Here is a 56,016-nt window from a genome sequence, read left to right on the forward strand (position 1 = left end):
GCGGGTTCGTTGGCGCGGGGGGTTAACGGCGTTAACGGCTTCCTCCGCCGCGGACGCCTGGTCCTCCTGGGGGAGGCGGCCGATGCGGCGGGCCGGTTCCACCTTGAGTTCGCCGGTCTCCACCTTGTCCTGGAGGTCCGGGGTGAGGTTGAGGAGGGTCAGGCGCTGGGAGACCCAGGCCGGGGTCTTGCCGAGGCGTTTGGCGACCTGGGCCTGGGAGCCGTGGACCTCGACGAGTTCCTGCAGGGCCCGGGCCTGGTCCATGGGTGCCACGTCGACACGGTGGACGTTGGCGATGAGCGCCGACTCCAGGATGTCCGCCGCCGAGGAGGCGAGGGAGTCGTTGACGTGGATCTGCATGGTGCGGAGGCCGGCGCGCTGGGCCGCCGCCAGGCGCCGGTTGCCGTCGATGACCACGTACGGGGCGCGGCCCAGGCCGTCGGTGTTGCCGGGGTGGGCCTCCATGAAGGCCATGCGGGTGGCGACCGCCAGGGGCTGGAGCTGGCCGCGGACCGTGAGGGACGCGGCCAGCTCGTCGAGCTCCGTGAGGTCCTCGCGGAGGTTGAAGGGGTTGTGGGCGAGGGCCTCGATCGGCACCTCCGAGGGCGGGATCACGCCGGAGGTGGGGGCGCCGGTGGCTTCGGCGATGGCCGCGCGGCGGGAGCTGACGCCGACGGGCTGGGCGCGGGCGAAGGAGCTCGAGACTGCGAGTTTGTCGGCCTTGCTCATGAGATCTCCCTTGCGAGGGCGCGCAGGGAGATCGCCTGCTCGCCCTTGGGTGCGTAGACGAAGAGCGGCTGCTTCACGCGGACCGCTTCGCGCTGTTCCTTGAGGTCGGGAACGATGGCCACCACGCGCGGATCCTTTATGTCCATCCAGGCCTGGAGGGAGGAGGTCGCGATGTAGCCGCGCCGGCCGTCGTAGAGGTTGACGACGAGACCGAGGTAGTCGATGTCGAGGCTGAGGTCGTCGCGGAGGTCGTTGATCTGGGAGGTGAGGAGGTCGTAGGCGTCTGCCGAGGAGTCCTCCGCCTGGACGACGATCAGCGCGCCGGAGGCTCCCGGCTGTTCGGCGTCGCGGCGGCGGCCGTAGTAGATGGCGGCGTCCATGCTGAGGCCGAGGCTCGGCGGGCAGTCGATGAGGATGACGTCGTAATCGGCCTCGACGGGGGCGAGGGCCCGCTCGAGCGCGGCCTCGCGGGCGCGGACCGTGGAGAGGCGGACGTCGAGGAGGAACGCGTCCGTACAGGCCGGGAGGATGTGGAGGCGGTCGCCGAAGCGCTCGTCCGGGATGGGGACGATCAGGTCGGCGAGGGGGCCCTTGGCCTCGCCCGCCATGTGGCAGGTGAGGCTGTCGCCGCCGATGGGCAGCGGCTGCCGGCCGAGCTGCTTGGTGAGGTGGCCCTGGGGGTCGAAGTCGACGAGCAGGACGCGCATGCCGAGGCCGGGCAGGTCTTCCAGGTCGACGGGCGGGGCGTACGCGGTGGCCTCCGGGCCCGTCTGGTCTGCGTCCTCGGCGGCCGAGAGCCGGGCCAGTTGGCGGGCCACGCGGACCGGGTGGAGGCTGTGGGGGTCCTCGGCGAGGGCCTCGGCGGTGCCCGCGGTGATGGCGGTCTTGCCCACACCGCCCTTCTGGTTGCACACCACGATGCGCCGGACGACCGAGGGCCGTTTGACGGTGGGGGCCGGGTTCATCTCCAGCCAGAGGGAGACGGCTTGGGCGAGTCCCTGGATGAGGGAGACCCCGCGGTCCTTGGAGCCGCCGCGGAAGGACTCCCATTGGCCGGCGGGCAGCCAGGTGGAGAAGGACTCGGCGCCGGAGGTGTCGACGGGGGAGGGGGAAGAGGCGAGCCCGCTCCAGTGGGCGATGCCCTGGTGGACGGCGTCCTGGATGTCCACCCGCAGTTGGGCGGTGCGGATCTTGAGCTCCTGGCGCAGCCACGGAGGGAGTTTGGAGACGACCTTCTCACGGTCGCTCGGTGACGAGGGCGAAGTCATGGGAGGGACTTTACTAACGTCCAAGGGTGTTTGTGGGCGCCACGCTTGAGTTTTGCTAACGAAGTGGTGTGGATCGGCCGGGAATCGCCCTCCGGGCGGGGGCGGGGCCGATTTGGACGCGTCGTCAGGCGGTTGTGGCCGGAGCGGAGTCCGGGGCGAGAGTCCGGGGCCGGGGGGCGAGTTCGGACCGGCACCCGGGGGAGCCCGGCCGGGGCGGTGAAGGGCTGAACTCGATGTCCAGGCGGACCCCGGCACGGACCCGGATGTGGGTGCGGAGCCTGAACGCCATCTGGTGGGTCAGGGCGATGACGGTCTGGAGACCCGGCTCCGCGATGGCGGGTACGCCCTCGGAGATCTGCCGTGGAAGCCGGTCCGGTCGAAGGTGAGGGGCGAGCCGTCGAGGATCGCCTGCCGGGTGATCTCGGCCCGTTCCTGTCTGACCTTCGCCATGGGGGTTCTCCTCGGGGGTGCGGTGGTCGTGGAAGTGGATCATTAACGGCGTTAACGGTGCAGGGGGCTGGGGTGGGTCTGCGCGGTGTCGGTGCGGGAGGCGTTAACGGCGTTAACGGCTGAGGGTGTGGGGCTCGGTGTGGGTGCTGGGGCATTAACGGCGTTAACACCGGCGGGGTGTAGGCCTTGGTGGTGGGGCGGGGAAGTGGATCATTAATGGCGTTAACGCCTGGGGGTGTGGGGCTCGGTGTGGGTGGGGGGCATTAACGGCGTTAACGGTGGCGGGGTGTAGGTCTGGGTGAGGGGGCGGGGCATTAACGGCGTTAACGCTGGGGGCGTGCTGGTCGGTGGGGAAGTGGATCATTAACGGCGTTAACGCTGAGGGGTGGGGGCAGCGGTCGACTCGTGCGTGGAAGGTGTGAGGGCATGGGTGATGTGGGGCAGTGGGCGGCGCCGTTCCGGCTCGACGTGGCGCAGTCGGAGTTGGACGATCTGGGGCGGCGGCTGGAGCTGGCGCGGTGGCCCGACGAGTTGCCGGGGGTGGGCCGGGCGTACGGGATGCCGCTCGGTGAACTCCGGGAGCTCGCGGAGTACTGGCGTACCGGCTACGACTGGCGGGCCGCCGAGGCGCGGTTGAACGCATGGCCGCAGTACACCACCGTCATCGACGGGGCGCGGGTGCACTTCGCGCACCTGCGGTCGCCCGAGCCGGACGCGACGCCGCTGCTCATGACCCACGGCTGGCCGGGCTCCTTCGTGGAGTTCCAGGAGGTCGCCGGTCCGCTGACGGATCCGAGGGCGCACGGTGGGGATCCGGGCGACGCCTTTCATCTGGTGCTGCCGCACATCCCGGGCTTCGCCCTGTCCGGGCCGACCACCGAGCGGGGGTGGGAGTTCAAGCGGGTCGCGCGGGCCTTCGGGGTGCTGATGGAGAGGCTCGGGTACGAGGACTACGGGGTCCAGGGCGGTGACTGGGGCGCCGCCGTCTCGCGCGAGCTGGGGCGGATCCGGCCCGCGAACGTGCGCGGGGTGCACCTGAACCTGCTCCCGGGCGGCGGGGCCACCGCCGTACCCCGGCCGGAGGAGCTGGCCGCGCTGAGCCCGGCCGAGCGGGAGCGCACGCTCGCCTCCTGGGAGCGGTACCGGGTCTGGGCGCGCGAACGGCAGGGCTACGCCGACATCCAGGCGACCCGGCCGCAGACGCTCGCGTACGGGCTGAACGACTCGCCGGTCGGGCTGCTCGCCTGGATCGGCGAGAAGTTCACGGAGTGGGCGGACCCGCGCTGCCCCGTGGATCGCGATCAGATGCTGACGAACGTGACGTTGTACTGGCTGACCGGGACCGCGGGCTCCGCCGCCCGCATCTACTACGAGCGTGCCCACGCCGACTACCAGGGCGCTCCGCCCGAGGTGTCGGGCACCCCGACCGCGCTCGCCGACTTCCCCCGGGACAACTTCGTACCGCTGCGGCACATCGCCGCGCGGACGGACCGCATCGTGCGCTGGACCTCGTACGAGAAGGGCGGGCACTTTCCCGCGATGGAGGTTCCGGAGTTGCTTGTGGGCGACGTCCGGGCATTCTTCCGACCCCTGTGACCCGGGTTGCCTCCGTGTCGTGTCACGTTCCGGGCCGCCCGTCTGTCCTATGGATGACAGCGCGGAAGAGCGAGTGGAGAAGGAGACTGCCGTGAAGGTTCTGCTGGCGGGTGCGAGCGGGGTTCTGGGACAGCGGGCGGTACGGGCGCTGCGCGCGGCCGGGCACGAGGTCGCCGGGCTCGGCCGGGGCGCCGGGATGGACGTACGGGCCGACCTGCTCGACCGCGAGGGCCTGCTGCGCGCCGTGGACGGGCTCGGCTTCGACGCGGTCGTGCACGCGGCCACGGCGCTGTCGGGGAAGACCTTGGCCCGGCACCAGGACATGGCGGGGACGAACGCGCTGCGCACGGAGGGGACCGTCAACCTGCTGGCCGCCGTGCGGGAGACCGGGGCGCGGCGGTTCGTCGTGGAGTCGATGATGTTCGGCTACGGGTACGGGGACCACGGCGGGGCCGTGCTCGGCGAGGAGGACGGCTTCGGGCCGCAGGGGGCGAACGTCTGGCTGGAGCGGCACGTGGGCGCGCTGCGGACCAAGGAGGAACTGGCCTTCACCGCCGACGGGATCGAGGGGGTGAGCCTGCGCTTCGGGCTCTTCTACGGGGCCGGCGTCACCGACACCCACGTGGTGCCGATGCTGCGCAGGCGGGCCCTGCCCGTGGTGGCGGCCAAGGGGCGGGCGCTCAGCTGGGTCGACGTGGCCGACGCGGCCAACGCCGTGGTCGCCGGGGTGGAGTCGGGGCGGCCCGGGCAGGCCTACAACGTCGTCGACGACGAGCCGCTGGGGTGGGCCGCGCACATGCGGGCGGTGGCCGGGGCGTTCGGGGCGCCCGCGCCGATGACCGTACCGCTGTGGGTGCTGAAGGCGGCGCCGCTCGCGCACACCATCCTGGGAACCGATCTACGACTGTCGAACGCCAAGGCGCAGCGCGAGCTGGGCTGGGCTCCGACGTACGCGAGCAGCGCGGCCGGGGTGGGTGCGCTGGCGGGGGCCCCGGGGGCGGGGGCCGCATGATCCACTGCTGAGGGCCTCCCGGGTGTCGGCTCCGCTGACCGCTCGGTCCGTTCAGCGCCCGTGGACGGGGCGTCCGGGATGTGGAACGGCCGCGCGCGGGCCGCCGTGGGGCTGTGATCATCAGCCGATGATCGATGAGCAGCGAACGCGGCCCGTGCTGGTGGGCGATGAACGGGCCACCCTGACCAGTGTGCTCCAGTGGCAGCGGGACACCCTGATGATGAAGTGCGCCGGCCTGTCGGACGAGCAGCTGCGGCGCAGGGCGGTGGCTCCGTCGGGACTGAGCCTGCTCGGGCTGGTACGGCACCTCGCGGAGGTCGAGCGCGGCTGGTTCCGCAACGTCGTGGCGGGCGAGGACGTGCGCGGCTACTTCCCGAAGAACGAGGCGGGGCAGTGGACGGAGTTCCACGTGGACGACGCGGACGTCGCCGGCTCGTTCAAGCTCTGGGAGGACACCTGCGCGCGCTCGCGGGCGATCGTGGACGCGGCCGAGTCCCTGGACGTGACCGGCTCCTCCGAAGGGCAGGACTACTCCCTGCACTACGTACTGGCCCACATGATCGAGGAGTACGCCCGGCACAACGGGCACGCGGACCTGCTGCGCGAGGCGATCGACGGGACCACGGGGGAGTAGCGGCGTCTTGGAGGCCGGAGGCCGGCGCCGGCCGGCCTAGGCGGTGGATGCCGCCGTGGTGCGGTCCACCTCGGCCAGGGCCGTCGCCCAGGGGAAGTGCGCCGGGGCGTCCGGGCCGGCCGGGCCGGGGGTGAACCCGCCCTCGCCGAAGAGGACCGAGGCACCGGCGCCGCGCAGGACGGCCAGGGACTGGTCGAACTGCGGGTGGGCGGCGAGGGCGGCGTTCGCGCAGGGCATGGTGACGACGGGGGTGCCCTTGCCGAGGGCCTCTGCGGCGACCCCGATGACGAACCGGTCGGTCAGGCCGAGGGCCCAGGCGTTGACGGAGTTGAACGTGGCCGGGGCGAACAGCAGGGCATCGGCCGTGGGCCACACGTCGGGCTCTCCGGGCAGCTTGTACTGCCAGCGGACGGGGTGGCCGGTGAGCGCGGCGAGACCGTCGAGGCTGCCGGACAGCCAGTGGGCAGCGGTGGGGGAGAGGCCGAGGCAGACGTCCCAGCCCCGGGACTGGGCGTCCTCGATGACATGGGCCACGTCGAAGACGGGCGGGGCGGCGGAGCAGAGCAGGTAGAGGGTCTTCGTCGTGGTCATACCGCAATGTGATCATATTGCTTGACCTGTGGGTGACGGAGGTCGCGGCCGTCGTGAGGGACGTGGGGTCGTGAAGGCCGCGGGGTCGTGCACCGGGTCGTGCGGGGTCGGACGTGACGAACCCCCGGACCGGGCTCGGTCCGGGGGCTGGGGCCTGGGATCTGAGGGCCCGCGGTGACGGTGCGGTTCAGCCGTTGGAGATGGTCTGCCGGGCGCTGCCCGCGGTGAACGCGTCGAACGCGTCGAACGCGCCCGAGAAGTCCGTCAGGTCGTCGCCTGCCTGGCCGGGCAGGTCTGCGATGTCCTGGAATCCCTGGGTGTCCCGCGCGTCCTGGGTGCCTTGGGTGCCCTGGGGGATGTCGCCGACGGTGCTGGTGACGGCGTCGGCGAGCGGCGGCTCGGCGGCCATGGCGGGGGCGGAGACGGCGAGGGCCGCGGTACCGGCGATGAGGGCCGTGGTGACGATGCGCTTGATCATGTCCTGGTGAACGACGTGCTCGTACGGGGGTCACTACGGCCGCCACCCGCTTGCCGGAACTCCGTCCGCAACTCCGCGAGGAATGCCGCCAGCAGGGAATGCACGACGGCGGGCCGGTCCAGGTGGACGTCGTGGCCGGAGCCGGGGACGGAGACCGCCGTCGTCGCGGCGGACGGGTCGGCCGAGTCGAGCATCCGGACGGACTCCTCGGGCGGGACGATGCCCTTCTCCCCGATGACGAGCAGGGTGGGACACCGGACCGCGCGCCACTGCGGCCACCAGTCGCGGGTGGTGTTCTCGGTGATGGCCTCGACCATCACCGAGCGCTCGAAGCGCGGGTACCAGCCGTCCGCGCGCTGCTCCAGGCCCGCGGCCCAGGCCTCGGCGTTCAGTCCCTGGCCGGTGAGGAACGTGCGCGCCTCGGCGAGGGTGGGGAACGGGAGCGGCCAGGAGTCCAGCCAGCCGCCGATCTCGTCCGGGGTGCCAGGGGCGGCCCGGGCGGCGCCGGCGTCGATCAGCACGAGACCCCGTACGAGGTCCGGGTGGGCGGCGGCGGTGAGCAGCGCGGTGTGGCCGCCGAGCGACTGGCCCACCAGCACCGGGTGGTGCAGGCCGAGCCGTTCGCAGACGGCTCGCACGTCCGCGACGTACGCGGCGCGGGAGACGTCCGCGGGGCGGCGCTCGCTGGCTCCGTGACCGCGCTGGTCCACCGCCACCACGCGGTGGTGCGGGGCCAGGTGGGCGGCGGCCGCGTCCCATTCGCCCGCATGGCCCGCGAGGCCGTGGAGGAGGACGACCGGCGTCACGGAGGCGGGGTGGTGGGAGTTCCAGTCACGGCAGGTCAGGCGGACACCGGCTCGGGTGATGGTGCGCTCGGTCCACATCATGTGGAGATCATCTGATACTTGCACGGTGCGGCCGATGAGTTCTCGCGGAGGCGGGGGTCTACCTGCCGTACGTCGCGTACCGCACACCGCAGCGCGCGCAGAACCGTAGGGAGAGGACCGACCGTCATGACCGAGCCGGTGAAGGGCCCCGCCAGCTACTTCCCTTCCATCGAAAAGAAGTACGGCCGTCCGATCGCGGAGTGGCAGGAGCTCATCCGTGCCTCGCCGCTGACCAAGCACATGGCGCTCGTCGCCTGGCTCAAGGACGAGCACGGGCTCGGGCACGGGCACGCCAACGCACTCGTGAAGCACACGCTCGACGGGCGGTAGGGAAGCGGTAGGGAAGCGGTAGGGGAGCCGCCCGGGGGGCGGGGTGGCGGGCGCTGGACGCAGGCGTATGCGGTTGAGCTTCTCGGCGATGTTCCGTCTCAGTCTGCGGGAGTTGACTGGTCCTCATGACGAAGACGACGCAGCAGACGCAGAACGACACCCTCCGCACGCTGGTCATCGGCGGCACGGGCAAGACGGGCCGGCGCGTGGCCGACAAGCTCACCGCCCTGGGCCGTCCGGTCCGCATCGGGTCGCGCTCCGGGGAGCCGGCCTTCGACTGGAACGAGCCCGCGAGCTGGGGACCGGTCCTGGAAGGCGTGGACCGGGTGTACGTCACGTACTACCCCGACCTCGGCTTCCCCGGCGCCGCCGAGCACGTCGGCGCCTTCGCCCGGGAGGCGGTGGCCGCCGGCGCGCGCCGGCTGGTGCTGCTCTCGGGGCGCGGCGAGGAGGCGGCGCAGCTGAGCGAGGAGGCGCTGAAGGAGTCCGGGGCCGACTGGACGGTGGTGCGCGCGGCCTGGTTCAACCAGAACTTCGACGAGAGCTTCTTCCTGGAGCCGGTGCTCGCCGGGGAGATCGCCCTGCCGACGGCCGACGCCGTCGAACCGTTCGTCGACACCGAGGACATCGCCGACGTGGTGGTGGCCGCGCTGACCGACGACCGGCACATCGGCCGTACGTACGAGCTCTCCGGCCCTCGGCTGCTCAGCTTCTCCGACGTCGCGGCCGAGCTGTCGAAGGCGACCGGGCGCGAGATCTCGTACGTCCCGGTCTCGACCGAGGCCTACCGGGCGGTGCTGCGGGAGAACGGGCTGCCGGAGGAATTCGTGGAGCTGTTCGCGCTGATCCTGGACGGGCGCAACGCGCACCTGGTGGGCGGGGTCGAGGAAGTGCTGGGCCGCAAGCCGCGGGACTTCGCGGACTTCGCCCGGGAGGCGGCGGCCCGCGGAGTCTGGGACGTGTAGGGAGTGGGTGGCCCGAGGATGGGCGGCCCGAGGATGGGCGGCCCGAGTACGGGTGGCCCGAGTACGGGTGGCCCGAGTACGGGTGGCCCGAGTACGGGCGTCGGGAGCGTGGGTGGGTGGGGAGCGGGTGGGGAGAATGGGCCGATGGACACGCTGACGGCTCTGCTCGAAGGACCCAAGGCCACATCCGCCTTCCTGATCAAGTGCGCGTTCGATCCGCCCTGGTCGGTCCGGATCGAGGACCGGGCCCCGCTGTCGGTGATGACGATGGTGCACGGATCGGCGTGGCTGCTGCCGGACGGGGGCGAGCCGGTGCTCCTCGCGCCGGGTGAGGCGGCCCTGGTGCGGGGGCCGGATTCCTACACCCTCGCCGATGCCAAGGACACGCCGCCGCAGATCAGGGTGGGTCCGGACCAGCGCTGCAGCCGGATGGACGGCGGGGAGGACGTGTCCGACTCCATGGCTCTCGGGGTACGGAGCTGGGGCGCGCCCGCAGGCTCGGCGGTGCTGCTGAGCGGTACTTACCAGGACCCGGGCGAGATCGGCAGCCGCCTGCTGACCGCGCTTCCGCCGGTGCTGGTCGGGCCGGTGGACCCCACGCTGGTCGGGCTGCTGGGCGTGGAGATCTCCCGTACGGAGCCGGCCCAGGAAGTCGTCCTGAACCGGCTGCTGGACCTGCTCCTGATCGGCGTCGTACGCGGTTGGCTCGCGGAGCGGGGCGGCGCCGAGAACGACCCGGTCACCGGCCCGGCGCTGCGGCTGCTGCACGAGAACCCCGCGTACGGCTGGACCGTGGAGTCGCTGGCCCGCAAAGTCGGCGTCTCCCGGGCCGCGTTGGCCCGCCGCTTCACCGAGCAGGTCGGCGAGCCCCCGATGTCCCATCTGGCGGGCTGGCGGCTGGCGCTGGCGGCGGACCTGCTGCGCGACCCGTCCGTGACGCTCGCCGCGGCCGCCCACCGGGTCGGCTACAGCTCGGCGTTCGCCCTCTCGACGGCCTTCAAGCGGGTGCGGGGGGTCAGCCCGCGGGAGTACCGGGCGGGGGTGGCGGCGGCAGTGGCAGCGGGGTAGGGGGGTAGGGGGGCGGGGTCAGGGGGTCTGGAGATCCAGGACGGCCACCGTTTCGCCGTCGCTCTCCTCGCCCGTCGGGCGGAAGCCGAGGGAGAGGTAGAAGGGTTCGGGGGTGCCGGGGCCCGGGTGCCAGGTGACGTAGGCGTGGGAGGCGCCGCGGCGGCGGAGTTCGGCGGTGACCGCATTGACTGCGAAGCGGCCGTAGCCCTTGGCCTGGTGGGCGGCCGATATGTTCAGGCGCCAGAGGCCGGAGCGGATGTCGTGGGGGTCCTCGGCCGGGTCCCAGGCGATGTCGATGAAGGCCATGACGAAGCCGACGACCTCGTCGCCGTCGACGATCGCCCGGGGCCAGGCCGTCTCTCCGTGGGCGTGGGCATCCGCCAGTGACTTCACGACCGGGGAGACGAGGTGCTCCTGGTCCGGGCGGACCGACAGCGCGCAGAGGGCGTCGAGGTTGTCCGGGGTGACCGGGGCGAGGTGGAGGGACCTGACGGATGTGCTCATTCGCGCAGCCTACGTGTGCGCTACATGTGAGTTGGCGGGGGCTGTGCGGCGCTGACCGCCCTGGCGCGGGCGCTCGTACGGTTCGGGCGGGCGACGGGGAGAGGGCCTAGGCGTTGGCCGCCGTCAGGAGGGCCCAGGACTGGCAGGCCAGGGCGGTTGTGCACAGGGCGGTGCGCCAGCGGTTGGCGGGGACCCACTTCGTTTCGAACGCCGCGCGCACGGCGGCCGGATCGGCGATCCGCTCGGCGGGGCCCGCCGCCTCCAGGGCGTTGTTGAGAGGGATGTTCACGCGGCCGGTGACCGCGACGGCGAGCACGTAGAGGACGATGGCGCCCGTCAGTGCGGGAAGGGGCGCGTGCTCGCCGGCGGGCAGGTGCAGGGCCAGGGCGAGGCCGGTGAAGAGCATCGCGCCCAGGAAGGCCAGCATGAACCAGCCATTGATGATGGAGGTGTTCACGCGCTGCATGACGGAGATGAGGGTCCGGTCGTCGGATCGCTTCAGGGCCGGCATCACCGAGACGTCGAAGGCGAAGAAGAGGCCGGCCATCAGGCCCGTGGTGAGGGTCGCGGCGACGAGGGCGACGACTCGTGCGATGTCCATGTGGCTTGTCTATGTCCTTCCTCCTGGTTCTGTCCATGGTGGAGCGGGAGACGAGTGGTTCACGGTGGAGTAGGGCCGTAGGGGCCGAGTCGAGCAGGCCGGAAAGGCCCCGTGGTCGTGGACGGTGGGCGGGGTACCCTCCGGCTGGGACTGTGTTCGGATAATGGATTCCGCGATGCGGAAGTCTGGTCCGGAGCTTCGAGCCGCATCTCGGAGCCGGTCCCGGCGAAGAGACCAGGAGGAGCAGACCGTGACGGACCTCAAGGACCCGCAGGGCCGGCTGGACGCGCTGCGCGGCGACATCGAGCGCCGCAACCCGGCCCAGCCCGAGTTCCACCAGGCCGTACGGGAGGTCCTGGACACCCTGGCCCCCGTGTTCGCGGCACGCCCCGAGTACGCGGAGCCGGGCGTTGCCCTGCTGGAGCGGCTCACCGAGCCGGAACGGCAGATCGTCTTCCGGGTGCCGTGGCAGGACGACCATGGTCGCGTCCATGTCAACCGCGGCTACCGCGTCGAATTCAACAGCGCGCTGGGCCCGTACAAGGGCGGCCTGCGCTTCCACCCCTCCGTGGACATCGGCGTGGTGAAGTTCCTCGGCTTCGAGCAGGTCTTCAAGAACGCCCTGACCGGGCTCGGCATCGGCGGCGGCAAGGGCGGCAGCGACTTCGACCCGCGCGGGCGGTCGGCGGCCGAGGTCATGCGGTTCTGTCAGTCGTTCATGACCGAGCTCCATCGGCACATCGGTGAGCACACGGACGTTCCGGCGGGTGACATCGGTGTCGGCGGGCGTGAGATCGGCTATCTGTTCGGTCAGTACCGGCGCATCACCAACCGCTGGGAGGCCGGCGTCCTGACCGGCAAGGGCCAGGGCTGGGGCGGCTCGCTGATCCGTCCGGAGGCCACCGGCTACGGCAGCGTGCTGTTCGCCGCCGAGATGCTGGCGGTCAAGGGGCTGTCGCTGGACGGGCTGACGGCCGTCGTCTCCGGTTCGGGCAACGTCGCGATCTACACGATCGCGAAGCTGCAGCAGCTCGGCGCGAACCCGCTGACCGCGTCCGACTCGCAGGGGTACGTGGTCGACGAGAAGGGCATCGACCTCGCGCTGCTGAAGCAGATCAAGGAGGTCGAGCGCGGGCGCGTGAGCGAGTACGCGCAGCGGCGCGGGCCGTCGGCGCGGTTCGTGCCGGGCGGCCGGGTGTGGGACGTGGCGGCGGAGGTCGCCTTCCCGTCGGCCACGCAGAACGAGCTGACCGCTGAGGACGCGCGGACGCTGATCGAGAACGGCGTCAGGGCGGTGTCGGAGGGGGCGAACATGCCGACCACGCCGGAGGCGGTGCACCTGCTGCAGGCGGCCGGGGTGTCCTTCGGACCGGGCAAGGCGGCGAACGCGGGCGGGGTCGCGGTCAGCGCGCTGGAGATGGCGCAGAACGCGGGGCGGGTCGCGTGGAGCGCGGAGCGGGTGGAGGCGGAGCTGGCGGGGATCATGCGGGACATCCACGCGGTGTCGTACGCGACCGCCGAGCGGTATGGCTCCGCCGGGGATTATGTGGTGGGGGCGAACATCGCGGGGTTCGAGCGGGTCGCTGACGCGATGTTGGCGCAGGGGGTTATCTGATGCGCTGACGCGCTGACGCTGGCGCGTTGAGGTAGGGGGCGGGTGGGTCGGGGGGCCGCTGCGCGGGGGTGTCCCCTACCCGCCCTTCCTCCGTTCCCCGGGCTGCGCCCGGACCGCTGGGAGCCTCGGGCTGCGCCCGGCTCCCGGGGCTCCGCCCCGGACCCCGCGCCTCAGACGCCGGCGGGGCTGGGGTGGGCAGATGCCGGTGGGGCGGGGATGGGCTGGCCTCGGTGGGGTGGGGTGGGCAGGCGTCGGTGGGGTGGGCGGGGGCTGCGGCTTCAGGGTTGGGGGGTAGGGCGGACGTAGGGTGGGGGTGTTGCTTGGGGTCGCGCTTCGTAGGGGGATCAGTGCTTACCGCGCTCACCGGGGTGTACGGGGACCGGGGCGATGCCCTGCGGGTGGCCGGGCGGGATGCCTCCTATGAGGAACTGCTCGGCGCGGCGCGTGCCGTGGCGGGCGATGTCGCCGGGGCGCCCGCCTTCGCGGTGACCGCGACGGCCTCGCTGGAGACCGTTGCCGCCGTCGTCGGAGGACTGCTGGCCGGGGTGCCCTTCGTACCGCTGCCGCCCGACGCGGGACCCGCCGAGCGGGAGCACATCCTGCGGGACTCCGGCGCGGTGCTCGTCGACGTGGATTTCGATCGGCGTGATGGGGGTGGGGAGGGGGAGGGCGGTGCTGGGGCCGGGCGGCCGGCGTTGATTCTCTACACCTCGGGGACCACCGGCCCGCCCAAGGGCGTGGTCCTCACCGCCGAGGCCGTGGCCGCCGATCTCGACGCCCTCGCCGAAGCCTGGCAGTGGAGCGCCGAGGACACCCTCGTGCACGGGCTGCCGCTGTTCCACGTGCACGGTCTGGTCCTCGGGGTGCTCGGAGCACTGCGCACGGGCAGCCGTCTCGTGCACACCGGGCGGCCCACTCCGGAGGCCTACGCGGAGGCCGGGGGCAGCCTGTACTTCGGTGTGCCGACCGTGTGGTCCCGTATCGCGGGGGCGCCGGCGGCCGCCGCCGCGCTGGGCGGGGCCCGGCTGCTCGTCTCCGGCAGTGCCGCGCTGCCCGCGCCGGTCTTCCGGGACCTGGAGCGGCTGACCGGTCTGCGGCCCGTGGAGCGGTACGGGATGACCGAGACGCTGATCACCGTCAGCGGGCGCGCGGGCGGGGAGGTGCGGCCCGGTACGGTCGGCACCCCGCTCCGGGGCATCCGTACGCGGATCGCGGTGGAGCCGGGCGCGGAGATCGGCGAACTCCAGCTCACCGGGCCGACGTTGTTCTCCGGGTACCTGGGCCGGCCCGAGGCCACGGCCGCCGCCTACACGGAGGACGGGTGGTTCCGTACGGGCGACATCGCGGCCGTGGACGAGGCCGACGGAGTCCACCGGATCGTCGGCCGGGCCTCCATCGACATGATCAAGTCGGGCGGCTACCGGATCGGCGCCGGCGAGATCGAGAACGCGCTGCTCGACCATCCCAAGGTGAGCGAGGCGGCGGTGGTGGGGCTTCCGGACGCGGATCTCGGGCAGCGGATCGTGGCCTTCGTGGTGGCCGAGGGCGTCACCGGTCCGGAACTGACGGACTTCGTCGCGGCGCACCTGTCGGTGCACAAGCGGCCGCGCGAGGTGCGGTTCGTGGCGGCGATCCCGCGCAACGCGATGGGCAAGCCGCAGAAGAAGCTCCTGCTGACGGGCGACGCCTGACGTGCGGGTGGGTGCGGGTAGCTTGCTCGCATGGACAAGACGTCTGATCAGGTCAGGACCGACCGGCGGGCGCTGATAGCCGCCGCGGTGACCGTCGTGCTGTGGGCCTCCGCGTTCGTTTCCATCCGCTCGGCGGCCGCGCACTTCGGGCCCGGCGCGCTCGCGTTCGGACGCTTGCTGACGGCCTCGGCCGCACTCGGGCTGATCCTGGTCGTCAAGCGGGTGCCGCCGCCGCCGCGGCAGGCGTGGCCCGGGATCCTGGTCTCCGGGGTGCTCTGGTTCGGGCTCTACATGGTGACGCTGAACTGGGGCGAGCAGCTCGTGGACGCCGGCACCGCGGCCATGATCGTCAACATCGGCCCCCTCGTGATCGCCCTGCTCAGCGGCTGGCTGCTGAAGGAGGGTTTCCCGCCCCTGCTGATGGCGGGCATGGCGGTCTCCTTCGCCGGAGCCGTGCTGGTCGGACTGTCCGGCTCGAACGGCGGGTCCGCCTCGCTGGGAGGCGTCCTGCTCTGCCTGGTCGCCGCGCTCACGTACGGGGCCGGGGTGGTCGCGCAGAAGCCGGCGCTGGCGTACGCGAGCCCGCTCCAGGTGACCACGTACGGCTGCTTCGTCGGTACGGCCGTCACCCTGCCCTTCGTCTGGCAGCTCGCCGACCAGCTGCCCGGGGCTCCGCTCGCCGCCGTCCTCAACATGCTGTACCTGGGGCTCTTCCCGACCGCGCTCGCCTTCACCACCTGGACGTACGCGCTGTCGCGGACCACCGCGGGGAAGATGGGCGCGACCACCTACGCGGTGCCCGCCGTCGTGGTGCTCATCGCCTGGATCGCCCTCGACGAGGTCCCGGCGGCGCTGACCCTGCTGGGCGGTGCGGTCTGCCTGGCCGGCGTCGCCGTGTCCCGGAGGCGCCGGGGGCGCCCGGCTTAGGACGGGGCGTGCGGCGCCGGGCGGCTTAGGACGGGGCGTGCGGCGCCGGCCGGGGCGTGTGGACCAGGCTGGGCGTGGGGTTACGTGAGGCGCAGGTCTACGAAGGGCACGGTGTCGCCGGGGAGGACGTAGCGGTCGACTTCGGTGAAGCCCGCCCGGCGCGCGAAGTCCAGGCCTTCCGGGTTGGAGGCCAGGACCACGGTCTCGATCACCTCGGCGCCCAGGTCGCGTGCCTGCGCGAGTCCGTACGCGTACAGCTCGCGGCCGAAGCCCCGTCCCCGGTACGCGGGCAGGACGCGCGCGATGACGGTGGCGGTGGTGGAGCCGGCGGCGGGGGGCCGGACCGTCATGCAGCCGACGAGGGTGTCGCAGCCGGTGTCGCTGACGGTGTCGCTGACGTGGGCGACGTGCAGGACGTGGCGCGCGGAGCGCTCCCGTACCTCTTCGAGGGAGAGGACGGCCGTCGGGATGACCGCGTTGTGGACGTACTGCCAGTCGCGCAGGGCGGTTTCGGAGGAGGCGTGCACCGGCTGGATGTGGAGACCGGAGGCCGGCGGCGGAGCGTCCTGGGCGGCGGCGTCGAGGAGGACGCGGGCCAGGGCGGAGGGGGCGGAGAACATGGGCCAGTGGCCCGTGTTCAGGGTGGTCAGCTGCCAGTCCGGGGCGGTGGCCAGGAGTTTCGCCACGTCGGGGTGGGGTTCGGCCCCGTCCAGCAGGCATTTGACGTAGGTCGCGGGGAGTTCGGCGAGCGGGTGGGTCAGTACGGCCGGTTCGGTGAGCGTGGCGCCCGGGTGCGGGGTCGAGCCGGCGATGATCCGGGCGATCTGGTCGTCGGTGAGGCCCTGGCCCTCGAAGTCGGCGGCCTGTAGGGGCGGCCAGGAACCGTCGTTCGCGGCGATCGCGGCCTCTACGGCGGAGCGGCCGTCCGGCCAGCCGGAGACGAAGGATTCGTTGTGCTCGGGGACGTTGGCGTCGACGAAGACCACCCGGTTCAGGCGGGCGCCGATCCGCTCGGCGGCCTGGCCGACCGGGATGCCGGCGTAACTGTGGCCCACGAGGACCACATCGCGCAGACCGAGTCCGTCGATGGCGTCGACTATGTCCGCGACGTGCGTCTGCTGGCCGGCCGGGATGCCCTGCTTGTCCGCGAGGCCGGACAGGGTCAGCGCGTGGACCTCGTGGTCGCCGCCCGTGGTGCGGAGCGCGGTGCGGAGTTCGGCGGCCACCTCGTCCCAAGCCGCAGCTGCTAGCCAGGTGCCTGCCACCAGTACGAATTCAGTCATGAACGTACGTTAATCGAACCGGATGTGGGCGGTGAGGGGCAGGTGATCGCTGGGGGTGGCGGGGAGCGTACGGACGCGGGTGACGGTGCCCGAGCGGGTCAGGATCTGGTCGATCCGGGCCAGGGGGAAGGACGCGGGCCAGGTGAAGGCGAAGCCGGGGGTGGGGGCGGGGGTGGTTCTGGGGGTGAGCGTCTGTGCCTTTGGCGCCAGGGCGGTGCGGAGGGGGGCCAGGCCGCGGTCGTCGGCGGTGCCGTTGAGGTCCCCGAGCAGGATGACGCGGTCGGCGGGTTCCGCGGCGAGTACGGCGCCCAGGAGGCGGGCGCTCTCGTCGCGGCGGGCGGAGCCGAAGCCGGAGGTACCGAGCCGCAGGGAGGGCAGGTGGACGACGTAGACGGCTACGGGCCCGCCCGGGGTGGCGGCGGTGGCGCGCAGGGCGCGGTTCCAGTGGGGGTCGCCGGCTAGGGCCGGCGGCCTGATGTCGACGGGGCGGACGTCGGTGAGCGGGTACGTCGACCAGAGGCCGACCGTGCCGTGGGTGGCGTGGTGGGGATAGTCCGCGGCGAGGGTGGCGGTGAACGCCGTGATGGCGGCGGGGGTGAGCTCCTCGACGGCGATCAGGGCGGGGTGGGCGGCGGCGAGGGCCTTGGCGGTGCGGGAGGGGTTCGGGTTCTCGTCGCTGATGTTGTGCTGGACGGTGGTGAGGGTGGGGTGGATGGGGTGGGTGGCTGTGCGGGCGTGGGGGAGGAGGGTGCCGAACTGGCCCAGCCAGGCGGCGGTGGGGAGCAGGAGGGCCAGGGCGGTGGCGGCCGAGCGGTGTCGGAGGGCCAGGGCGAGGAGGAGGGGGACGGCCAGGCCGAGCCAGGGGAGGAAGGTTTCCAGCAGGCTGCCGAGGTGGCCTGGGGTGTTGGGGACGAGGGAGGGACGGGCGAGGAGTGCGGCGAGGAGGACGGAGAGGGAGACGGCGAGGAGGACGGGGAGGGGTGCGGGGAGGGCCGTGGGCCGGGGGCGATGCGGGTGGCGGCGGGGGAGGAGGGGGTGACGGTGGGCGGTGGGGCTCGCGGTCGGACCGGCGGTCAGGCCGGCGGTCAGGCCTGGGGTTGGGTCTGGGGTTGGGTCGTCGGTCGGGCCGGGAGTCGGGCCCGAGTTCGCCTGGGTCATGGGCCGTTCCTGCCTGTTCCGTTCGGGCCTGCGGTGCGCGGTGCGGTGGCTGGTACGACGACGTCGGGGGGTGGGATCCGGTTCCCGCAGGGTGGTACCCGGGCGGGTGGGAGGGGGCCTGGGCGGGGCCGGGCCTGGGCGGGGCCCTGCGGGGCCGTTCCCCCACCCCGCCCCTTCCCGAAACCGGGGCTGCGCCCCGGGCCCCGTTGGGGGCTGCGCCCCCAGGGTCGGTTCGGGGCTGCGCCCCGGGGGCGGTTGGGGGCTGCGCCCCCGGGGTGGGTACGGGGCTGCGCCCCCGGGGTCCGTTCGGGGCTGCAGCCCGGAGTCGGTTCGGGGCTACGCCCCCGGGGGTCGGTACGGGGCTGCGCCCCGGAGTCGGTTCGGGGCTGCGCCCGGGGGTCGGTTCGGGGCTGCGCCCGGGGGTCGGTTCGGGGCTGCGCCCCGGGGGTCGGTACGGGGCTGCGCCCCCGGGGGTCGGTACGGGGCTGCGCCCCCGGGGTCCGTTCGGGGCTACGCCCCCGGGGTCGGTACGGGGCTGCCCCCCGGGGTCCGTTCGGGGCTGCGCCCCGGTATACGCGACGGGCTGGCGGACGCCGTGTCGGCGACGCGTGCGCCGGACTGGCCTACCGGTGTGGCGCCGAGCGGGCACTGTGAGAGTTCGGGATGGCCACGCGCTCGTAGCCGCGGGCCATGCCGTGGTGGCGGCGTCGGTGTGTGCCAGTCGGCCGTGGGACCCGCCGTCCCTCGGTTGCGACCGGTCGACCGTCAGGCGCGGGCCAGGTGCGTTCGGTACCAGGGGGCGGCGGCGGGGAGCAGGCTGAGGGGGGCGGGGGTGGGGCGGAGGCCGGTCGTGTGCCAGACCGGCTCGGCGCGCTGGTGGTAGTCCCGGGCGAGGAGGGAGAACTGGCGTTCCGTCACCCGGCCCGGGCGGAACCGGAATTCCTCCAGGCAGCGGTTCCAGGACCAGTCCTCCTCCACCGCCGGCAGGATTCCCTCGGCCGCCAGGGCCGACATGAGGCCGGCGGACGTCACCGGGGTGGGGTGGCTCGCGTGGTGGATCCCGGCCCCGAGGGGATCCGGGGCCGTCGCGAGGGCGTCGATCAGGCGGGCCAGTTCGCCGATGTCGATCACGGACAGGAGCGCGCCGCCGCCGTCCCAGCGGGCCGGCACCCGGTCGACCAGTTCGGCCAGGGCCGGGACCACCCAGCGGTCACCGGCGCCCAGGACCAGGCCCGGCCGCAGGACCGTCCCGCCGGCGGCCAGGACCGGGGCCTCCGCCGCCAGCCGGGTGCGGCTCGCGGCGGACACCGGGTCCGGGGCTACCTCGTCCACCTCGATCCCGCGGTGCGGGACGTTCCCGTAGACCCCGGCCGTGGACAGGTGGACGACGCGCCGCACCCCCTCCCGCGCGGCCTCCGCGAGGAGGGCCGCGCTGCCCCGGACGTTGACCGTGTGGCAGCGCTCCTCGTCCGGCCCGATGTAGGAGGCCAGGTTCACCAGCGCGGCCGCGTCCTCGCAGACCCCGCGCAGCGAGCCGGGGTCGCCCAGGTCCGCCCGCACCCACTCCACGCCTTCGCGGGCCGTGCCGGGGGTGCGGGCGAGGGCCCGTACGCGGACGTCGGGGCGGCGGGCCAGGGCGTCCAGTGCGGCGGAGCCGATGAAACCGGTGGCTCCCGCCAGGACGATTACCCGGGGTCTTTCGGATATCTGCATGGCGGCGATTTTATCGACGCGGATGACGGCGGGGGCTGGGGCGCTATTGGCCGGAAATAGATCCTCTGCGGGGGCTGGACCGGCCCAGGATCACGGGAACCGCGCGGTGGCCGTTCGAGACGAACGAGGACTTCGGCCGGAGTTCATCGGCCGGCACGGCCAGGGCGATGCCGGGGAACCGCTCGAAGAGCGCCGACAGCGCGATGGCGACCTCCATCCGGGCGAGGTTCACGCCGAGGCAGTGGTGGGCTCCGTACCCGAAGGACACGTGATCGGCGCGGGTGTCTCGGGTGATGTCGAAGAGGTCGGCGTCGGCTCCGTGGTGGAGGGGGTCGCGGCCGGAACCGGCGAAGCAGATGACGATCGGGTCGCCCCGCGGGATCCGTACGTCGTCGTCGATCTCGATCGTCTCGACGGCGTAGCGCAGGAGGCTGTGCGCGCCGGGCGGGTCCACGCGCAGGGATTCGTCGATCACGTCCTCCCACGAGGCCTTGCCGTCCCGTACGAGCGCGAGCTGGGCGGGGTGGGTGAGGAGGGAGACGACCGCGTTGTCGATGAGGTTCACCGTCGTCTCGTAGCCGGCGGTGAAGAGGAGGATGAGATTGTCGAGGAGTTCCTTCTCGCTCATGTCAGCCGCGCCCGAGTCCCGTGCGGCGACAAGGCCCGACGTGAGGTCTTCGGCAGGATTTCCCCGCTTGTGCGCCACGACTTCGTTCAGGATCTCGTACATGGCTATGCCATTCGCCATCGCGTCCTCGGGGCTTATCGAGGTGGAGAAGAAACCGTCGATGATCTTCTGTAGCGGATCACGTGCGGAATTCGGAATTCCGAAAAGCTCGCAGACGACGGCGTGCGGCAGCACGTGGGCGAATTCCTTGCGGAGGTCCACGGGCCGTCCCGCCGGGACCTGCTCCAAGCGGTCGAGCAGCCCGGCGGCCATCTCTTCCACCCGGGGCCGCAGGGCTGCCACACGACGCATGGTGAACTCCCCCGCCACCGGCTTGCGCAGGCGCCCGTGCTCCTCGCCGTAGGCGGTGACCATGTTCTGCACCGAGACCCAGACGGCCAGCGGCCACTCGTGGTCGACCTCTCCGTCGATCCACGCCGGCCAGTGCCGGTAGGCGTCCTTCGACACGCGGGGATCGGTGAGCAGGCGCTTCACGAGTGCGTGGTCCGTGACGGACCACGCCTCCACTCCACCGGGGAGCACGATCCGCACGGCCCGGCCGCGGGAGCGTATGTCCTTGATCTCCCTGTGAATGTCCTGGCCGAGCGGATCGATGACGAACGGGCACTGCCTGCTCACAGGCGTATCCCTCCAACAACTGCGTGGTGACGGGGAGTCGGGCGACGTCACAGGCTGGCACGCCACCGTCCTCCCCGCCACTGTGCGCGGAGGGGTCTCAGCCCGCGGATCGCAGGGAATCGCCGGCCATCACGTTGGAAAGGGAGGAGATCAGGCGGAAACGTCGATTGCTTCCAGCAGGGCGGAGAAGACCCGCTGGCCGCTCTGATGGCCGGTCACGCTCAGGGAGAGGGTGTCGTCCCGGTTCCGGGTCACCGGCTGCGCCTGGACCAGACAGGGGGAATGGAACTCCACGTACCGTTCGAAGGTCAGGCGGAGCGAGGTGGGGTACAGCCGGGTGGCCTCCGCGACGGCGAAGGCGGCCTGGTGGGTGGCCTCCAGGAGGACCATGCCGGGTACATGATCGTTTTCGTGCGCGAACAGCGTCTTGCTCGTGGTGTGCGGCCGCAGGGTCCAGCACCGGGGATCCCTGGTGGGAGCCAGCAGGACATGGCTCGGGTCCGTCCGCAGCACGAGGGCGCAGGGCACCGGTTCCGGCACGGGCAGGACGGGCCGGGCGTCCGCGTACTCACCGCGCATCCGTCGGTAGGCGCCGGGAGAGGTGCAGGTCAGGCGTCCGCCGCCGGTCGCGATGACCCGGTCCCCCCGCATCACGGTCATGTGGCAGACCATGCCGGAGAAGCGGGTGCCGCGGCGGTTGACGTCCGTGCAGGCGACCTCGATGCGGACGGGGGAGTCACAGTCCGCTGCCAGGAGTTCGGGATCGACCCGGTACTGGAGGTCGGACATCAGGAACTGGTGCCCGAGGGGGACGCCGTACTCGGCGTGGGAGAGCAGGATGCCCGCCTGGCGGATGGCCTCCGCGATGACGGTGGGGGAGCGGAAACCGTGGAGCGCGGTATGGAACGGGTGGTTTTCAGGCCAACGCAGGCCAACGCTGAAGCGGTCGGGCGCGGTGCGTTCCCAGGTCGAGAGGAACACTTCGGAGGTGTCAGGTCGGTGCACGAGCCAGCTGGGTACGGCCGGAGGCCTTGCATCTGAGACCCCGACCGATGGTCTTTGGGCGTTTTCGCTCGCATAAGGCGTTATTAACATGAATTCCCCTCCCGGACTCCGAGACAGATTCGAGCCACGCGTGGTACGTCTCGGTCTGCCGCAAGATACGTGCTGCCTGGTATAATTTGCAACGGCTGTTTTCGGTGACATGCTCATACCCCCGAGGAGGTGTGCATCAGTGGCCGCCAGCATCGTGGAAGGAGCGAGGGTGTCTCAGAGGGAGGCTTCTCGGCGCACCCGGCAACTCATCGTCGAGGCCGCCGGCGCCGTGTTCGCGGAGAAGGGCTTCAACGGGGCCACGATCGCGGACGTCTATCAGCGGCTCGGCTTGACCAAGGGCGCTTTCTACTACTACTTCAAGGGCAAGGAAGAGCTGGCCCAGGCTGTCCTGGCCAGTCAGATCGACACGGTCGGCTTCCCCCTCGTACCGCGGAGCACCCGCCTGCAGGAGCTGATCGACAAGGGCATGCTCTTCGCCGTCCAGATCCGCAGCGATCCGATCGTGCAGGGCAGCCTGAGGCTCTCGCTGGAGCGCGGCAGTGATCACGCGCACCGCCTGCGGCCCTACCAGGACTGGATCGACCACAACCGGTTCGCCCTGGGGCAGGCCCGGGAATGCGGCGAACTGCACGCGCACGTGGACCTGGACGCGGTCGCCAACCTCATCGTCGGCTCCTTCACCGGACTGCAGGTGCTCTCCGAGGTGATGGCCGACTGGGAGGACCTGGAAGTACGGGTATCCGTGATGCTCAGGCACATCATGCCGATCATCGCGCTGCCGACGGTGCTGGCCGAACTGGACATGGCCCCCGGCCGCGCCGAGCGGGTCGTCGCCGATCTGGAGAAGCACCTGCGGGAGCGGACCGAGGTCGAACTCGTCGAGTCGGCCTGACTCCACGCCTAGTACCTCCCGCGGGGCGCCTCCGCGGCCGTCGCGGCCTGCGGACCCCGCGCCTTCCTCCTCTCCCTCCGCCGGACGTCTTCGACGTCCGGCGGAGGGCTTTCCGCAACCGATCCGGTGCTCCCGGTACCGACATCAGATCTTCCGATGGACGGTTGCCTACCTTCATGCAGGTTTGTTTCCATGAGCTTGGCCCCGAGCCACCTACGACATACGAGGCTCTTGACCGACCACGGAGAAGCCACATGATCAAGCTCGATGACATCCGCCGGCACGCGGCGGGCGGCGTGACGCGGGATGCCTTGGTCGACGGCCAGGTGCGGCTGACCTGGGGCCAGTTCGCCGAGACCGTGGAGCGGACGGCGGCCGGACTCACCGAGCACCTGCCGCAGGAGGGCCCGGTCCGCGCGGTCTTCCTCGCCGGGAACAGCTGGCGGCTCGCCGTCGCGATGAGCGCCTGCGCCACGCTCGGCGCCTCCTGCACGGGACTCGACCCGGAGAGCGGCACGGACGACCTGGGCCAGGTGCTCTCCTGGCTGGAGCCGTCCGTGGTCTTCGTGTCCTCGGAACACCGCGCCACCCTCGACCGGCTCGTCTGGCCCGGCGGCCCGAAGGCCGTGCACGTCCTCCTGGACGGGATCACGGCTCCCGGTGCCCCGGCGGCCCCGGGCAAGCACCAGGCGCTCAACTTCGACCTGCTGACCTCGGCCGAACCCCTGCGCACCCTGCCGCCGCCCCGGCCGTACGAGTCCTTCGCGGTCAGTGCGCGCAGCGAGGGCCCCTCCCGGATCGCCGTGCGCCGCACCCCCTCCGAGGGCCGCCACCTGGTCGACCTCGTCGACGAGTTCGGGCTCAGCCGGGACGACGTCCACCTGGCCTGCGCCCCGCCGACCGAGTCCACGGCCCTCGCCCTGACCCGCACGATGCTCGGCATCGGCGCCACCGTCGTCCTCGCGGACGGCGCCGGCCCCGAGACCCTGGCCGCCCTGCTCGTCGCCGAGCGCGTCAGCACCGGCGTGATCACCCCTTCCGCCCTGCACGGCCTGCTCGGGCTCCCGGATGACGCCGAGCCCTCGCCCCGCACCCGCCACCTGCGGTTCCTCCTCACCCCCGGCACCCACCTGGGCCGGTGGACCGTCAACACGGCCTGGGAGCGGCTCGGCCCGGTGCTGCACACCGCGCTCGGCAGCCCGGAGACCGGACTGACCGCCGTCATGGGCCCCGAGGAGCTGCTGGTCTCGCCGCCGCGCTCGGGCCACGCCACGCTCGGCACCAGCGTCGCCGTCCTCGGCGAGGACGGGCAGCCGGTGCGGCAGGGCGAGAGCGGCCGCCTCGCCTACGCGGGCCACCAGGTCATGGACGGCTTCCTGGACGGCGAGACCCCGATCGCGGACCTGGACCTCGGCTGGGGCGCCGAGCGCTTCCTCGTCACCGACGAGTCCGGGTACGTGGACGAGACCGGCCGGCTGCTGGTCACCGGGCGGGTCACCGACGTGCCCGTGGTGGTCCGCGATTCGGCGGTCGACACCGAGTTGTTCCGGCTGGAGTCGGACCTGCTCAACCTGCCCTGCCTGCGTGACACCGCCGTCATGCGGGTCAGCAACGCGGTGCTGGGCGACGCGATCGTGGTTCCCTTCATCGCCGTGGCGGTCGACCGCGAGGCCACCGGGTACAAGTCGCTCAGCGTGGCCTGCGCCCGCCGGGTGCCGTCGCTGCCCGCGCACGTCATCGCGGTCGACACCATCCCGTACAGCCCGACGGGCCGGATCCGCACCGGGGACCTGCTCGACGCGGTGCTGCCCATCATCACTCTGAACCTGCAGCTTGAGCAGTCGATGCAACAGGAGATGTCCGCGTGAACCTGCCCTCCTTCGACGACCAGCCGTACGACGAGCTGCTGGTGGAGGACTTCGAGACGGCCTTCTTCGCACTCGAACTCGAACTCCTCGACCTGCCCTGCGTCCAGGACGTGGCGGTGCTGCGCACCCGGCTGCCCGAGGTGGGCGAGACGCTGGTGGTGGCCTTCGTACCGCTCCCGGAGGAGGACCAGGAGGCCGGCGGACGCCAGGCCGCGCTGGCCGCCTGCGAGCGGCGCATGCCGTGGGTGCTGTCGCACGCGGTGGCCGTCGACGCGATCCCCCGCGCGGCCGACGGATCCGCCCGCACGGGCGTCCTGATCGACCGGCTGCTCCCGCAGATCGCCCGGGACCTCCTCTCGCCGATGGAGATGTCCGACTAGTCCGCTCCGAACGACCCGCCGTCGGTACGAAGCGGCGGCTGACCTGTGGCCATGCCCTCCCTGCGGGCATGGCCACAGGTATGTCCGCAACCGTGCGGGGGTGTGAACGGCGGCTCCTCCTACTGCGTTTATACCTGCACCGTGGTATGTTTCCAGTCTCCGGGGCTTTCAGCCTCGTAGAAGGGAGCCCCTGCCGTGCAGTTCCAGCAGTTACGCTCGTTCCGTGAAGTGGCCGCCGAGATGAGCTTCACCCGCGCCGCCCGAAACCTTCATTACTCGCAGCCCAGCGTCACCGCCCACATCAAGAACCTCGAGGACTACATCGGGGCCGAGCTGTTCCATCGCGCCGGCGGCCGTGTCGAACTCACCGAGGCGGGCATGCGACTGCTGCCGCACGTCGAGAAGATCATCCTGATCGCCGAGGCCGCCTGCATCGACGCCGCCTCCGCCGGCCGTACCCGTCCCGCCGCCTGACCGGCCGCCCGGACGCCTTTCTGCTTTTCCGTTCGGCCCGACCGCGTATCCACATCACCTGGATCGCGGTCGGGCCGTAGTTATGTCCGGGCATTCGGAATTCATTCTTCCGTCATATGGAGACACCTGGACGCCCCTTCTTCGCAATGTCAACCGAGCTTTTTCTCGTAGCTGTTGACGTGCCGTCCGGAAACGTGATGGCACCAGGCTTGGCGTGGATGGGCAATTGTTCGTGCGCGGCCCCGCAAGAGCGGATGGGCGTCCGAACCTACGCTCGGATCAATCGAACTGTGCGCCCGGCAGCGGTCGCTCGCAGCACCCGGAGAGGAGACCGAAATGGGTCAGGTCCCGCTAGTGGATCGGTCGGCCGACGAGGCGCCGAACGACCTCATGACGGGCGACTCCTACCTGGAGAGCCTGCGCGACGGTCGCCAGGTCTTCGTGGACGGCGAACTCGTGAAGGACGTGACGACGCACCCGGCGTTCGCCAACGCCGCGAGGTCGATCGCGCACCTCTACGACGCACTCCACCACCCGGACACCAAGGACCTGATGACGACGGTCGACCGGTACACGGGTTACCGCGTCCACCGCTTCTTCACCCCGGCGCACTCGCCCGAGGAGCTCCTCAAGGCCCGTGACGCCATCGAGCACTGGGCCCGCCTGGGCTACGGCTTCATGAACCGCACGCCCGACTACAACGCGTCGTTCATGGCCGGCCTCGCGGTCACCCACGACTTCTACGAGCCCTTCGGCGACAACGCCCGGGCCTGGTACGAGAAGTACGCCCGCCAGGGCCTCTCGGTCAGCCACGCGATCGTCAACCCGCCCGCCGACCGCACCTCGTCCTCGCACGCGCTCCGCGACGTCCACCTGAAGGTCGTCGAGGAGCGCGTGGACGGCATCGTCGTCGAGGGGGCCAAGCTCATGGCCACCGCCTCGGCCCTGGCCAACGTCGCCTTCGTCGGCCAGAGCCACCCGTCCGACCCGGACGCCGGAGAGGCCGACGACATGGCGCTGGCCTTCATGGCCCCCCTGAACACCCCCGGCATGAAGGTCGTCTGCCGCACCTCGTACGAGTCCAGGGCCACCAGCCCGTTCGACAACCCCCTCTCGAGCCGGTTCGACGAGAACGACGCGGTGCTGGTCTTCGACAAGGTGTTCATCCCGTGGGAGAGCGTCCTGATCCACCGGGACACCGAGAAGGTCCACCAGTGCTTCCCGCACTCCGGCCTGCTCTCCCGCGGCTTCTTCCAGGGCGCGATCCGCAGGTCGGTCAAGCTCCAGTTCATGGCGGGCATCCTCGACCGGGGCACGCGCATCAACGGCACGGACGGCTTCCGCGACGTCCGGGCCGGCCTCGGCGAGCTCCTCGCCTGGCGCCACCAGACCTGGGCCGTCACCAGTGCCATGGCCCTGGACCCGGAGTGCGGCCCGGGCGGCACGGTCCTTCCGCGCATGGACTACGCGGCCGGCTACCGGGCGCTCGCCCCGCTCGGCTGGGAGCGCACGCACCGCTTCTTCGAGGAGCACCTCGCGGGCGCGCTGCTGATGACCCCCTCCAGCGGCAAGGACCTGCAGAACCCCGAGCTGCGCCCGCTGCTCGACCGCTACTACCGCGGCACGGGCGCCACCGCCGAGGAGCGCACCAAGCTCTTCAAGCTCGCCTGGGACGCGATCGGCACCGAGTTCGGCGCACGCCACGAGCTGTACGACCTCAACTCCGCCGACCGCCCCGACCAGGTGCGCCTCGACACCCTGAACTGGTCCCGCGACGCCGGTCTGCTCGACACCTACGGCGACCTCGTCCAGAAGGCCATGGACGACTACGACCTCGACGGCTGGACCCGCGGCCGCTGGGCCCAGGAGAACTGACCAGTAAGCCCGCGTACGGACGGGTGCCATCGGCCCAGGCGCCGAGCACACCCGTCCGCGCCCAGCAGAGAGGCCCGGCATGAACCACGACCTGCGCGATGTGATGCGCTCCTTCGCCACCGGGGTCTGCATCGTCAGCACCTACACCGAGAAGGACGGCGTACGCACGCACAACGCGATCACCGTCAACTCACTCACCTCCGTCTCACTGGAACCGCCGCTGGTTTCCCTGAGCTTCCGTCACGACTCGGAGTTCTTCGCGGAGCTGATGCGCACGGGCGTCGTCGGGATCTCGATCCTCGGCGCCGAGGGCGAGTCCACCGCCCGCGCGTTCGCACGCCGGCGGCCCGAGCGCGACCGGGCGCTGACCGAGGTGGCCGGGGTCCCGGGCGAGGCCACCGGGACGCTGCTGTTCGACGCGGCGGCCTGGATGGAGTGCAGCCTCCGCGACCACGTGGTGGCGGGTGACCACGTCATGGTCATCGGCGAAGTCCTCGCCATGGGGGCCCGTGAGGCCCAGACCCCCCTGATCTTCCTCCAGGGCGGGTTCCACAGGTTCGAACTGGAACAGGTGTGACGTGCGGGCGAAGAAGCCGCCGAGCCGCCGGGGCCGTCTCGACGCGTGACCGCAAGAACTCCGCCACCTGAGCCGGAGTGCCCCACCCCATCGGCCGACCGGCTTCACCTCCTCCGTACCGGGGGCGGGCCGGCGGCTTCCACCGAATCCCCGGAGTAGGCGAGGAGGGCCCCGTGATCACGGACAGCAAGGCCGGCGCACGACGACCCAGCGCCTTCCACGAATTGATAGGTGACTGACACATGTCCCGTGGATTCTCGATCGGTATCGTCGGAGGAGGCGCGGCTGCAGTCTGCTTGATCGACGCGTTGTCCCGAACAGAGAGCGAACCAGGCAGCCTCACGGTCTTCGAACCGTCACCGCACCTGTGGCGCGGCCGCGCCTACCAGGTGGACACCGAGACCCTCAAGGTCAACGCGACGCCCGACGACATGTCCGTGCGGGCGGGCGACCTCCAGCACTTCGAGAACTGGCTGGAGACCCGGGACAAGGTCGTCGGCGTCCGCACCGGAGTCGACCGGTGGTCCGGGAGCCGCTTCGCGCCCCGCACCGTCTACGGCGAGTACCTGGAGCAGACGGCGTACGCCGCGCTCGGCGAACTGCGCCGCCAGGGCTGGCGCGTCGACCTCGTCGGCGAGGGCGTCACCTCCGCCAGCCGGGCCGCCAACCGGGTGCTGCTGCGCACCGGCAGCGGCCGTGCCCGCGCCTTCGACTACGCCATCCTGTGCGTCGGCGGCGACAGCCCCAAGGACGTCTACGGACTGTCCGGCACCGAGGGCTTCGTCGGGGACCCGTACCCGATCGTCAACAAGCTGGCGGACGTCGGCGAGAAGGACCACGTCGCCGTCATCGGCAGCGGCCTGACCGCCATCGACATCATCCTGTCCCTGGCCGCCCAGGGCCACCAGGGCCGCATCAGCCTGATGTCCCGCCGCGGCGTCCTGCCCGGTGTGCGGCAGAAGGCGGTCCCCTTCGAGCTGCGCCACTTCACCCCGCACCGGATGGAGGCGCTGGCCACGACCCACCCGGAGGTGACCCTCGAGGACATCGCCACCGTCATGCGGGCCGAGTTCCGCGACATCGGCGCCGACCTCGACGCGACCGTCGAGGAGATCATCCGGGTCGACCTGGAGAACCCGGTCGACCGGCTGCGCCGGCAGATCGAAGAGGTCGACTCCCCCCACATGGGCCTGCGCATCCTGCAGCGCGCCGTCCCCGAGACCGGGCCCGACGTCTGGCCGATGCTGCGCGAGCAGGACAAGGTCCAGCTGCTGCGCGCCCACTACCGCACGATCATGAGCCTGTGCTGCCCCATGCCGCCGGGCAGCGCCGGAGTCCTCCTCGAACTCGTCGAGGCGGGCAAGCTCGACATCGTCGCCGGTCTGCAGAACATCACCCCGAACCCCGAGGCGGGGTTCGACGTCGTCACCGCCGAGGGCCACAACTTCACGGCCGACCGCGTCGTCAGTGCCGTGAACGCCTCCGAGGGGCGCATCCCCACCAGCGCCGCGCCCCTGGTCACCTCGCTCATGCGCAGCCGCGTCGCCAGCCGGCACCCCCACGGCGGCCTGCACATAGCCCGTCCGACCAGTCAGCTGACGACGAACGGCAGATCCGACCCGCGCCTGTACGGGCTCGGCAACATCGCCGCGGGTTCGCTCTTCTTCACCTTCGGCATCCCCTCGCTGGTCGACCGCAGCCAGGACATCGTCGGCGCGATCCTGCAGCACGCCGAGACCGTCACGGCCGCGAGCCGGGAGAACGAGGAAGTCCTGCTCACGGTCTAGCCCCGCGCACGGCCCAGCCCCCCCACGGCCCAGCCCCCCACGGGCCTGTCCCTCCACGGGCCTCTCCCCCACGGGCCCGTCCCGCTCACCGCCCGGCCGCCCCCCGCACCCGTATCCGTACCACTACCGGAGAACGATCCGGAGATGAGGACCCCGCGCATGAGCGTCACCGAGACCGACCGGCCCGCCTACCTGGCGGACACGCACACCGGCCTGCCGATCCCCGGCGAGCCGGTCTTCACCACCCACGAGGAGACGCGCCGCCACCGCAAGCAGCGGCTCGCCGCCGCCCTGCGGCTGTTCGGCAAGTACGGCTTCGGTGAGGGCATCTCGGGCCACATCTCGGTCCGCGACCCGGAGCACGAGGACCGCTTCTGGGTGAACCCCTTCGGCGTCTCCTTCAACCTGGTCCGCGTCGCCGACCTGATCTGCGTCGACTCCGCCGGCAACGTCGTGGCGGGCAAGCACCGGGTCAACCCCAGTGCCTTCGTCATCCACTCGGCCATCCACGAGATGCAGCCGGGCGCCACGGCGGCGGCCCACGGCCACACCGCGCACTCCCGCGCGCTGGGCTCCCTGGGCCGTCTGCTGGACCCCATCGACCAGGAGTCCGCCGCCTTCTACAACCGCCAGGTCCTCTACGAGGAGTACGAGGGCCCCTCGGTCTCGGCCGAACTCGGCCGCGACATCGCCGAGAAGCTCGGCGACAACCGTGCGATCCTCCTGCGCCACCACGGCCTGATAACCGTCGGCGGATCGCTCGACGAGGCCGTGCACTGGTTCTTCACCTACGACAGCTGCGCCCAGGTGCAGTTGCTCGCCCGGGCGGCGGGCACGCCCAAGAGCTTCAGCCACGAGCAGGCCGTGGCCGCGGGGGACGGATTCGGCAACGAGCAGCTGGGCTGGTTCAGCTTCCAGCTGCTCTGGGACGAGATCGTCCGCGAGCAGCCCGACTTCCTGGAAGAGGACTAGCCCGCACCCGTCTCGCGTACGACAGCACCCCGCGAGAAGCACCCAGGAAGAAGAGGCACACCATGAACATCCTTCTTTTCGGCGCGAGCGGACACATCGGCAGCGCCATCGCCGGTGAGCTGCTCTGCCGCGGGCACTCCGTCACCGGGGCCACCCGCACGGGCGCGATCGCGGGCAAGAGCCACGAGGACCTGACCGTCGTCGCCGGTGACGCCACCAGCGCCGACACCGTGGCCGAACTGTCCGCGGGCTACGAGGCGGTGGCCTCGGCCGTCGGTCCCAAGCCGGGCTTCGACGACGACCACAAGATCATCGTCGGTGCGGCCGGCGCGCTCATCGAGGGCCTGACCCGAAGCGGCGTACGCCGTGTCGTGGTCCTCGGCGGCGCCGGCAGCCTGGAGGTGTCCCCGGGCGTCAAGGTCATCGACGACCCGGACTTCCCGGCCGTCTGGAAGCAGAACGCGCTCGCCCAGAGCGAGGCCCTGGCGCTCTACCGCCAGGCCGACACCCTGGACTGGACGTTCATCTCCCCGGCCGCCCGGATCGAGCCGGGCGAGCGCACCGGAACCTACCGGGTCGGCGGTGACCAGCTCGTGGTGGACGCCGACGGCCACAGCCGCATCAGCATCGCGGACTACGCGGTCGCCTTCGCGGACGTACTGGAGCGTGGTGACGCCATCCGGTCCCGCATCACCGTCGCCTACTGATTCCGCGTTCCCCGGAGGGGATCCGACCATGGCTCCACCCGCGACACCGAAGGGCGCCGGGCTCGCCCGGTACGTCGTCATCCTCGGCGCGCTCACCGCCCTCGGCCCGCTGGCCAACGACGCCTACCTGCCGGGGCTGCCGCAGATCGCCGAGGACCTGCACACCAGTGCCCCGGCGGCGCAGCTCAGCCTCACCGCCTGCCTGCTCGGCCTCGGCATCGGCCAGCTCGTCGCCGGTCCGCTCAGCGACGCGCTCGGCCGCCGCCGCCCGCTCATCGCCGGTCTCGCGCTGTTCTCGGTCACCGCGCTGCTCTGCGCCTTCGCCACCGACATCTGGACGCTGGTCGGGCTGCGCGCCCTCCAGGGCCTCGGCGGCGCCACCGGGATCGTCATCGCCTCCGCCGTCGTGCGCGACCGGCACACCGGGCCCGCCGCGGCCCGGTTCTTCGCGAAGCTGATGCTGATCACCGGCATCGCGCCGATCCTGGCCCCCGTCCTCGGCGGCCAGCTCCTGCTGGTCACCTCCTGGAAGGGCATCTTCATCGCCCTCGCCGTCATCGGCGCCGCGATGCTCTTCGGCGTCGCCGGCGCCCTGCCGGAGACGCACCCCGCCGAACGGCGCGTGCACGGCGGCCTCAAGGCCACCGGCCCGGTCTTCCGCCGGCTGCTGAGCGACCCGGTGTTCGTCGGCTACAACCTGGCCTGCGGCTTCGCCTTCGCCGCGATGTTCGCGTACATCTCCGGCTCGACCTTCGTGCTCCAGTCCCTCCACGGGATGTCCCCCCAGGGCTACAGCGCCGTCTTCGCGGTCAACGCCCTCGGTCTGGTCATCGCCGCGCAGGTCGGCGGCCGCGTCGTGCACAGGACCGGCCCGCGCGCCCTGCTCGCGGCCGGTCTGCTCGTCTCCGCGGTCGGCGGCCTCGCGCTGCTCGCCGTCGTCCTCACGGACGCCGGCCCGGCCCCGCTGCTGGTCGCGCTGTTCCTGGTCGTCTCCAGCGTCGGGCTCGTCCTGCCGAACTCCTTCGCGCTGGCCCTGCAGGACCACGGCGACGTGGCCGGCTCGGCCGCCGCGCTGCTGGGCCTGTCCCAGCATCTGATCGGTGCGGCCGTGGTCCCGCTCGTCGGCCTCGCCGGCGAGGACAGCGCGCTTCCGATGGGCATCGTCATCGCCGTCCTCGGCGTCGGCGGTCTGCTCGCCTTCGGCCTCACCAAGGACCCCCGGGCCGCCGGTGCGGAGACCGGCGCCCGGGCGCCCGCGACCGTCACCGCGACCGTGCCCGGCACCGTGACCGCCGGACCGGCGCCCGAGGTGCGCGAGCCGGTATAGCCCCGGCGAGACGGCCTCGCTCCCAGCAACGGAACGCCTGCCGGGGGACCGCACGGCCGCACGGCCGCACAGTCCCCCGCCACCCCGGTCCGCCACTCCGGTCGGCGGCAGGCCACACCTCTTCCCTTTCCGAACGAAACCGATCGAGGTCCCAGCCACCATGACCCTCGCCACGCACACCACGGCCGTCGACTCCTGGCGCCTGCTGCCCGCCGCGCAGCAGCCGTCCTACCCCGACCCGGTCGCCCTGCGCTCCGCGCTCGACGACCTCGCCACCTACCCGCCGCTGGTCTTCGCGGGCGAGTGCGACCGCCTGCGCGACCGCCTCGCCGACGTCGCCCGGGGAGAGGCCTTCGTCCTCCAGGGCGGGGACTGCGCCGAGACCTTCGACGCCGTCAGCTCCGACCAGGTCCGCGACAAGGTCCGCACCCTGCTCCAGATGGCCGCCGTCCTCACCTACGCGAGCTCCGTGCCCGTGGTGAAGATCGGCCGGATCGCCGGGCAGTACTCCAAGCCCCGCTCCCAGTCCACCGAGGTCCGCGACGGCGTCGAACTGCCCGTCTACCGCGGAGACTCCGTCAACGGCCTCGCCTTCACCCCCGAGTCCCGCACCCCGGACCCCGAGCGGCTCAAGCGGATGTACCACTCCTCCGCCGCCACCCTGAACCTCGTACGGGCCTTCACCACCGGCGGCTACGCCGACCTGCGCCAGGTCCACGAGTGGAACCGCGACTTCGTCGCAGCCTCCCCGGTCGGAGAGCGCTACGAGCGGCTCGCCGGCGACATCGACGACGCCCTCACCTTCCTCGCCGCCTGTGGCGCCGACCCGGCCGCGGTCCACTCCTCGGAGATCTTCGCCAGCCACGAGGCGCTGCTCCTGGACTACGAGGCCGCGCTCACCCGCGTCGACGCCCGCTCGGGGCAGCTGTACGACGTCTCCGGCCACATGATCTGGATCGGCGAGCGCACCCGTCAGCTGGACGGCGCCCACGTCGAGTTCGCCTCCCAGGTGCGCAACCCCGTCGGCGTCAAGCTCGGTCCCACCACCTCCGCCGACGAGGCCCTCGCGCTCATCGACAAGCTCGACCCGGACCGCGAGCCCGGCCGCCTCACCTTCATCACCCGCATGGGCGCCCGCAACGTCCGCGAGATCCTGCCCGAGCTCGTCGCCAAGGTCACCGCCGAGGGCGCGAGCCCCGCGTGGATCTGCGACCCGATGCACGGCAACACCTTCTCGGCGCCCAGCGGCCACAAGACCCGCCACTTCGACGACGTGCTCGACGAGGTGGCCGGCTTCTTCGAGGTCCACCGGGCGCTCGGCACCCACCCCGGCGGCATCCACGTCGAGTTGACCGGCGACGACGTCACCGAGTGCGTCGGGGGCGGCGCCGAGGTCCGCCTCACCGACCTCGGGCAGCGCTACGAGTCCGCGTGCGACCCCCGCCTGAACCGCAAGCAGTCCCTCGACCTGGCCTTCCAGGTCGCCGAGCTGTACCGGGACCGCACGGACCAGGGCGCGGCCCGCCGCGAAGCCGTACCCGCCGCCTGATCTCGCGCGACCGATCGACGTACCGTCCTCAGCAAAGGGAGAAGACCATGTCCGTGCGTGCCCTGCGCGGTGCCATCCAGCTGGAAGTCGACGAGCGGGTCCACCTGCTGGACGGGGTCCGGACGCTGTTCCAGGAGATGCTCGAAGCCAACGGGCTCGACCAGGACGACCTGGTGAGCGTGCTCTTCACGGCGACCCCGGACCTGGTCAGCGAGTTCCCGGCGGTGGCCGCCCGCGAACTGGGCGTGACCGACGTGCCGCTGATGTGCGCACAGGAACTGGACATCGCCGGGTCCCTGCCCCGCGTGGTCCGCATCCTCGCGTACGCCGAGACGGAGCTGTCCAAGCCCGACATCAAGCACATCTACCTGGGCGGCGCGGCCGCCCTGCGCAGAGACCTCTCCGTGGCCGGGGAGCCGAGGTGATCCGCTCCGCCGCGGTGGTGGGGACGGGACTCATCGGAACCTCCATCGCGCTGGCCCTCTCCCGCCGCGGGGTCGCCGTCCACCTGATCGACGAGAACGAGTCGGCCGCCCGCACCGCGGCCTCTCTGGGCGCCGGTACCGTCGGTCCCCCGAGGAACACGGTCGACCTGGCCGTCCTGGCCGTCCCGCCGGCCCAGGTCGGCGCGGTGCTCGCCGCCCACCAGAAGCGCGGCCTCGCCCGCTCGTACACCGACGTCGCCAGCGTCAAGAGCGGCCCGGAGATCGGGGTGCTCGCCGCCGGCGCCGACCCCGTCACCTTCATCGGCGGACACCCCATGGCCGGCCGGGAGCGCTCCGGCCCGCTCGCCGCCTGCGCCACCCTCTTCGAGGGCCGCTCCTGGGTCCTGACGCCCACGGCCGACACCGGCCGCGAGGCGCTCAACATGGCGCTCATGATGGTCTCCCTGTGCGGGGCGGTGCCCGTCGTGATGGACAGCGAGGTGCACGACCGGGCCGTGGCCCGGGTCTCGCACACCCCGCACGTCGTCGCCTCGCTGATGGCCGCGCGCCTCCAGCACCTGCCGGAGGACGCCTGCCGCCTCGCCGGCCAGGGGCTGCGCGACGTGACCCGGATCGCCGGGGGAGACCCCCGGTTGTGGAGCGACATCCTGGAGTCCAACGCCACCGCGGTCGCCGACGTGCTGACCGAACTCGCCGAGGACCTCCAGGTCACCGTGGCCGCCCTGCGGGGCCTCGCCACCGACGACGCGGACGAACGCGCCCAGGGCACCACGTTCCTGGCCGACCTGCTCGGCCGCGGCGTCATCGGCCGCGACCGCATCCCCGGCAAGCACGGGCACCCGGTGCCCGCGTGCGCCCCGGTCCGCGTCCTCATCGGGGACCAGCCCGGTGAACTCGCCCGGCTCCTCGCGAGCGCCGCCGAACTCGGCGTCAACATCGAGGACATGACCATCGACCACTCGCCCGGCGACGAGAGCGGCCTGGTCGAGCTGATGGTCGCCCGCGGCACCGCCGCGAACATGGCCCAGCGCCTGATGAGCGCCGGCTGGCGGGTCCAGCGCATGGGTCCGATCGAGGCCCCGCCGGTCACCGCCGGCGTCTGACCGCACGGCGATCCGGCGGGCCGACCGACGCCCGACGACCCACGACCGACGGCGACGCCGACGCCGACGCCCGACCTCCTACCGACCTCCCACCACGCCCCACGACAGAGGATCACCTTGAGTACTTTGCGATGGCTCACCGCGGGCGAATCGCACGGCCCCGCCCTCACCGCCGTCCTCGAAGGCCTGCCCGCCGGGGTGGAGGTCTCCACCAAGGCCGTCGCCGACTCCCTGGCCCGCCGCCGCCTCGGCCACGGCCGGGGCGCCCGGATGGCCTTCGAGCGGGACGAGGTGACCTTCCTCGGCGGCGTCCGCCACGGCCTCACCCAGGGCGGACCGGTGTCGATCCAGGTCGGCAACACCGAATGGCCCAAGTGGCGGACGGTGATGGCCGCCGACGGCGTGGACGCGGAGGTCCTGGCGGGCCAGGCGCGCAACGCCCCCCTCTCGCGGCCCCGCCCCGGCCACGCCGACCTCGCCGGGATGCAGAAGTACGGGTTCGACGACGCACGGCCGGTGCTGGAGCGGGCCAGCGCCCGCGAGACCGCCGCCCGCGTGGCCCTCGGCGAGGTCGCCCGCGCCTTCCTGCGGCAGGCGTACGGGATCACCGTCGTCAGCCATGTCGTCGCGCTCGGCGCGGCCGCCGCCCCCGACGGCGCGGTCCCCGGGCCGGGCGACACCGAACGCGTCGACGCCGACCCGGTGCGCTGCCTCGACCCGCTGGCCTCCGCCGCGATGGTCGCCGAGGTCGACCGGGCCCACGAGAACGGAGACACCCTCGGCGGAGTCGTCGAGGTCCTCGCGTACGGACTTCCGCCGGGCCTGGGCAGCTACGTCCACGGCGACCGGCGCATCGACTCCCGGCTGGCCGCCGCCCTCATGGGCATCCAGGCCATCAAGGGCGTCGAGTTCGGCGACGGCTTCGGCCTGGCCCGGGTCCCCGGCTCCCTCGCCCACGACGAGATCGAGCGGGGCGAGGACGGCGCCGTCCGCCGCCGCACCGCCCGCTCCGGCGGGGTCGAGGGCGGCATGACCACCGGCGAACCGCTGCGGGTGCGCGCCGCCATGAAGCCCATCGCCACCGTGCCGCGCGCCCTGGCCACCGTCGACGTCGCCACCGGCGAGCCGGCCGTCGCCCACCACCAGCGCTCCGACGTCTGCGCGGTGCCCGCCGCGGCGGTCGTCGCCGAGGCGATGACGGCGCTGGTCCTCGCGCACGCCGCGCTGGAGAAGTTCGGCGGGGACTCCCTCGCGGAGACCGCCCGCAACCACCGGGGCTACCTCGACCACCTGGCCGTCCGATGAGCACCCCGATCCTGACGAGCGGGAGCACCCGGATCCGGATCGGCGGCGACCGGCCGTACGAGGCCGTCGTGGGCCACGGGCTGACCCGGGAGGCGGGCGAGACCGGCCGCTTGCTGGGCGCGGAACCGCTGCGGGTGGCCGTGGTGCACTCCCGCGCCCTGCTGGCCACGGCCCGCCGGATCGCCCGGGACCTCAACGACGAGGGACGCATCGTGGTCTCCCTCGAAGTGCCCGAGGGCGAAGCCGCCAAGGACACGACCGTCGTCGTGGGCCTGTGGCGGGCCCTCGCGGACGCCGGGTTCACCCGCTCCGACGCCATCGTGGCCGTCGGCGGCGGCGCCACCACCGACCTCGCCGGATTCGCGGCCGCCGGCTGGCTGCGCGGCGTACGGCTCGTCCTCGTGCCGACCACGCTGCTCGGCATGGTCGACGCCGCCATCGGCGGGAAGACCGCCGTCAACCTGCCCCAGGGAAAGAACCTCGTCGGCGCCTTCCACCCGCCCGCCGGGGTGCTGTGCGACCTGGACCTGCTGGCCACCCTGCCGCCCGCCGACTACGTCAGCGGCCTCGCCGAGGTGATCAAGGCCGGTTTCATCGCCGACCCGGAGATCCTGCGCCTGGTCGAGAAGGACCCGGCCGGGGCCGCCCACACCCGCGAGCTCGTGGAGCGCGCCATCCGGGTCAAGGCGGAAGTCGTCACCGAGGACTTCCGCGAGGACGGGCGCCGCGAGCACCTCAACTACGGCCACACCCTGGGCCACGCCATCGAGCGGGTCGCCGGCTACCGGGTCCGGCACGGCCACGCGGTGGCCGCCGGCATGGTCTTCGCCGCCGAACTCGCCCAGCTCGACGGCCGGCTGTCCGCCGCCGACGCGGAGCGCCACCGCGCGCTCCTCGCCGCCGCGGGACTGCCCACCGGCCACACCGGGGCCTGGGCCCCGCTGCGCGACGCGATGGGCATCGACAAGAAGACCCGGGGCAACCGGCTGCGGTTCGTCGTCCTCGACGCCATCGGCCGTCCCGCCCTGCTCACCGCCCCGGACGAGGACCTGCTCCGGGCCGCCTACGACAGGCTCGGCCGGTGACCCGCCCCGCCCGCCCCGTACCCGTACCCGTACCCGTAGGACCCTCCAGACCCGTCGAATCCCCTGAACAGGAAGGCTCGAGATGACCGTCGCCACAGCCCCGCAGGGCACCGCGCCCGCCCTGCTCTGGGAGGACGCCGACCGCCGGGCCGTCGAGGTCGCCCGCGCGCTGACCGTGGACGCCGTCGAGGCGGCCGGCCACGGCCACCCCGGCACCGCCATGAGCCTCGCGCCGGCCGCCTACCTGCTCTTCCAGCAGCTGCTGCGGCACGACCCCCGGGACCCGCGGTGGGCCGGCCGCGACCGCTTCGTCCTGTCCTGCGGCCACGCCAGCCTCACCCTGTACACGCAGCTCTACCTCTCGGGCTACGGGCTCACCCTCGACGACCTCAAGGGCCTGCGCACCGAGGGCAGTCTGACCCCCGCGCACCCGGAGTACGGGCACACCCCGGGGGTGGAGACCACCACCGGCCCCCTCGGCCAGGGCCTCGCCAACGCGGTGGGCATGGCCATGGCCGCCCGCCGCGAGCGCGGCCTGTTCGACCCGGAGGCCGCCCCCGGCACCTCCCCCTTCGACCACACCGTCTGGGCCATCGCCTCCGAGGGCGACCTGGAGGAGGGCGTCGCGCACGAGGCCAGTTCGCTCGCCGGCCACCAGCGCCTGGGCAACCTCGTGGTCCTCTACGACGAGAACCGCATCTCCATCGAGGACGACCGGCAGATCGCCCACTCCGAGGACACCCTCGCCCGCTACCGGGCGTACGGCTGGCACGTCCAGGAGGTCGACTGGACCGCGAGCGGGGAGGCCGGCGAGTACACCGAGGACGTGCGGGCCCTGCACCGGGCGCTCACCACCGCCCGCGAGACCACCGACCGGCCCTCCCTCGTATCGCTGCGCACGATCATCGGCTGGCCCGCGCCGAAGAAGCGCAACACCGGGGGCGTCCACGGATCGGCCCTCGGAGCCGAGGAGGCCGCCGCCGCGAAGGCCGCGATGGGCCTCGATCCCGCGCTCTCCTTCCAGGTGCCCGCCGAGGTCCTGGCCCATGCCCGCCGGGTCGCCGACCGCGGCGCCGAGGCCCACCGCCAGTGGGACAAGACGCTCGCCGACTGGCGCGCCCTGAACCCCGAGCGCTCGGACCTCTTCGACCGGCTCTCCGAACGCCGGCTGCCCGAGGGCTGGCGGGAGAGCCTGCCCGTGTTCTCCGGGGGCGGCCAGATGGCCACCCGCAAGGCGTCCGGCGAGGTGCTGAACGCGCTGGCCTCCGTACTGCCCGAGCTGTGGGGCGGCTCCGCCGACCTCGCCGAGTCGAACCTCACCACGATGAAGGGCGAACCCTCCTTCATCCCGGAGGAGTTGGCGACCGAGGCGTACTCCGGCCACCAGTACGGCCGGACCCTGCACTTCGGCATCCGCGAGCACGCCATGGGCGCCGTCCTCAACGGCATCGCCCTGCACGGCGGGACCCGTCCCTACGGCGGCACCTTCCTCGTCTTCTCCGACTACATGCGCCCCGCCGTCCGGCTCGCGGCCATGATGAAGCTGCCCGTCACCTACGTCTGGACCCACGACTCCATCGGGCTCGGCGAGGACGGCCCCACCCACCAGCCGGTCGAGCACCTCTGGTCGCTGCGCGCCATCCCCGGCCTGGACGTGGTCCGGCCCGCCGACGCCAACGAGACGGTCGTCGCCTGGCGCACCATCCTGGAGAACGACGACCGCCCGGCGGGCCTGTGCCTGTCCCGGCAGAACCTGCCCGTCCTGGAACGCACCGAGGAGAGCGGGCTGTCCCCCGCCGACGGCGCGGCCCGCGGCGGCTACGTCCTGGCCGAGGCCGACGGCGGCCGCCCCGAGGCCATCCTCATCGCCACCGGCAGCGAGGTGCCCATCGCGCTCGACGCCCGCCGCATCCTGCAGGACGGGGGCCTGGCCACCCGGGTGGTGTCGATGCCCTGCCTGGAGTGGTTCCAGGCGCAGGAGGAGGAGTACCGCGAGGAGGTGCTCCCCGCCGAGGTGGCCGCCCGGGTCTCCGTCGAGGCGGGCTCCAGCCTCGGCTGGTACGCCCTGGTCGGCGCGGCCGGCACCTCGCTCGGCATCGACTCCTTCGGCGCGTCCGCCCCGTACCAGTCCCTGTACGAACTGCACGGCCTGACGGCGCCCAAGGTCGCCGCGGCCGCCCGCGCGAGCTTCGAGCGCGCCCGGCGCAGGAACTCCGGCCGATGAGCGCCGCCACCGTGCTGGAGGCCCGCGTCCCGGGCTCCAAGAGCATCACCAACCGGGCGCTGCTCCTGGCGGCCGCCGCCCCCGGGCGCAGCCGCCTGCGCGCGCCGCTGGTCAGCGACGACACCCTCGCCTTCCGGGCCGCGCTGACGGACCTGGGCACCGGCGTGCGCGATGTCGGGGACGCCGGGTACGGGTACGGGGACGGCTCCGGATACGGCGACGGCACCGGCGAGGTCTGGCAGGTCACCGGGCGCGGCACCGGCCCGGCCGGACCCGGCCGGGTGTGGTGCGCGGACGCCGGTACCGCCGCGCGGTTCCTGCCGCCCTTCGCGGCCACCGGGTACGGGGACATCGCCTTCGACGGCTCCGACCAGCTGCGGGCCCGCCCGCTGGGGCCGCTGCTGGAGGCGCTGACCGGGCTGGGGGCGAAGGTCCGCGGTACGGGCCTGCCCTTCACCCTGACCGCGAACGGCCTCGCCGGCGGCCGGATCGAGCTGGACTCCGGGCTCAGCAGCCAGTACCTGTCCGGCCTGCTGATGGCCGCTCCGCTGATGGGCGGTCCGCTCACGGTGGACGTACCGCGCCTGGTCAGCCGCCCGTACGTGGACATGACCCTGGCCCTGATGCGGCACTTCGGCGCGCGCGTGGAGGAGCGGGGCGGCTCGATCACCGTGCACCCCGGCGGGTACGCGCCGGCCGACCTGGAGATCGAACCGGACGCCTCGACCGCCTCGTACTTCTTCGCGGCGGCGGCCGTCACCGGCCGCACCGTACGGGTCCAGGGCCTGGGCACCGGAAGCCTGCAGGGCGACACGGCGTTCGTGGACGTGCTGCGGCTCGCCGGGGCGGAGGTGACGAGGACCGGTGACTGGACCGAGGTCACGGGCACGGGCCCGCTGCGCGGCGGTTTCACGGTCGACATGGGCGACATCTCGGACACCTTCATGACGATGGCCGCGATCGTCCCGCTCGCCGACGCGCCCGTCACCATCACGGGCATCGCCCACGCCCGTCTGAAGGAGTCCGACCGCATCGCCGCCGTCGCCGGCAACCTGCGCGCGCTCGGCATCCGCGTGGAGGACGGCCCGGACCGCATCACGGTCCACCCGGGCACCCCCGCCCCGGCGACTATCGACTGCCACCGCGACCACCGCATCGCGATGTCCTTCTCGGTGCTCGCCCTGCGCGCCGCCGGCATCACCCTGGACGACCCGTCGTGCGTGGCGAAGACCTTCCCGGGCTTCCACGGGGAACTGAGCCGCCTCTTCGGCTGACCCGCACGACAGCGCCCCGCCACAGGCCACCACGCCGAAGCAGGTCCCCGCCACGGGCGGGGACCTGCTTCGGCGTGGTGGCCGTCCTGCTCGGCGCCGGGCCCGGCCTGACGGGCCGACGGCGCGGGTGGGCCCATGGGGAAGGCCCCCGGGACCCGGTCGGGTCCTGGGGGCCTTCGGATGTCGTGCGGGGAGCCGCGGTCAGTGCTGCGGCGAGCCCGCCTTCCGCTTCCGTGCCGAGGAGCGCAGCGCCGCGACCAGGGTGAGCACCATGGTCAGGGCGGAGATGGCGGTGACCACGTAGAGGCCCTGGTGGAAGCTGCTCAGGGTCTCGGCCCCGCCTTCGGGCGTACCGTCGGCCGCCATCGTGGCGGTCACGATCGCCAGGACGACGGCGGCGCCGACCTGGTAGCCCGTCTGCAGCACACCGGCGGCCAGGCCCTGCTCCGATTCGTCCACGCCGGTGGTCGCCTGGACGTTGGCGGCGGGGAAGGAGAAGGGGAAGGCGATGCCGATGAGCACGATGCTGGGCAGGATCACCCAGACGTAGGAGGACGTGCTGTCGATCCGCAGGAAGAGCAGGTACGAGGCGGTGTAGGCGACGAACCCGGCGAAGATCATCCACTGGACGCCGAACCGCGAGATCAGCTTGCCGGCCCGCGGTGCGATCGTGGCGATGAGCAGACCGATGGGCAGGAAGGCCAGCGCCATCTGCATCGGGGACCAGTCGCGCAGGGACTGGAGGTAGAGACCGCCGATGAACTGGAAGCTCATGTAGGTGCCGAGGATCGCCGCGGCGACCAGGCTGGCGCCGACCAGCGCGCGGTTGCGCAGCAGGCCGAGGCGCAGCAGGGGCTGGGCCGCCCGGCGTTCGATGGCGACGAAGGTCGCGAGGAGGACCGCGGTGGCGGCGAACATCCCCAGCGTCTGGGTCGAGAGCCAGCCCGCGTGGGGGGCCTCGACGATGCTGTAGACGAGGATCAGCATCGCGGCGGTGACGGTGAAGGCGCCGGCGACGTCGAACTTGCCCTCGGCCCGGTCGCTCTTGACGTCCCGGGGCACCAGCGCCACGGCGCCGATGAAGGTGAAGACCGCCACGACGACCGGGAGCAGGAAGGTCCAGCGCCAGTTGATCTCGGTGAGCGCGCCGCCGACGATGACGCCGGTGGAGTAGCCGACCGCGCCGCAGGCGGTGTAGATGCCGACCGCGCGGTTGCGCTGGGGGCCCGCCGGGAAGTGGGTGAGGATGATGGACAGGCTGGCCGGGGCGCTGAAGGCGGCGCCGACACCCATGACGAACCGGGAGATGATCACCACCAGGCCGTCATCGGTGATCCCGCCGACCATCGATCCGGCGGCGAAGATGGCGACACCCCACAGGAACATGCGGCGCCGGCCCAGGAGGTCCGCCATGCGTCCGCTGAGCAGCAGGAAGCCGCCGAATCCGAGGACGTAGGCGCTGACGACCCACTGCACGGCCGCCGTGCTCATGCCCAGGTCGGCCTGGATGGGCGGGACCGCGACCCCGACCATGATGTTGTCGAGGGCGTCCAGGAAGAACGCGGCACAGACACTGACGAGCAGGCCCCACTGGCGGAATCCCCAGCTGTTCTCGGTTCCTTCGGTCTTCCTTTCGGGTTCGACTGCTGTCTCGACTGCTGATTCGCTGGATGTAGGCATGCCTGTCCCAATTCACTAGTCACGTGCCGGTCAGCGACACGACCGGGGCGACGGCCCGCCGTCCCGGCCTCCCTCGCCGTTCCCGGTTATCCCTTGAGTCCGAGGGGGAATGGCGCCTCAGGCGTCCCCCCGAGGAGGTAGGCGCCCGCCGACTGCACGATCTGCTCCTGGGCGAGGATGTGCTGGCACATGGTGTGCAGATCGCGGAGCCAGCGGCCCAGCGGCGAGGTCTGGTAGATCGAACCCGTACCGACGAGGTCGGAGAGCCGGGTGACGATCGAGCGAGCCGTCTTGAAGGCGTTGACGCGGGCCAGTGCCGCGGCGACCTGCTGCTCCGGGGTCGCCTCGGTGCCGGACACCAGCCGCTCCCACAGTTCGTCCAGAGAGCCGTAGACCGCGTAGCGGGCCGCGGACAGCTCCATCTCGGCCTGGCCGAGGGCGATCTGTACCCGGTAGCTGTCCTTCCAGGCCACGCCCGTGGCCCTCTCGACCCGGTTGGCCGCCAGCTCGCGCACGTGGTCGATGGCCGCACGGGCGACGCCGAGCGGCACGCCGGGCACGTTGCCGAGGAAGGCGTCGGGGGCGGCGTAAGGGCCCGACGTGTGCGGATTCGTGAAGAAGAAGGAGCGCTCCTCCGGCACGAACAGGTCGTTGGCCTGGTAGTCCATGCTGCCGCTGCCGGCCAGACCGACGGTGTGCCACGTGTCGATCTTCTCGAAGTCCTCGCTGCGGGCCACGATCAGCCGCCAGTTCACCGGCGACCCGTCGGGGCCCGGTTCGGGCTTCCCGTCGCTGTGGACGACACAGCCGCCGACGACCCAGTCGGCGTGCGTGATCCCGCTGCCGAACGGCCAGCGGCCGTTGACGACGTAGCCGCCCGGGACGCGCTCGGCGCGCCCGGCCGGGAAGATGAGGCCGGCGGTTATCGCATCGGGGTTCTCCAGCATTTCCTTGACGACGGGCTCGTCCAGGTAGCCGGCGTAGATCCAGGTGTCCATGCCGATCATGCCGCACCAGCCGACCGCCGGGTCGCCGTAGGAGAGCGCCTCGATCACCTCGGTCTGCTGCGCGAACGTGAGCTCCGGCCCGCCCCAGTCCTTCGACAGGCCGGTACGGAAGACGCCCGTCTCGCGGAGCAGCTGGGCGACGTCGTCGGGCAGACGCCGGTTGAGCTCGATCTCGGCGGACCGTTCGCGCAGCAGCGGGGCCACTGCGCGGGCGCGCGCCAGGATGTCCTCCGCCGAGGTGGGCGCGTTCTCGCGCGGCTCGGTGGGCCTGGGAGTCTCCATGATGGTCACGTAAAAGGCCCCCTGTGCCTGTGTAATCGTCCGGTACGGGAGCGAGGCGGTCCGCTCCTCCGGCATCACGGTATGTACCGGGACGCCCCGGCTCTTGCCTGAACGCGCATGCGATCTGGCACGTGCGTGCACACTCTCTCCCTAACCTTCTAACCGGTGATTAGAAGGTTAGGATAGCGGCGGTCGTCCCGTCCCGCCATCGCCGAACGCCGCTGCGCCCTGCCAGGGGGTCGGCAGGGCGCAGCGGCGTGATGCGTGATGCGGTGGTTGGTGGGCGGCGGGCGGCGGGTGCGGGGTCCCGTCAGCGGACGACGTCGAAGACGTTCATCTGCAGGCCGTTGGCGTACGCCGCGTGCTCGACGAGCTTCAGCTTCTGCGCGTCCTTGTCGGTGGTGCTGAAGAGCCGCTTGCCCGCGCCGAGCAGCAGCGGGAAGACCAGCAGGTGGTAACGGTCGATCAGACCGGCGTCGGAGAGCGAGTGGTTCAGCGAGGCGCTGCCGTGGACGATGATCGGGCCGCCCTCGGTCTCCTTCAGCGCGGCCACCTCGTCGAGGGAGCGCAGGATGGCGGTCTCGCCCCAGTTCGACACCAGGGCGTCCTCGGCGAGCGTGGTGGAGACGACGTACTTCGGCATCACCTTGTAGTCGGCGAAGTCCTCCATGTCGGGCCACACCGGGCTGAACGACTCGTAGCTGGTCCGGCCGAGCAGCATCGCGGAGGCTTCCTTCTGCTCCCGGCCCTTGATCTCGAACGCCTCGGGCAGGAACTCCACGTCATTGAAGGTCCAACCCGAGTTCCGGTACCCGGGCTCGCCCCCCGGAGCCTCCACGACGCCGTCGAGGGAGATGAAAGCGGTGCTGATCAGGGTGCGCATCTGGGGTTCCTCGGAATCTGGTGGCTGGCTCTCGGAGGGTCCGTCCGGTGCGGGCCGCGGCCACTTCCGTGGCTGCCGCGGCGCACCCTTCACGTCTAAGACCGGGGGGCACCGGGAAACTCATCGCTCCCGTCCCGGCTTTTTTCGCCCGGCCCGATCGGTCAGGATTCGAGAAGCCCCGGCAGGTGCGGCGCGCCTAGCGTGGTGGGCATGACTTCCATCGAATCCGTCACCCTCGACGTGGCCGACCTCGCGGCCGCCCAGCAGTTCTACGACACCGCCTTCGGGCTGGGCACGCGCATCCGGCTGCGGGCCCGCGAGGAGCCGACGACCGGGTTCCGGGGGTTCACGCTGTCGCTCACCGTGGCCCAGCCGGCCGACGTCGAGGCCCTGGCCGGCGCGGCCGTGGAGGCCGGTGCCACCGTGCTGAAGCCCGTCGCGAAGTCGCTCTGGGGCTACGGCGGTGTCGTACGGGCCCCGGACGGGACCATCTGGAAGGTCGCGACCTCGGCGAAGAAGAACACCGGGCCGGCCACCCGGCAGATCAACGAGATGGTGCTCCTGCTGGGCGTCGCGGACATGGCCGCGAGCAAGCGGTTCTACGTGGAGCGCGGGCTCGCCGTGGCGAAGAGCGTCGCCCGCATGTACGTGGAGTTCGACTCCGGACCGAGCCCCGTCAAGCTGGGGCTGTACCGGCACCGCGCCCTCGCGAAGGACGCCGGCGTCTCGCCCGACGGCACCGGATCACACCGGATCGCGATCGGCTGCGACGGCGGCCCCTTCACGGACCCGGACGGCTTCGCGTGGGAGGCCGCGCAGGCGGAGGCCGTGCGCTGACGGCGCCGGCGCCGCTGCGTGGGGCTGGTCCGGGGGCTACGCGCCGCTGACGGCGTGGAGTTCCCGGTGCTGCCTCTTGGGGGGCGCGGTTTCGTAGCGGGGGGCCGACGGTTCGCCGAGCGTGCCGTTCTGGATGCGGCGGGCTGCTTCCCGTACCGCGGCCGCGAGGGCCTCGACGGTCTCGTAGCCCGCGATGTAGGGATGCAGGACGTAGGTGCGGTAGCTGTGCTCCGGTCGCAGCACGAGGTGCCGGTCGACCAGTGAGGCCATGGCAGTTGATGCGGCGTTCTTACTGAGGCCCACACGAGCCGCGAGCTCCTGCTGGGACATCCTGACTTCGCCGCCCGGTTCCTGGAGCTCGATCAGCGCGCTCAGAATGTCTTGGGCGCCGCGCGAGAGCTCCAGCTTGTGGAGCATTCCGTGCCCGAAGGTCGCCTGGATCAGCATGCCGCCTCCTCCTGGTCCTGACCGAGTTCCAACTGCGTGCTTCGTGGGGCGGGTGGGGCGTTGAGTAGGGGAAACGCACCCTCTGGGGCCCCTTGTCGAAGCTTAGTCAGGATCTCCTGCTGACGGTCGCCGTTGCCCATGAAGCCGATCAGTGGATTCACGAAGAGGACCCCGGGGCGGACCTTCTGGATCATGTGCCACTCCTCCAGGCGGCTGACGGCCCGGGTGACGTTGGCCCGCTCGACCCCGAGTCGTTCGGCGATCAGCTTGTGCGTCGCCTTGACCCAGCCCTCCTTCTGCTTGCCGATGCACCAGACTAGGACGGCGGACTGGATGGGGGACATGCCGTGCTGGGCGATGAGGACGGCGAGGACCTCGCTGAGGAACTCGTTGCTGACGGCGCTGAAACCGGCCGTCCCGTACATCTCGTGCGGGGCCCGCTGGGTGACCCGGACACTGACGTCCACCTGCTGGACCGGCCGGCCCCGCACCGGGGTCTTCCCGATGAGGTCCGCGAACTTCTCGGTCAGCGTCTCCCTGAACTCCTCGCCAGTTTCCGAGACGGGCACGAGCGGAGGCTGCGAGGCGGACGCTCGACGAATGGGCTGAGGGCGCGCCATGTGCGTGGGTTCCGTCCTCACTCAAGGGGGAAGTTGTCACGCAACCTAGCGGGTTGTCCCAGTGGGCTTAGGCAAATTCTCCCAATTAGTGTGACTTTTTGGTGTTGGCGCCGACACGCTTCTCGCGGGCGCCGGAGACTCTGCGGGGCTGACCAGCATGTTTGCAGTTTTCTCCCATTCCATTGGGAGAAAAGAATGTCCTTGGTGCTGCCCAGCGACACATTGTCGGCTGTCGATGTGTCAGCGCTGACACATCGACGTTCGTGAACTCGCAGGTCAAAGCAGGTTTTTCGGAACTGCCCTCTTTTCCATAAGAGCCAACTGATGCCCGGTGTGCGTCTGCGGACTCCACGGGTTGGCTGCGCCCTGCGCTGCGCTCCGGTGCTCGCTTCTCCGGTGCGGGTCGGCTGGCGGGTGGCAGGCCGAGTGGGTTTCCGTCGGAGGCAAGCAGCACAGTGGCTGATGCCGTCTGTGGTGCGGAGTAGCGCCCGTACGCCCGATACCGGGTGCGGGCTGTACTGGGCGCACCTTCTGTGGCTGAGCACCAAACGGGTTTTGGCTTCCAGGCCGGCCATCGAACCGAACCTGGCCGGGCCTTCCTTTTGTGCGTCCACGGGCGCACGAGAAAGGCCCTGCGCCCTACGCTGGTCAGTGTCGAGCTGCACAACGAAGGGGCAAGGCCGTGTCATCCGATGCTACCCCCGACCCGTACGACAACCCCGTCGCGTTCGGGCAACGTGTCCAGATCTACCGCAACCGCCGAGGCATGACACGAGAGCAACTGGCCGGCCTCGTCGGCCACCACGCCTCGTGGGTCAAGAAGATCGAGACCGGCACCATAGGGATGCCGCGTCTGCCGGAGATCCTCCGCATCGCCGAAGTGCTCCGCGTCCGCCGCCTGAACGACCTCGTGGGTGATGTCGGCGCCGAACCACACACCGACCTGTTCCTCGGGCCCGGCCACGATCGCCTCCCCGCAGTCCGCGCTGCTCTCTCTGCATACCCGGCGCCCGGCTCCCGGGAGGCACCCACGAAGGCGTATCTGCGGGCCGCGCTGGATGCCGCATGGGCCGCCCGCCATGAGGCGCCCAACCACCGCGAGATCCTGGGCCGGTTGCTACCCGGGCTGGTCCGTGACGCACAGCTCGCCGTCCGCCAGGCTGATACCGCGAGCGACCGGCGTGCAGCCCTCGCCCTCCAGGCCGAGACGTTCTTCCTCGCCCAGTTCTTCGTCGCCTACCAGCCGGACCCCTCCCTGGTGTGGCGGGTGGCCGAGCGTGGCATGGTCGCCGCGCAGGAATCCGAAGACCTGCATGCGATCGGCGTGGCAGCGTGGCTGGCTGCGCAGGCTCACCGGGACTCCGGCCCGGGTCACTACGACGAGGCGGACGACTTCGTCATGCAAGCACTGCAATTGCTGGAGCCCGGGCTGCCCGACGCCCCGCTCGACGTGCAGGCGATCACGGGAGCTCTCCGCGTCGAGGCCGGGCTCACTGCTGCGAAACGCCGTGACACCGGCACCGCGTGGGGATGGTGGGACCGGGCAGGAGGTGTCTCCCGGCAGCTGCCCGAGAACTACTTTCATCGGGTGACGTCCTTCGGCCGCGCTGTGATGGGGGCCCACGGAGTAACCGTCGCGGTTGAGCTCCGAGCCGGCGGCGAGTCCGTGCGGCAGGCCAACCGGGCCGAGACCGATGCGATCCCGTCCCGGCCGCGCCGAGCTCGGCACCGCATCGAGCAGGCCCGCGCCTACTACCTGGATGGGCAGCGGGAGACCGCGCTGGCCACGTTGGAGCAGGCGCACGCGGCCGCTCCGGAGACGATCCGCTACAACGGGTACGCCCGCTCCATCGTGCTGGAGGAGACCATGTCACGGGTGCCGGAGCGCCGACAACGGGCAAGCCGTCTGGCCGTCGATATCGGCATGCTGGCCGCGTAGGGAGAGGGGCCCGAATCGGGCCCCTTCTTCGGTTGCATCGCCGACACCCTGGTTCCACCACCCGCTGACGACGGTAGGGAGCATCAGGATGAACCCCAGCAGGACGCGGGCGACCGAGGAGCTTACGGCGCGCGCCCTGGCTCCCTATTCGGAGCGCCCTGACGCCGAATGTGTGGCCCGCCTGGTCGATGACCTGATCACCGCAGGGTGCGAACTTCACACCGAGGTGTCTCAGGCTCCGGAGGCTCAGCGGACCGAACGTGCGGGGAGCCGCGCTGAGCGAGTGGTCGTACTTCATCGACGTAGGTCCGTCGAGTCACGGCGACCACGCGAACTGGAACCACGCGAGGGCCTTGGCCCGCATCCTGCGGAACCTCGCGGAAGCCAGCAAGGCTGCTCGGGGCACAGAGCCCCGGCGGACCTGTTGATGACCGAGTACGCCCGGCAGGCCCTCTACGTCGTGATCCTGCTCGGGGCCCTCGCCGTCATCATCCTCGGCACCACTTACATCTGAGGGTGAAACCCGGCCCGTAAACCACCCCGTCGGTTCCTCGTCAGAAATGCTTTAGCCGTGGCCTGGACCTGTCTAACGATGCGCATCCCCGAAGCCGGGCGACCGCGAACGCAGGCAGATCAAGGGAGACGCGACATGAAGGTCCACCGCAGCGAGGACGTGCTGTACGTCCTCAAGCGCACGGGACGCGTCCTGAACCCGAACCAGCGGATCGTCGTCATGCTGTACGCGGCCGCTGACCAGCGGCCGGACGGGTCGGTCTGGATCAAGGCCACCGAGCTTGCTGAGACCGCGGGTATGAGCGCCCCGGTGTTCTCCCGGACGCGCAAGGAGCTTGAGGCCCTCGGGTGGCTCGAGGTCGTGGACAGCGTCGGTCCGGTGAAGGTCTTCCGACTGACGCCGACGATAGAGGCCGAGCGGGACCGGCCGGCCGCGCGGCTGAGGGCCGTCAGCAGCTGAGGCCCCAGGTCCCTGCACGCGACCGTGTGCCGGGTTACTGGTTCCAGTGGGCCGCCGTTTTGAGGAGGCGGTCGTTCGCGTCCGGGGTGCCGATCGTGATGCGGACGCCCTCCTCGCCGAAGGGGCGGACCATCAGGCCGGCCGCTTCGCAGGCGTCCGCGAAGTAGGAGGTGCGGGAGCCGAGGCGCAGCCAGACGAAGTTGGCGTGGCTGTCGGGGACTTCGTAGCCCTCCGCGCGCAGGCCGGCGCTGACGCGGTCGCGTTCCGCCACCAGGTCGGCCACGCGCTCGCGGAGCTCCTCCGTGGCCCGCAGGGAGGCCAGGGCGGCGGCCTGGGCGGGGCCGCTCACGCCGAGCGGTACGGAGCAGGCGCGCAGGGCGGCCGTCACGCGCGGGTGGGCCACCGCGTAGCCGACGCGGAGCGCGGCCAGGCCGTAGGCCTTGGAGAAGGTGCGCAGGACGGCGACGTTGGGGCGGTCCCGGTAGAGGTCGATGCCGTCCGGGATGTCTTCGGTGGGGTTGACGAACTCGCGGTAGGCCTCGTCTATGACGACCAGGATGTGCGGGGGCACGCGGTCCAGGAAGCGTTCCAGTTCGGCGCGGCGTACGGCGGTGCCGGTCGGGTTGTTCGGGTTGCAGACGAAGACCAGGCGGGTGCGGTCGGTGACCGCGTCGGCCAGTGCGTCCAGGTCGTGGGTCTCCTCGCGCAGCGGGACCTGTACGGAGGTGGCCCCGGCGGCCCAGGCCAGCAGCGGGTACGCCTCGAAGGAGCGCCAGGCGAAGACGACCTCGTCGCCGGGGCCCGCGGCGGCGGCGACCAGGTGCTGGGTGATGCCGACCGAGCCGGTGCCCAGCACCAGGTGGTCGGCGGGTACGCCGAGGCGTCCGGAGAGTTCCGCGACGAGCTCGGCCGCGCCGGGGTCGGGGTAGCGGTTGAGGCGGCCCAGCCAGGTCTCGACCGCGGCGATCACCGAGGGGAGCGGCGGGTACGGGTTCTCGTTCGAGGAGAGCTTGTCGACGAACTCGTCACGGGCCGCGCGGCCCGGCACGTAGGCGGGGAGCGTCGAGACGTCGGCGCGCAGGCGGGGCAGGTCCGGACCGGGCGTGGCGGGCATGGCGGGCATGGCGCGTTCCTTAAACGGGAGAGGCCTCGGGCGGGGCGTACAACACCGTCCGGCCGCTCCGACGGGGGAGGCGGCACGGCCGGACGGCGACCGGGGGGGGCGAGCGGGGAAGGGCGAACGGCGCGGGGCTGCGGGGGTTCAGCCCCGCGCCGGTGCCGGCGGGTTGTAGGGCGAGGGACCGCCGAACGCCCAGCGCAGCCGGGTCGCCCCGTCGATCTGCACCACGCGCTCGATGTCGAACTCGCACATCCGCAGGGCTCCGGGCACGTCCGCCCGGTCCTCCTCGGCCCAGTTGATCCGTGCCTTGCCCGTCAGCTGCAGGGTGTGGCCGGACTCCCAGTCCAGGAAGAGCAGTCCGCAGTTCTCGTTGAGCTGCAGATTGCCCAGGGTCATGTAGAAGGAATTGCCGAAGTAGTCGGGCCATACGAGCCTGCGCGGTCCCGCGACCGTGACGAAACCGGGGTCGCCGCCCCGGTGCGAGGAGTCCGCGCCGTAGCCGTCGGCCTGGCTGGCGATGAAGAAGGTGTCCGCCCCGGTGATCCACTTCTGCTGCCCGGGCGTGAGCGCGTCGCCGTCCCGGGTCTCCCGAGCCGACGCGGGCCCGTCCGCGACCGGGACCCGTACCTGGAGGTACTTGGGGCAGTTGCCCAGCACCTGCTCGGTGCGGATGTGCAGCGACTCCCCTTCGCGCCGCGCCACGCCGTTGATCCGGATCCGGGTCGTCGTGTGCGGTTCGAGGGCGAGCAGTCCGATGTCGGCCGGGTCCGCGAAGGCTCCGGCGAGCGGATCGCCGGGCACGGGCGGGCAGGACAGCGTGATCGTGCGCGGGCTCGTGGGCAGGGCGAAGCCGGGGTCGCCCGTGACCAGGGAGGACCACATGGCGCCCGTGGCGTCGGCGCCGCCCAGGAAGAGCATGCGCTGGCGCATCAGGTACTGGTCGAAGCCGGGTTGGATCACGTCGTCGAACATCGGCGAGCCCCAGCCGGGACCGCCCTCGCCGGCCTGCTTCTGGACGGCCTGTTCACCCTCGTGACGGCGGGTCTTGATCACGGAAACCTCCGGTCGGGACGGGCGCCGGCCAGCTGACGATGGTCAGCGGGCGCCGATCAGCAGGGCGGTGTCCACGACACGGTTGGAGAAGCCCCACTCGTTGTCGTACCAGCCGACGATCTTGACCTGGCGGCCCTCGCCGATCACCTTGGTCAGGCCCGAGTCGAAGATGCACGACGCGGGGTCGGTGACGATGTCGCTGGAGACGATCGGCTCGTCGGTGTAGGTGAGGATGCCCGCGAGCGGGCCCTCGGCGGCCTTCGCGAAGAGCTCGTTGACCTCCTCGGCCGTCGTCGCGCGGCCGACGCGGACGGTGAGGTCGGTGGCGGAGCCCGTCGGGATCGGCACGCGCAGCGCGTACCCGTCGAGCTTGCCCTTGAGCTGCGGCAGGACCAGGCCGATCGCCTTGGCGGCGCCGGTGGTGGTCGGCACGGTGTTCGTCGCCGCCGAGCGGGCGCGGCGCAGGTCGCTGTGCGGCCCGTCCTGGAGGTTCTGGTCCGCGGTGTAGGCGTGGACCGTGGTCATCAGGCCGTGCTCGATGCCGAGGGCGTCGTCCAGGACCTTGGCCAGCGGGGCCAGGCAGTTGGTCGTGCACGAGGCGTTGGAGACGATGTCGTGCACGGCCGGGTCGTAGAGGTCGTCGTTGATGCCGAAGGCGATCGTCAGGTCCTCGTTCTTCGCGGGCGCGCTGATGATGACCTTGCGGGCACCGGCCTCCAGGTGGGCGCGGGCCTTGTGCGCGTCCGTGAAGACACCGGTGGACTCGATGACCACGTCCACCTCCAGCTCGCCCCACGGAAGCTTGGCCGGGTCGCGCTCGGCGGTCACGCGTACGGTGCGCCCGTCGATGACGAGGTTGCCGTCGACGGAGCGGACGTCGTGGCCGAGCTTGCCGAGCGTGCTGTCGTACTTGAGCAGGTGGGCCAGCGTCGCGGCGTCGGTGAGGTCGTTGACGGCGACCACCTCCAGGCCGGTGCCCCGCTGAAGGGCGGCGCGGAAGAAGCTGCGGCCGATGCGGCCGAATCCGTTGATGCCGACCTTGATCGTCACGTGATACCCCTCGTTCGGAAAACACATCCATGACCGCACGTGAATTCGCACTGCCCGGCCAGTCATCGTCCACAACTGTACCGGTGGACCTGTGGGATGGCTTGCGTAAATGCGCCTGTTCATGGCCTGTTTACGCACCAAAGCCGAGGACGGGCCTTACGTATCGGAACATCTGATGGTGCACGAGTACGTGCATGCAGGTATGTTTTTATGAGCCCACTTGCCACGAGGGCATGACGCTTCCCGGAGCGAGGAGAACGATGGACATGCTGCCCCTCCGCGGGCCGAGCGCATCCGTGCCGGACCGCAGTCCACCGCTCGCCGCGCCCGCCCCGGGCACGGCGCGGGTCATCCGCACACACGGCGAGTCCGTGTACGGGACCACCGTCCGCCGCGACTTCGGCGACGTGACCATCTCCCTCGTCACCGGGGAGGCCCACGAGGCCGTACGCCCCGGCCGGCACATCCGCCCCGACCCTTCCGAGTCCCTGCGGGTGTTCCGGGTACTGGCCGGCGAGATCCACGTCCACCAGGACGGCCGCCGGGGCCAGGCGAGCGGCACGCAGATCATCTGCTGCGACACCAGCCGCCCGTACCGCCTTCTGCTGCCCCGGCCCTTCCACCTGGTGGAGGTCCAGCTGCCGCACCGGCACCTCGGCATGTCGGCCGGCGACACCGCGAAGCTCACCGCCACCGGCTGGTGCGGACGGATGGGCGCGGGCGCCCTGCTCTCGCAGCTCCTCGCCGGGCTCCACGACCACGGCACCGAGATCCACTCCGCCGTCGACCGGGTCGGCGCCACCGTGGCGGGCCTGACCGCGGCCGTCCTCGCCGACCGGCTGCGCCACGTCGCCGCCGAGGACGAGGTGGCCCGGCACGACCTCATGCTGGGCATCCAGGCGCACATTCGCGCGCGGCTCTCCGACCCCGAACTCACCCCGCAGGCGGTCGCCGAGCACCACAACATCTCGCTGCGCTACCTCCAGCGGATCTTCCAGGACCACGGGACCAGCCCCGCCCGGTGGATCCGGGACGAGCGCCTCGCCCGCTGCCGGTCGGAGCTGCGCGACCCCCGGCTCGAACACCTGCCCGTCGGGGTGATCGGCGAACGGTCCGGTCTCTACCAGGCCTCGCACTTCAGCCGGCTCTTCCGCGACCGGTACGGCCTCACCCCGCGCGGCTACCGGACCATGCGCGAAGCCGTGCCCACGTAGGGGACGGGACGGCGCCGGCGGGCCCGTCCCCGCGCGGCGGGCACCGACGACCCACCAGCACCTACATCCGAGGAGGATGACGGATTTGACCGGCACGAGCTTCGAATTCCCCGGTGAGTACTACGAGATCATGCGGAAGGACTTCCGCAACCTCGACGCCGAGACGGAGTTCCTCGCGTCCCTGCTCCCCGAGGCGGGCACCGTACTCGACCTGGGCTGCGGCACCGGCTCCAACCTGCGCGCCCTGCGCGAGCGCGGCCACCGCGGCACCGGCGTCGACCAGAGCGCCGCGTTCGTGGAGTACGCCCGCGCCGCCGGCGGCGAGGGCGTCTCCTACGTGGAGGCCCGCGCCGAGGAGTACCGCACCGACGAGCGCTACGACCTCGTGTACAGCCTCTTCATGACGCTGAACTACCTGGACCGCGGCCGGCTCCCGGCCGTCCTGCGCTCCGTCCGCGAGCTGCTGAACCCGGGCGGGCAGGTCGTCCTGGAGTTCGGCCACCTGCTGAACTTCGTCGACTCCTTCCAGCCCAACGGCGTCGGCCACCACCGCCGGGACGGGATCCTCATCACCCGCCTTGCCCGCCAGTTCATCAACGCGCACGCCGCGAACTGGCGCAACGAGGAGACCCTGCTGGTCCGCACCGCGGACGGCACGGTCGCCATGTACGACAACTTCTTCGACCAGGCCGTCCTGACGGGGCCCGAGGTGCGCGACCTGCTGGCCGCGGCGGGACTGACCATCACGGCCGAGTACGGCGGGTTCCGCAAGGAGCCCGCGCCCTTCCACGGCCGGGGACCGCTCGTCATCGTGGCCACCGCGACCCCCGCCGACACCGCGTCCGACACCGCTCAGCAAGAGGAGAACCAGGCATGACCGGCACCGTCACATCGCTGCTCGACGGCGGGCCCGCCCCCGACCCCGGCGTCGCGCACCTCGGCGCCGCCCTCGTCCGCGCCGTCTCCGAGAGCGACGGGCGCGGGGTGACGTACATACGCGCCGACGGCACCGAGGCGCACCAGAGCTACGCCGATCTGCTCGACGACGCCTCGCGCGTCCTGGCAGGCCTGCGCGCCTCCGGCGCCGCGGCCGGCGAGAAGATCATCCTCCAGTCCGCCGACGACGCCGACCTCCTCGCCGGCTTCTGGGGCTGTGTCCTCGGCGGCTTCCTGCCGCTGCCCGTCAGCGCCGACGCGGTCAACG

General features: G+C 71.9%; 53 protein-coding genes and 1 pseudogene (1 of these 54 only partly in view). 32 read left to right on the top strand and 22 right to left on the bottom strand.

All coding sequences use genetic code 11. The annotated features are described in order from the left end of the window. The 3 genes from AC6CKD_RS29935 to AC6CKD_RS29945 all read right to left on the bottom strand — a co-directional run. Positions 1–729 (bottom strand): ParB/RepB/Spo0J family partition protein (locus AC6CKD_RS29935; protein WP_498331591.1); only part of this gene is annotated, 729 nt, incomplete at its 3' end. Next, positions 726–1,997, bottom strand: coding sequence for an AAA family ATPase (locus AC6CKD_RS29940; RefSeq protein ID WP_498331592.1), 1,272 nt, complete (start codon positions 1,995–1,997; stop codon positions 726–728). The genes AC6CKD_RS29940 and AC6CKD_RS29935, both read right to left, overlap by 4 nt. Positions 1,998–2,294: 297 nt before the next feature. Beyond that, on the bottom strand, positions 2,295–2,447 hold the full coding sequence (locus AC6CKD_RS29945) for a hypothetical protein (RefSeq protein ID WP_498331594.1): 153 nt from the start codon (positions 2,445–2,447) through the stop codon (positions 2,295–2,297). 426 nt (positions 2,448–2,873) lie between these two features. Between AC6CKD_RS29945 and AC6CKD_RS29950 the strand changes: the two genes are divergently transcribed. The 3 genes from AC6CKD_RS29950 (at position 2,874) to AC6CKD_RS29960 (ending at position 5,689) form a co-directional block, all read left to right on the top strand. Further along, a complete protein-coding gene (locus tag AC6CKD_RS29950) occupies positions 2,874–4,043 on the top strand; it encodes an epoxide hydrolase family protein (RefSeq protein ID WP_498331596.1) in 1,170 nt (389 codons plus the stop codon). 91 nt (positions 4,044–4,134) lie between these two features. Continuing rightward, positions 4,135–5,055 (top strand): NAD-dependent epimerase/dehydratase family protein, encoded by a 921-nt coding sequence (locus AC6CKD_RS29955; RefSeq protein WP_498331598.1) that lies wholly within the window; start codon positions 4,135–4,137, stop codon positions 5,053–5,055. Positions 5,056–5,182: 127 nt separating this feature from the next. Continuing rightward, on the top strand, positions 5,183–5,689 hold the full coding sequence (locus AC6CKD_RS29960) for a DinB family protein (protein WP_498331600.1): 507 nt from the start codon (positions 5,183–5,185) through the stop codon (positions 5,687–5,689). A 36-nt stretch (positions 5,690–5,725) separates the two neighbouring features. Here the strand turns inward: AC6CKD_RS29960 and AC6CKD_RS29965 are convergent, their stop codons facing one another. The 3 genes from AC6CKD_RS29965 to AC6CKD_RS29975 form a co-directional block, all read right to left on the bottom strand. Further along, complete coding sequence (locus tag AC6CKD_RS29965) at positions 5,726–6,280, bottom strand: flavoprotein (protein WP_498331602.1); 555 nt, start codon at positions 6,278–6,280, stop codon at positions 5,726–5,728. Between the two features lie 187 nt (positions 6,281–6,467). Beyond that, on the bottom strand, positions 6,468–6,758 hold the full coding sequence (locus AC6CKD_RS29970) for a hypothetical protein (RefSeq protein WP_498331604.1): 291 nt from the start codon (positions 6,756–6,758) through the stop codon (positions 6,468–6,470). Further along, positions 6,755–7,645, bottom strand: coding sequence for an alpha/beta fold hydrolase (locus tag AC6CKD_RS29975; RefSeq protein ID WP_498331605.1), 891 nt, complete (start codon positions 7,643–7,645; stop codon positions 6,755–6,757). Before AC6CKD_RS29975 ends, AC6CKD_RS29970 begins: the two co-directional genes overlap by 4 nt. A 126-nt stretch (positions 7,646–7,771) precedes the next feature. Between AC6CKD_RS29975 and AC6CKD_RS29980 the strand changes: the two genes are divergently transcribed. The 3 genes from AC6CKD_RS29980 (at position 7,772) to AC6CKD_RS29990 (ending at position 10,008) form a co-directional block, all read left to right on the top strand. Then, the gene (locus AC6CKD_RS29980; RefSeq protein WP_498331607.1) at positions 7,772–7,975 is read left to right on the top strand and encodes a DUF4287 domain-containing protein; all 204 of its coding nucleotides are present in this window, start codon (positions 7,772–7,774) and stop codon (positions 7,973–7,975) included. Between the two features lie 125 nt (positions 7,976–8,100). Next, positions 8,101–8,940, top strand: coding sequence for an NmrA family NAD(P)-binding protein (locus AC6CKD_RS29985; RefSeq protein ID WP_498331609.1), 840 nt, complete (start codon positions 8,101–8,103; stop codon positions 8,938–8,940). A gap of 144 nt (positions 8,941–9,084) precedes the next feature. Further along, a complete protein-coding gene (locus tag AC6CKD_RS29990) occupies positions 9,085–10,008 on the top strand; it encodes an AraC family transcriptional regulator (protein ID WP_498331611.1) in 924 nt (307 codons plus the stop codon). An 18-nt stretch (positions 10,009–10,026) separates the two neighbouring features. Here AC6CKD_RS29990 and AC6CKD_RS29995 read toward each other — a convergent pair whose 3' ends face one another. Together AC6CKD_RS29995 and AC6CKD_RS30000 are read right to left on the bottom strand one after the other, a co-directional pair. Further along, positions 10,027–10,512: a GNAT family N-acetyltransferase gene (locus AC6CKD_RS29995; protein ID WP_498331612.1), complete on the bottom strand. Its 486-nt coding sequence runs from the start codon at positions 10,510–10,512 to the stop codon at positions 10,027–10,029. Between the two features lie 106 nt (positions 10,513–10,618). Beyond that, entirely contained in the window at positions 10,619–11,113 is a 495-nt protein-coding gene (locus AC6CKD_RS30000; RefSeq protein WP_498331614.1) for an anthrone oxygenase family protein, read from the bottom strand. A 250-nt stretch (positions 11,114–11,363) separates the two neighbouring features. On the opposite strand from AC6CKD_RS30000, the gene gdhA reads away from it, so the two are divergent. From gdhA to AC6CKD_RS30015, 3 genes are all read left to right on the top strand, one after another. Then, positions 11,364–12,728, top strand: coding sequence for an NADP-specific glutamate dehydrogenase (gene gdhA, locus AC6CKD_RS30005; RefSeq protein WP_498331616.1), 1,365 nt, complete (start codon positions 11,364–11,366; stop codon positions 12,726–12,728). A 347-nt stretch (positions 12,729–13,075) separates the two neighbouring features. Further along, complete coding sequence (locus AC6CKD_RS30010; protein ID WP_498331618.1) at positions 13,076–14,419, top strand: AMP-binding protein; 1,344 nt, start codon at positions 13,076–13,078, stop codon at positions 14,417–14,419. 30 nt (positions 14,420–14,449) lie between these two features. Then, on the top strand, positions 14,450–15,346 hold the full coding sequence (locus AC6CKD_RS30015; RefSeq protein ID WP_498331620.1) for a DMT family transporter: 897 nt from the start codon (positions 14,450–14,452) through the stop codon (positions 15,344–15,346). A gap of 80 nt (positions 15,347–15,426) precedes the next feature. Here AC6CKD_RS30015 and AC6CKD_RS30020 read toward each other — a convergent pair whose 3' ends face one another. The 6 genes and pseudogenes from AC6CKD_RS30020 to AC6CKD_RS30045 form a co-directional block, all read right to left on the bottom strand. Next, a complete protein-coding gene (locus AC6CKD_RS30020; RefSeq protein ID WP_498331844.1) occupies positions 15,427–15,873 on the bottom strand; it encodes a GNAT family N-acetyltransferase in 447 nt (148 codons plus the stop codon). Between the two features lie 39 nt (positions 15,874–15,912). Beyond that, positions 15,913–16,629 (bottom strand): annotated as a pseudogene (locus tag AC6CKD_RS30025) (alpha/beta fold hydrolase); the annotation flags it as partial. Between the two features lie 9 nt (positions 16,630–16,638). Further along, positions 16,639–17,787, bottom strand: a complete 1,149-nt coding sequence (locus AC6CKD_RS30030; protein WP_498331622.1) for an endonuclease/exonuclease/phosphatase family protein — start codon at positions 17,785–17,787, stop codon at positions 16,639–16,641. Positions 17,788–18,552: 765 nt separating this feature from the next. Beyond that, positions 18,553–19,500 (bottom strand): NAD-dependent epimerase/dehydratase family protein, encoded by a 948-nt coding sequence (locus tag AC6CKD_RS30035; protein ID WP_498331623.1) that lies wholly within the window; start codon positions 19,498–19,500, stop codon positions 18,553–18,555. 43 nt (positions 19,501–19,543) lie between these two features. Continuing rightward, the gene (locus tag AC6CKD_RS30040) at positions 19,544–20,806 is read right to left on the bottom strand and encodes a cytochrome P450 family protein (protein WP_498331625.1); all 1,263 of its coding nucleotides are present in this window, start codon (positions 20,804–20,806) and stop codon (positions 19,544–19,546) included. A 150-nt stretch (positions 20,807–20,956) separates the two neighbouring features. Further along, on the bottom strand, positions 20,957–22,054 hold the full coding sequence (locus AC6CKD_RS30045) for a ScbA/BarX family gamma-butyrolactone biosynthesis protein (RefSeq protein ID WP_498331627.1): 1,098 nt from the start codon (positions 22,052–22,054) through the stop codon (positions 20,957–20,959). Positions 22,055–22,070: 16 nt separating this feature from the next. On the opposite strand from AC6CKD_RS30045, the gene AC6CKD_RS30050 reads away from it, so the two are divergent. The 17 genes from AC6CKD_RS30050 (at position 22,071) to aroA (ending at position 41,707) form a co-directional block, all read left to right on the top strand. Beyond that, the gene (locus tag AC6CKD_RS30050) at positions 22,071–22,754 is read left to right on the top strand and encodes a ScbR family autoregulator-binding transcription factor (protein WP_498331629.1); all 684 of its coding nucleotides are present in this window, start codon (positions 22,071–22,073) and stop codon (positions 22,752–22,754) included. A gap of 254 nt (positions 22,755–23,008) precedes the next feature. Next, positions 23,009–24,622 (top strand): class I adenylate-forming enzyme family protein, encoded by a 1,614-nt coding sequence (locus AC6CKD_RS30055; protein WP_498331631.1) that lies wholly within the window; start codon positions 23,009–23,011, stop codon positions 24,620–24,622. Next, a complete protein-coding gene (locus AC6CKD_RS30060; RefSeq protein ID WP_498331632.1) occupies positions 24,619–25,002 on the top strand; it encodes a hypothetical protein in 384 nt (127 codons plus the stop codon). Before AC6CKD_RS30055 ends, AC6CKD_RS30060 begins: the two co-directional genes overlap by 4 nt. Before the next feature lie 195 nt (positions 25,003–25,197). After that, positions 25,198–25,476: a LysR family transcriptional regulator gene (locus AC6CKD_RS30065; RefSeq protein ID WP_478687054.1), complete on the top strand. Its 279-nt coding sequence runs from the start codon at positions 25,198–25,200 to the stop codon at positions 25,474–25,476. A 336-nt stretch (positions 25,477–25,812) separates the two neighbouring features. Then, positions 25,813–27,351, top strand: a complete 1,539-nt coding sequence (locus tag AC6CKD_RS30070; RefSeq protein ID WP_498331634.1) for a 4-hydroxyphenylacetate 3-hydroxylase family protein — start codon at positions 25,813–25,815, stop codon at positions 27,349–27,351. Between the two features lie 79 nt (positions 27,352–27,430). Next, the gene (locus AC6CKD_RS30075; RefSeq protein ID WP_498331636.1) at positions 27,431–27,928 is read left to right on the top strand and encodes a flavin reductase family protein; all 498 of its coding nucleotides are present in this window, start codon (positions 27,431–27,433) and stop codon (positions 27,926–27,928) included. A gap of 242 nt (positions 27,929–28,170) precedes the next feature. Further along, the gene (locus tag AC6CKD_RS30080; RefSeq protein WP_498331638.1) at positions 28,171–29,715 is read left to right on the top strand and encodes an FAD/NAD(P)-binding protein; all 1,545 of its coding nucleotides are present in this window, start codon (positions 28,171–28,173) and stop codon (positions 29,713–29,715) included. 159 nt (positions 29,716–29,874) lie between these two features. After that, complete coding sequence (locus AC6CKD_RS30085) at positions 29,875–30,687, top strand: class II aldolase/adducin family protein (RefSeq protein WP_498331640.1); 813 nt, start codon at positions 29,875–29,877, stop codon at positions 30,685–30,687. 62 nt (positions 30,688–30,749) lie between these two features. Then, on the top strand, positions 30,750–31,394 hold the full coding sequence (locus AC6CKD_RS30090; RefSeq protein WP_498331642.1) for an NAD(P)-dependent oxidoreductase: 645 nt from the start codon (positions 30,750–30,752) through the stop codon (positions 31,392–31,394). 28 nt (positions 31,395–31,422) lie between these two features. Next, on the top strand, positions 31,423–32,721 hold the full coding sequence (locus AC6CKD_RS30095) for a multidrug effflux MFS transporter (RefSeq protein ID WP_498331644.1): 1,299 nt from the start codon (positions 31,423–31,425) through the stop codon (positions 32,719–32,721). Between the two features lie 160 nt (positions 32,722–32,881). After that, entirely contained in the window at positions 32,882–34,270 is a 1,389-nt protein-coding gene (locus tag AC6CKD_RS30100; protein ID WP_498331646.1) for a class II 3-deoxy-7-phosphoheptulonate synthase, read from the top strand. Positions 34,271–34,317: 47 nt separating this feature from the next. Further along, positions 34,318–34,695, top strand: coding sequence for a chorismate mutase (gene aroH / locus AC6CKD_RS30105; RefSeq protein ID WP_498331648.1), 378 nt, complete (start codon positions 34,318–34,320; stop codon positions 34,693–34,695). After that, positions 34,695–35,819, top strand: coding sequence for a prephenate dehydrogenase (locus tag AC6CKD_RS30110; protein ID WP_498331846.1), 1,125 nt, complete (start codon positions 34,695–34,697; stop codon positions 35,817–35,819). The genes aroH and AC6CKD_RS30110 overlap by 1 nt, the downstream gene beginning before the upstream one ends. A gap of 117 nt (positions 35,820–35,936) precedes the next feature. Beyond that, positions 35,937–37,124, top strand: a complete 1,188-nt coding sequence (gene aroC / locus AC6CKD_RS30115) for a chorismate synthase (protein ID WP_498331650.1) — start codon at positions 35,937–35,939, stop codon at positions 37,122–37,124. Further along, complete coding sequence (gene aroB / locus AC6CKD_RS30120) at positions 37,121–38,209, top strand: 3-dehydroquinate synthase (RefSeq protein WP_498331652.1); 1,089 nt, start codon at positions 37,121–37,123, stop codon at positions 38,207–38,209. Before aroC ends, aroB begins: the two co-directional genes overlap by 4 nt. Positions 38,210–38,291: 82 nt before the next feature. Next, on the top strand, positions 38,292–40,433 hold the full coding sequence (tkt, locus tag AC6CKD_RS30125; RefSeq protein WP_498331654.1) for a transketolase: 2,142 nt from the start codon (positions 38,292–38,294) through the stop codon (positions 40,431–40,433). Beyond that, positions 40,430–41,707 (top strand): 3-phosphoshikimate 1-carboxyvinyltransferase, encoded by a 1,278-nt coding sequence (gene aroA / locus AC6CKD_RS30130; RefSeq protein WP_498331656.1) that lies wholly within the window; start codon positions 40,430–40,432, stop codon positions 41,705–41,707. The genes tkt and aroA overlap by 4 nt, the downstream gene beginning before the upstream one ends. Before the next feature lie 201 nt (positions 41,708–41,908). Here aroA and AC6CKD_RS30135 read toward each other — a convergent pair whose 3' ends face one another. The 3 genes from AC6CKD_RS30135 to AC6CKD_RS30145 all read right to left on the bottom strand — a co-directional run bounded on the left by AC6CKD_RS30135 (position 41,909) and on the right by AC6CKD_RS30145 (position 45,559). Continuing rightward, positions 41,909–43,387: an MFS transporter gene (locus AC6CKD_RS30135; RefSeq protein WP_498331657.1), complete on the bottom strand. Its 1,479-nt coding sequence runs from the start codon at positions 43,385–43,387 to the stop codon at positions 41,909–41,911. Between the two features lie 86 nt (positions 43,388–43,473). Further along, the gene (locus tag AC6CKD_RS30140; protein ID WP_498331659.1) at positions 43,474–44,676 is read right to left on the bottom strand and encodes an acyl-CoA dehydrogenase family protein; all 1,203 of its coding nucleotides are present in this window, start codon (positions 44,674–44,676) and stop codon (positions 43,474–43,476) included. Positions 44,677–44,986: 310 nt separating this feature from the next. Then, positions 44,987–45,559: a dihydrofolate reductase family protein gene (locus tag AC6CKD_RS30145; protein ID WP_498331661.1), complete on the bottom strand. Its 573-nt coding sequence runs from the start codon at positions 45,557–45,559 to the stop codon at positions 44,987–44,989. A gap of 210 nt (positions 45,560–45,769) precedes the next feature. Here AC6CKD_RS30145 and AC6CKD_RS30150 point away from each other — a divergent pair, with 210 nt between their 5' ends. Then, positions 45,770–46,396, top strand: a complete 627-nt coding sequence (locus tag AC6CKD_RS30150) for a glyoxalase (RefSeq protein WP_498331662.1) — start codon at positions 45,770–45,772, stop codon at positions 46,394–46,396. Between the two features lie 36 nt (positions 46,397–46,432). Here AC6CKD_RS30150 and AC6CKD_RS30155 read toward each other — a convergent pair whose 3' ends face one another. Continuing rightward, positions 46,433–46,843, bottom strand: coding sequence for a winged helix-turn-helix domain-containing protein (locus AC6CKD_RS30155; protein WP_498331663.1), 411 nt, complete (start codon positions 46,841–46,843; stop codon positions 46,433–46,435). Further along, positions 46,837–47,412, bottom strand: a complete 576-nt coding sequence (locus AC6CKD_RS30160) for a MarR family transcriptional regulator (protein ID WP_498331667.1) — start codon at positions 47,410–47,412, stop codon at positions 46,837–46,839. Before AC6CKD_RS30160 ends, AC6CKD_RS30155 begins: the two co-directional genes overlap by 7 nt. 733 nt (positions 47,413–48,145) lie before the next feature. Here AC6CKD_RS30160 and AC6CKD_RS30165 point away from each other — a divergent pair. Continuing rightward, positions 48,146–49,402, top strand: a complete 1,257-nt coding sequence (locus AC6CKD_RS30165; protein WP_498331671.1) for a helix-turn-helix domain-containing protein — start codon at positions 48,146–48,148, stop codon at positions 49,400–49,402. 649 nt (positions 49,403–50,051) lie between these two features. Next, positions 50,052–50,375 carry a replication initiation protein, RepL2 gene (locus AC6CKD_RS30170; protein ID WP_498331675.1) on the top strand — a complete coding sequence of 108 codons (324 nt, stop codon included), beginning with the start codon at positions 50,052–50,054 and terminating at the stop codon, positions 50,373–50,375. A 34-nt stretch (positions 50,376–50,409) separates the two neighbouring features. Here AC6CKD_RS30170 and hisC read toward each other — a convergent pair whose 3' ends face one another. The 3 genes from hisC to gap all read right to left on the bottom strand — a co-directional run bounded on the left by hisC (position 50,410) and on the right by gap (position 53,598). Continuing rightward, entirely contained in the window at positions 50,410–51,489 is a 1,080-nt protein-coding gene (hisC, locus tag AC6CKD_RS30175) for a histidinol-phosphate transaminase (protein WP_498331847.1), read from the bottom strand. Positions 51,490–51,636: 147 nt separating this feature from the next. Next, positions 51,637–52,548 (bottom strand): pyridoxamine 5'-phosphate oxidase family protein, encoded by a 912-nt coding sequence (locus AC6CKD_RS30180; protein WP_498331676.1) that lies wholly within the window; start codon positions 52,546–52,548, stop codon positions 51,637–51,639. 42 nt (positions 52,549–52,590) lie between these two features. Continuing rightward, positions 52,591–53,598 (bottom strand): type I glyceraldehyde-3-phosphate dehydrogenase, encoded by a 1,008-nt coding sequence (gene gap / locus AC6CKD_RS30185; protein ID WP_498331678.1) that lies wholly within the window; start codon positions 53,596–53,598, stop codon positions 52,591–52,593. 260 nt (positions 53,599–53,858) lie between these two features. Between gap and AC6CKD_RS30190 the strand changes: the two genes are divergently transcribed. The 3 genes from AC6CKD_RS30190 to AC6CKD_RS30200 all read left to right on the top strand — a co-directional run. Beyond that, positions 53,859–54,812: a helix-turn-helix domain-containing protein gene (locus tag AC6CKD_RS30190; RefSeq protein WP_498331680.1), complete on the top strand. Its 954-nt coding sequence runs from the start codon at positions 53,859–53,861 to the stop codon at positions 54,810–54,812. 76 nt (positions 54,813–54,888) lie between these two features. After that, positions 54,889–55,689 carry a class I SAM-dependent methyltransferase gene (locus AC6CKD_RS30195; RefSeq protein ID WP_498331681.1) on the top strand — a complete coding sequence of 267 codons (801 nt, stop codon included), beginning with the start codon at positions 54,889–54,891 and terminating at the stop codon, positions 55,687–55,689. Beyond that, positions 55,686–56,016: the 5' portion of an AMP-binding protein gene (locus AC6CKD_RS30200; protein WP_498331683.1), read on the top strand. 1,325 nt of this gene lie beyond the right edge of the window; the window shows 331 of its 1,656 coding nt (coding positions 1–331); its start codon is at positions 55,686–55,688; the stop codon falls past the right edge of the window. Before AC6CKD_RS30195 ends, AC6CKD_RS30200 begins: the two co-directional genes overlap by 4 nt.

Source organism: Streptomyces sp. GQ60 (assembly GCF_059758875.1).

Excerpts from the sequence above, each read along its gene's own strand:
- AC6CKD_RS29940 (WP_498331592.1), bottom strand. The coding sequence starts at position 1,997 with ATGACTTCGCCCTCGTCACCGAGCGACCGTGAGAAGGTCGTCTCCAAA.
- AC6CKD_RS29945 (WP_498331594.1), bottom strand. The coding sequence starts at position 2,447 with ATGGCGAAGGTCAGACAGGAACGGGCCGAGATCACCCGGCAGGCGATC.
- AC6CKD_RS29950 (WP_498331596.1), top strand. The coding sequence starts at position 2,874 with ATGGGTGATGTGGGGCAGTGGGCGGCGCCGTTCCGGCTCGACGTGGCG.
- AC6CKD_RS29960 (WP_498331600.1), top strand. The coding sequence starts at position 5,183 with ATGATCGATGAGCAGCGAACGCGGCCCGTGCTGGTGGGCGATGAACGG.
- AC6CKD_RS29965 (WP_498331602.1), bottom strand. The coding sequence starts at position 6,280 with ATGACCACGACGAAGACCCTCTACCTGCTCTGCTCCGCCGCCCCGCCC.
- AC6CKD_RS29970 (WP_498331604.1), bottom strand. The coding sequence starts at position 6,758 with ATGATCAAGCGCATCGTCACCACGGCCCTCATCGCCGGTACCGCGGCC.
- AC6CKD_RS29975 (WP_498331605.1), bottom strand. The coding sequence starts at position 7,645 with ATGATGTGGACCGAGCGCACCATCACCCGAGCCGGTGTCCGCCTGACC.
- AC6CKD_RS29980 (WP_498331607.1), top strand. The coding sequence starts at position 7,772 with ATGACCGAGCCGGTGAAGGGCCCCGCCAGCTACTTCCCTTCCATCGAA.
- AC6CKD_RS29985 (WP_498331609.1), top strand. The coding sequence starts at position 8,101 with ATGACGAAGACGACGCAGCAGACGCAGAACGACACCCTCCGCACGCTG.
- AC6CKD_RS29990 (WP_498331611.1), top strand. The coding sequence starts at position 9,085 with ATGGACACGCTGACGGCTCTGCTCGAAGGACCCAAGGCCACATCCGCC.
- AC6CKD_RS29995 (WP_498331612.1), bottom strand. The coding sequence starts at position 10,512 with ATGAGCACATCCGTCAGGTCCCTCCACCTCGCCCCGGTCACCCCGGAC.
- AC6CKD_RS30000 (WP_498331614.1), bottom strand. The coding sequence starts at position 11,113 with ATGGACATCGCACGAGTCGTCGCCCTCGTCGCCGCGACCCTCACCACG.
- AC6CKD_RS30015 (WP_498331620.1), top strand. The coding sequence starts at position 14,450 with ATGGACAAGACGTCTGATCAGGTCAGGACCGACCGGCGGGCGCTGATA.
- AC6CKD_RS30030 (WP_498331622.1), bottom strand. The coding sequence starts at position 17,787 with ATGACCCAGGCGAACTCGGGCCCGACTCCCGGCCCGACCGACGACCCA.
- AC6CKD_RS30035 (WP_498331623.1), bottom strand. The coding sequence starts at position 19,500 with ATGCAGATATCCGAAAGACCCCGGGTAATCGTCCTGGCGGGAGCCACC.
- AC6CKD_RS30045 (WP_498331627.1), bottom strand. The coding sequence starts at position 22,054 with ATGCTGGCGGCCACTGATGCACACCTCCTCGGGGGTATGAGCATGTCA.
- AC6CKD_RS30055 (WP_498331631.1), top strand. The coding sequence starts at position 23,009 with ATGATCAAGCTCGATGACATCCGCCGGCACGCGGCGGGCGGCGTGACG.
- AC6CKD_RS30070 (WP_498331634.1), top strand. The coding sequence starts at position 25,813 with ATGGGTCAGGTCCCGCTAGTGGATCGGTCGGCCGACGAGGCGCCGAAC.
- AC6CKD_RS30075 (WP_498331636.1), top strand. The coding sequence starts at position 27,431 with ATGAACCACGACCTGCGCGATGTGATGCGCTCCTTCGCCACCGGGGTC.
- AC6CKD_RS30080 (WP_498331638.1), top strand. The coding sequence starts at position 28,171 with ATGTCCCGTGGATTCTCGATCGGTATCGTCGGAGGAGGCGCGGCTGCA.
- AC6CKD_RS30085 (WP_498331640.1), top strand. The coding sequence starts at position 29,875 with ATGAGCGTCACCGAGACCGACCGGCCCGCCTACCTGGCGGACACGCAC.
- AC6CKD_RS30090 (WP_498331642.1), top strand. The coding sequence starts at position 30,750 with ATGAACATCCTTCTTTTCGGCGCGAGCGGACACATCGGCAGCGCCATC.
- AC6CKD_RS30095 (WP_498331644.1), top strand. The coding sequence starts at position 31,423 with ATGGCTCCACCCGCGACACCGAAGGGCGCCGGGCTCGCCCGGTACGTC.
- AC6CKD_RS30100 (WP_498331646.1), top strand. The coding sequence starts at position 32,882 with ATGACCCTCGCCACGCACACCACGGCCGTCGACTCCTGGCGCCTGCTG.
- aroH (WP_498331648.1), top strand. The coding sequence starts at position 34,318 with ATGTCCGTGCGTGCCCTGCGCGGTGCCATCCAGCTGGAAGTCGACGAG.
- aroB (WP_498331652.1), top strand. The coding sequence starts at position 37,121 with ATGAGCACCCCGATCCTGACGAGCGGGAGCACCCGGATCCGGATCGGC.
- tkt (WP_498331654.1), top strand. The coding sequence starts at position 38,292 with ATGACCGTCGCCACAGCCCCGCAGGGCACCGCGCCCGCCCTGCTCTGG.
- aroA (WP_498331656.1), top strand. The coding sequence starts at position 40,430 with ATGAGCGCCGCCACCGTGCTGGAGGCCCGCGTCCCGGGCTCCAAGAGC.
- AC6CKD_RS30135 (WP_498331657.1), bottom strand. The coding sequence starts at position 43,387 with ATGCCTACATCCAGCGAATCAGCAGTCGAGACAGCAGTCGAACCCGAA.
- AC6CKD_RS30140 (WP_498331659.1), bottom strand. The coding sequence starts at position 44,676 with ATGGAGACTCCCAGGCCCACCGAGCCGCGCGAGAACGCGCCCACCTCG.
- AC6CKD_RS30145 (WP_498331661.1), bottom strand. The coding sequence starts at position 45,559 with ATGCGCACCCTGATCAGCACCGCTTTCATCTCCCTCGACGGCGTCGTG.
- AC6CKD_RS30150 (WP_498331662.1), top strand. The coding sequence starts at position 45,770 with ATGACTTCCATCGAATCCGTCACCCTCGACGTGGCCGACCTCGCGGCC.
- AC6CKD_RS30155 (WP_498331663.1), bottom strand. The coding sequence starts at position 46,843 with ATGCTGATCCAGGCGACCTTCGGGCACGGAATGCTCCACAAGCTGGAG.
- AC6CKD_RS30170 (WP_498331675.1), top strand. The coding sequence starts at position 50,052 with ATGAAGGTCCACCGCAGCGAGGACGTGCTGTACGTCCTCAAGCGCACG.
- hisC (WP_498331847.1), bottom strand. The coding sequence starts at position 51,489 with ATGCCCGCCACGCCCGGTCCGGACCTGCCCCGCCTGCGCGCCGACGTC.
- AC6CKD_RS30190 (WP_498331680.1), top strand. The coding sequence starts at position 53,859 with ATGGACATGCTGCCCCTCCGCGGGCCGAGCGCATCCGTGCCGGACCGC.
- AC6CKD_RS30195 (WP_498331681.1), top strand. The coding sequence starts at position 54,889 with ATGACGGATTTGACCGGCACGAGCTTCGAATTCCCCGGTGAGTACTAC.